Origin of the sequence: Psychrobacter immobilis (assembly GCF_904846285.1) — a bacterium.
GTDB classification, from domain to species: Bacteria; Pseudomonadota; Gammaproteobacteria; order Pseudomonadales; family Moraxellaceae; genus Psychrobacter; species Psychrobacter immobilis_D.
The window spans coordinates 1-57671 of sequence record NZ_CAJHAD010000019.1 but is presented as its reverse complement, the minus strand read 5'-3'; the positions used below and the strand labels follow the sequence as shown (position 1 = coordinate 57671).

Here is a 57671-nt window from a genome sequence, read left to right as displayed (position 1 = left end):
ACATCGCAATTAATTTTAAGGCGCTCCTAGTCTCGAATAAGCCGTTGTAATCATCAATATCCCGTAACATAGCGCCAAACTCTTCAGGGTCTAATATGGCAGGGTAGTGCTTCACTGGTGGCTGTTTTAAAGCCCCTTTGAGGTCTTGTGTCACATCACGCTCACATCTTGCTGTCTGTACGCCATACCTAAATACTTGACCCGCCAGCGACTTCATTTTTAATGCTGTTTCAAGAAAGCCCTTAGATTCGACAAGCTTGCAAGCGTCCAGCACGTCGATAGGTTTGATTTGGCTGATTGGCATGTTACCTATAACCTCGCTTAAATAGGCGGCATAGCGTCTATTATTTGAGTGTGTGGCGGGTGATAGGTGTGTCTGTCTTGATATGTACTCTTCCGCTATTATCTCAAAGGTGTTATTGGATTCTAGCAGCTGTTGCCGTTCATCGTCTTTCTTGACCTTGCGCGGGTCTTCACCATTAGCTAATTGAGCCTTGATAGATTCCCTTAGTCGCCTTGCGTCTGCCAAGCCAATCTCAGGATATTGCCCAAGCGTCATTGTCACGCGCTTCTTGGTAATAGGGGTTGTAAAATCTTGCCGCCATGATTTCGTGCCAGCCTTGCTGATGTGCAAATATAAACCACCGCCATCGGTAAGATTTTGGATTTTGTCAGTAGCCTTGGCGCTGCTAACCTGAGTGTTTGTAAGGGGTTTGACAAATTTAGCCATTTTATACAGTATCCTTTTAGTGGTTTTTGGTTCGATACTGTATAGAATACTGTAATTTATCCAGTATGCAACTGGTATTTAATGGTATCTACTGGTAGATAAAGGGCACAAAAAAGCCCTGAAAGCTATGCTGGCAGGGCGTTAAAGGGTGTTAAAGGTATGTATTGTGGTGCGCCCACAGGGACTCGAACCCCGATCGATCGCTTAGGAGGCAACTGCTCTATCCTGTTGAGCTATAGGCGCGTAATGGAGTGCCATTGTAGAAAAAATGATTTATAAAAGCAATGAGTAATCATTAGGCATCGGGATTTATGATTATTTACCATTGCTAAGCGCGTCGCCCACATCTACTGAGTGCTCACCTGTTGCTTGTTTGGCACGTGAGCTGGGTTTGAACAAATCAGCCATATCGTTCTTATAGCCGTCGATATTGTTATAATTATAATGACTTAAGATATCTTGACCGGTACTTGAGAGCAAAAAGTTTCTAAAGTTAATCGCAGCAGGGTTCTGCGTTAATACAACGCCATCTACTGTTTGCGTATCTTGTAAGGCATAGCTAAAAGAGCTAATGCTACGGGTATTAGTATTATCGCTTTTGGCTTGAGCCGCAACTTCAGCATCAGTCTTACCATTTTCACCAACCCCGTCTTCTACCATACTATCTTGCGCAGTGCTATTATTCACTTTGCTTCGATTGTGCTTATCTTGAGCCGTCTTTATTTTTTCTTGCAATGGTGATAAGCGCTCTTTTGACAGCTTGCCATTGGCAATAATCAAATCGGTATTAATGACATAAGACGCACGCTCATCGTCAGTGCGATTACTGTCGCTAAAGTCACTATCAGATAAAGTGAGAATGGCAGCAGAAGAGACATAGTTAGTCGCTATCTGCACATGCGGATAGCGTGATTGAAAGCTTGCGATAACAGCGTTTAGAGGCGCTTCTAGCTTGTCTTCTGCTTGTATATGCAAGGTGCTTTTAGCAATGGCATTTTCGTCATTATCCGCAGTCGATGAATCATTGTTGTTTGCCAAAATGGGCAGAGGATCCATGTTTTTGCGGTTACTGGTCCATAACCAAGTAAAGATGGCGATAAAAATAATCAACAGCAGTAAAATAAGCCCCGCTAATAGCAGCTTGTAATCTTTCATAGGCTATCGTTCTTTTCTTGGTTAATGTCATCAATGATTTGTATAGAGGATAAATGGTAGCAGATTTACTCGTGTTGATTTAACACTTCGTCTGCCAAATCTGCCAACATATCAGCAAAAATATCTGTTACTTCTACAGCCGCTGTTGGTTGCTCGCTACTTTTTTGCTTAATGCTGCTATCGTTATTTAATGGCGCAGGTTGGTAGTTTGAAGGGGAAGCCGTCTGCTTGTCAATCGCTTTTGTTTCCGCTATTTTAGGCGCTCCCGTTTGGTGAGCGGCTAATGGTGATTCACCTGTCGCAAGCTTATCTTTTAGCCACTTAAAACCATTTGTCTCCCACCAGGCCTCAAAGCGTGGTAACGTGCTGCCGCGAACTGCCGCTGGCAAGTTCAAAGTACGTAGTTTTTGCGCGAGCACGGGGTCACTGATGGCTTGATGAATGCTTAGATAAAGCGAGGTACTATCATCGGTATAGGGCTGCCTATTTTGCCACGACCTATCATCAATTTTCATGCGTGGCAGTGCCCACAGCTCACCGCGATAATATACAACATATAATCGCCGTTTAGGATGAACGAAGATGGCATCAATGGGACGCAAAGGCATAGTATTATAATATCTCGTTAATATAGAAAATGATTGAACGCTTAAGTAGCAACAATGGCAAACTGCGACATAATGAAAATAACACTATCTTGTTTTACAGCTCAATAATCTTTCAGCAACGATAAGCGGTATAACAGCGCGACACTGACTGTCGTGACGTCATGCTAGCGCAGTGAATAAACTGGTAAATAGCCAGTATCAATGGCACACTCATATTTGCTTTTTTTTATAATCTCTCAAGCTTATAAGTAATGAGGCAGTCATCGTTAGCTGTTAGCATTATTTTAAGATGCTTAGTATTTAAGATGTTTAGTATTGAATTACGGTCATTATGCTAGCAGAAATATAGAGTAGTAACGACTGCGAAACATGGATTGGTGAGTATCCTTTAGTGTGTTTCTTAATAACTATCAATATGCATTAAGAATCTATAGTCAGTTCAAAATAGCGTTCTGAGGGTATAAGTTTTCCTCTTAGCATTCACCTTATCAACTCAATCAGACTATCCTTTATGTTTACCATTATTCAGTCGCACCGTACCGAACACTTAGTTGAGCAATTACTGACTGCTTATCAGTCTAAAAACTTGCCTATCTTTGAAGAGTTTATTGTCATTGTGCCATCGATGGTATTGGGCGATTGGCTGGACAAATCGATTGCCAGTCAAGCGGGTATCAGTACCTTGGTGACCACCAAGTTTTGGGGTCAGTATCAGTGGACCTTGATGCAAAAGGTCTTGGCTGAGCACAATGTCTGGCTTGAGGCCAATCAGCGCGAGCAAGAGATTGTGACGGTGCCTGAGGTTGCGGTATTAACTGGGGCTGTGATGCAATGGCGGCTGTTTGGTTACTTTACCTATTATCAAGCGCAGATTATGGCCGATGATAAGCATCCTTTGTATCCGCTGCTATCGGCGTTACTCGATGAAGAGGCCGATCGTAGTCAGCAAGATGTGCGTCTATGGTCGCTGGCGACAGATTTTTCACGGGTATTTAGCCGTTATTTGACCCACCGTGAGGACTGGCTGACCTTATGGTCTGATAATAAAGCGGTTGATGTCGAGCTACTGGTCGCTGAAAAAGACAAGCTAACCATGGAGTTTGACAAGTATGCTGGTAGCACGCCTGAATGGCTAGTTGCGCATTATACCGAGCTTGAAGTCGCTCAGCGGCACTTATGGCGGTTATTGTTTGCTTCGGTGTATGAGCATCGCGCCTCTATTGAGACGCGCTTTTGGCAAATCATGGCGCAAGATAAGGCTGATAGTGGGGTAGATATACAAACGATACTGCCAACCCAGCTGCATATTTTTACCATTCAACAATTGCCACAGAACGAGCTGAATTTCTTACAGCGCTTATCCACTTACATGGATATCACTTTATTACATTACAATCCGTCGCAACTGTTTTGGGCAGATATCGTTGATAAACAGTGGCTACAGCGTCAGCAAGTGATTAACCCTGAAAGCGTGTTTCTACGAGATTATGGGCACACGCTATTGTCACGTTTGGGTAAGCAGTCGCGTGAGACTTTTGCCATGCTGGCAAGCCTATCGGGTAATGAAGACAAAAAAGGTTTTAAGCTTGATTGGCAAGATAAGTTTGATGTCGGCTATCAGCCTAAAACTGACGCACAAGCCGAGCGTCCGCTCAGTCTACTCGCGCACCTGCAACAAGATGTCCTTATGCTGGATGAAAGCGCAACGCAGCAAACGACTGCTGGGCGTTTAAGTGCTGCGCTGAGCAAGCAAATGCAGAATGATTCAAATACCAATACTAATAGCACTTCGAGCAATGAAGAGACTAGTGATAATAATAGCCTAAGCAGATATAATAATTCTAACTCATGGTATAGCGATGATAGCTTAAAAGGCAAGCGCTATGATCAGCCGCGCCAATGGCAATTATCGCAATATGATAATAGCCTAAGCATTCATTCTTGCCATAATTTACAGCGTCAGCTTGAAGTGTTACGCGGTATGATTGGACGTTGGTTAAATGAGCCGAACGAAGATAGTAGCACGCGTCATCTGTCTGATGTCGTGGTATTACTCCCTGATGTCGATCGTCATCATGAATTGATTAATTCGGTATTTGTTAATGGCGAAGGGCAAGATGGTCTGACGCTACCGGCTAAAGTCACCGGTGTAGTCGATAAGTCGATTCGCCAGTTATGGGAAGCGATACGGGGTTTTTATGGCCTATTAGGGAGCGAGAGCGCTCGCTTTGAAGCGGCTGCAGTTTTTGATTGGTTGATGCTGCCGCCGTTATATGAAAGTCTCGGCTTGACGCATGAGCAGATGAGTCGCGCCTGTGACTTATTAGAGCAAGCAGGATTTGTACGCGGTTTTGATGAGGCGCATTTGCAGCAAACCCTTGATGTAGACGACTATGATTATCGGTTTAGCTTTGCTCATGCACTAGATAAAGTGGCACTAGGTTTGGTCATGCCCGAGGCGCAGATTAGTGATTGCCTATATCCTGATAACTGGCAAGACAATGCTTTAGCGGAAAAAACCGTGCCTATGTCAGCGATTAGTTTGGCGGATGCGGCGATTATTGAAGCCTTATGCCGTGTCTATAATGGCTTGCATCTTTGCCGTTACGAGTTTGAAGCCCGTTATAATGCCGAAAAATGGCTCAATAATATTGAGAACCATATCATCCATCCGTATTTTGGCGCCCTTGATCAAACCCGTCCCATGCGCGCCATCTTTAATGCCATGAATGGCTTTAAGAGCAGTTTACGTGCCAACCGTCATTATCAGCACTACCATAGCGAAAACGACAATCGGCCGCATACGACAGTCGACAACGAAACGCCAGAGAATCTATCAATCTCATTACAACTCGAAGCTAGCCAAGTAGAATTAAAATTATCACAAGTCAGCAATCTGCCATTAAAACTGAGCTTTATGCTCGATAGTATCGAAGACGAGCTAGAGAGCCAACAGGTTAGTGCCGAGCCGACAGGGGTGATTACCTTTGGGCGTTTTGGCGCATTGCGCAACGTACCGTTTGGCTTGGTGGTGATGCTCAATATGGATTTGGCTGAGTTCCCCAATCGTGACCGCGACAATCGTTATGATTTGATGAAGTCTGGGCTGGCACGCCGCGGTGATAGGTTTAGCGAAGATGATGACAATGGGGCGTTTTTGGATGCATTATTGTGTGCGCGCAATGCCTGCTGGATTTTTTATAATGGTCAGCGCTTGACCGATGCTCATGAGCACTTGCCTGCCAATCCGGTGAGTGAGTTATTGCAGTTTTTACAAGGTGAAGTGCAATGGCAGTGGGATCCGTTAAAAACTGAGCAGCTTAAGAGCAAATCTTTAACGACTGCTAATGGTGATGAGCAATCGGCTTTGGCAGCGCAAGTGCAGCGTTATCTGCCCAAGCTGATTGAACAGTGGTTAGTGACCCGTCATCCCGCGTTGCCTTTTGCCGAAGAGGTATTTGTGCAATCAGCGGGTGATGCCGTTGGCTCAGATAACCTAACAGCTAGCGAAGAGGATGGCCAAGCATTGATGGACTTGCTGGCGCGTGCTATGCAAAAAGAAAAGCTGTACCAACAAAGTACCAACGCCCCAGCCAAAGTATGGCATGAGGTGTTTGAGCGCTTGCATACTCACGATGACGCCAGCTTGCCAGCCATTAAGGTTAATCTACCTAGCAGCGAGGATTATAGAAATATTGCTCAACGTATTGTTTTAAATAGCGCTTCGTCCCATGCTGTGGTAGCGGGTATAGAAGAGCGGTTTGAGATTAACCAAGTCGATATGCAGTCGCTATACTACCAAGTGCGTCATCCTGCCAAGCAGTTTTTACGCGAGCAGCAGGTACACGTGGTCTTACCTGAAGATGAAATGGCGCACCAAGAGCCTTTGTCATTATCAGGTCTAAGCGCTTATGCTGTGAATACGCAGCTGCTTGATGAATTAAATAAAGAGAGCGATATCGTTACTGATGAGGTAAATGATAAAGCAAGTATTAGTAGCCAGACTAAAAAACCTATCAGCAAACTACTATACGACCCAGTCATGCCAGCTGGCGTGGCGCGTCAATCTACGCTGCGGTATCAGCAGCTTAAACTGCAACAGCAATACCAAGAGTTTGCTGATCAGCTATCGTCATTAGGGATAGAGGCTCATGGTAGTGCTAGTAATAGTAGAGTCTTACTAAGCCCTTGTGCGGAGACCATGACCACGGTTGTGACCCCAGATATAAATCCACAAGGCAAATTACAGATCAAAGGTATGGTGCCCGTTGCCAATCATAATCATAATTCTAGCCTTGATAAATCACAAAACCAGTCATCTTCACCTGAGCTGTGGTTAAATATTCGGCCTAATAGCGCACGTACGCAATATTTACTGCATTTTTGGTTGGCGCATGTTTATTGGCAGGTTGCGCGCCATACCACTGACGCGCAAGTTGCTGCTGGTGACGGTAGGAGTATTTGGCGCTTTAATAAAGGTAGCGATGAGTATAAAAAGTTTAAAGGTAAAACCACTTTTGAGCTTGCGCCTATTGCTTATGATACAGCTTTGGCAGAATTGCTTAAATGGATAAGGTTTGCACATATGGCTGGCAAGATACCGATGACGGTGCTGCCTGTTCATGCGCTTTCTTATCTTGATAAGCTCAATGAAGCCAAAGCAAAAGATAGCGATTATCAGCCGAAGCGTAGTGACTTTGAAAGTTGGTTATGGCCGAGCTTTAACAGCGATGTTATCTATGACACTTGCTCACAGCATGAGCTATGGCAATATATCCTTTATAAACAAGATGTTTTTGCCAAGTTAAAAGACGCTCTGCCAGCCTTATCAGCGCCTTTATTTGCGGCAATGGACGAAGCGCTAATAGCCTTATAAAGGCGTTTAGTGCTAAGCGTTTAATGACTAATGACTAATGAATAATAATGATGTTAATCGTACGACTTTGAACAAGTGATTTTTATGGATCAATATAACAACGCTATCAATACTGCTAATGGCTTAGATAATGTCGGTCATGACTATAGCTATAGCCATATTTCACCTGAAGATATCGTTAATAACGTAGCTGATAAGCCAGAAGAGCCACCTGCGATTCGTATCAAGTTAAACGGCAAGTATTTGATAGAAGCCTCAGCGGGTACGGGTAAGACGTGGACTTTGACGGGTATTGTTTTGCGGCTGCTTATCGAAGCAAAACGTGCGCCTGAGCATATTATTGCCACCACTTTTACTCGCGCCGCTGCTGCGGAGATGCGCCAACGTATCCATGACCGCTTGGTTGATTTTTATCAATTATTACAATGGCTCAATAACGTCCAAGCCAACCCAAGCACGCATTCTATTCTTTACCCGCAGCTTGTAGCTAACAACGACAGGACTAATAATAGAAATACTGATAAAGACAGTCCTAACGATAAACAATCAAATAATGAAGCACTTACATCAGATAACAAGGTAAGTGCAGAGCAACGTCAGGCACGTAAAGAATGGTTAGAAGGAAAGGCTAAGCTATCTGGTAACGCCGATTTGATGGCAGATTCTATCAATAGCCACCTGCTGACATATTTATTAGATCATACTGAAGATTATCCATTAGCAGATGCTATGAGGCGCTGTGCATTGGTACTAACGACATTAGATAAACTGTTTGTTGGTACCTTGGATAGCTTGTCACAAAAATGGCTGTCTGAATATAGTGCCGAAACTGGGTATCAACAAGGCGTACAGATAAGCGACCAAGAACAAATAGTGATAGAAAGCATCATTCATGATGCCGTACGCGCACATCACAGCTATCTGTTTAACCAAAAGCACGAGATTTATCAATTACTGCAGCATACCAATCGTTTGACTGCGCCTGCTGATCATATTGGCGTCGCGCAAAAATCCATGCAATTTATTTCAACGCCTATCGAGAATGTTGATATGGGTGAGGAGATAGACTTTACTGGTTATCAGCAGGCATTAGCTGAATTTAAAAATTGTGATTTAACAGAGTTGCAGCCATATTTTGATATAGAGTTCGGTATTGAAAAAGGGCTAAAAAAAGGCGGTATATTCGGTAAAACCATCTACTCTATTGTTACTATTCAGAGATTAGTTTCTCAATACGAAGCTGCTTTTTTTGCGCATTTAGATGCTGATTCTGAAAGTTTTTATGGTTTAGTGTCCGATGTTTTTGTTAGTGAAGAAGAAGGTGGGAACCTTTTTAAAAAGAAATTTGATGAACAGCGACAAATCCTTGCTAATTTTAAAGGTATCCAGTTATTAGCCGCATTACGCAATTATAGCGAACAAATTAAGCTCTATTTAAATGCATTGGTTGAAAACCTTAACCGCGACATCGCCCTCAAAGTGCGCCAAAAACTGCCATCGATATTAGAAGCGCGTCGTGAGACTACTTTTGCTCTGCAAATGGTACGCTTAAACCAAGCATTGTCAGGTAAGCAAGGCGCGCGGCTGGCACGTTATATTCGCCATCATTATCCGGTGGCGTTGATTGATGAGTCACAAGATATCAATGGTGAGCAGGCGCGCATGATTGAGCGTATTTATCTTTCTAAAAGTAATGATAGTGTGAGCCAGAGCAACAATCGCGGCTTCCTATTGCTCGTTGGTGATCCAAAACAAGCGATTTACGGGTTTCGTGGTGGTGATGTTGCCAACTATAATGCGATGAAGTCCATGTTTGCCAAAGACAGGATTATGACGCTTGATGTCAATCGCCGCTCTAATGAGCGCTTGATTACTGCCTTGAACCACTGGTTTGGCAGACCGACTTCAGAATTGCCAGATGCAAGCTTTGATAACGCCAGTCAATTGGCGCAGTTGGGTAAGAGTATCTACTACCAGCATATAACCGCCGCTAACACGAACTCCCGACTTTCATGGCAAACGCCTATAGAAGGGCAGGTAAAGGTGCAAGCGGAAAATACTGATATCTTATCTAATAGCCCTGTTAGTGTGATTCATCTGCCTTATGACAAACAAGCCAAGTATAATGCATTTGAGCTTACCGCGCTGCATATCGCGGCGTTGCTGGCAAGTGGGCAAACGATAGAAGGGCGAGCTATTAAGCCAAGTGATATTGGTGTTCTGGGTCGCCGTAAGCATGAGCTAAAGCAGGTTGAAGACATGCTCAGCAAGCTTGGTGTCCCAACGCTAGAAACCGCTGAAAAAAATGTCTTTGATACGCCTATCTCTACTGACTTAGCCGCCTTGTTAGAAGCCATGCTGCGCCCGCATCGCCGTGACATCATTAACCGCGTATTGACCAGTAACTTTTATCAGATGAGTCTCAATGACGTACAAGCGTTGATGCTCGATGACGATGAAAGGAACGAAAGCAGTGAAAGCGATGCTCATACTCATATTGAGCAAACGGACAGAAAAATAGATACCGAGCAAGCAGAATTAAAACAACGCTATCAAGACTTCCAGTTATATTTAAAGACGGCGGCTTCCCATTGGCAGCACAATGGTATTTTATCGGCATTGCATTATTTGTTTGCTCGTAACCCTATGGTTAGCGCAAATAGCTTGTCATCCGATAGACAAGCAAAGAGCCAAAATGTGTGGGTGGGGCTTGCTGACTTAGAAGACGGTGCTCGCTACTTGATGGACTTGCGGCATTTGCTCGACATCTTAGCACAGCATGCTATGCATATCGGTGAGCATGAGCTGCTCGTTTGGTATAAGAAAAACATCAATAGTAGCCGTACGCCAGAATGGGCGCAGCAGCAGCCACTACCGACAGAGTCAGGTGTGCAGCTTATGACCATTCATAAATCTAAAGGCCTTGAGTTCCCGATTGTCTATGTTGTCGGTATGGATAGCGCTAGCCCTAAAGCGGGCGGTCGTAGTAATCATAATTTGTTTTTATATGACCATGAAGCAGAAGAAAATAAGACAGAACGCCGCCTGTCTGCCTGTAAGGGCAAGCGCTATAGTAAATCTGCTAAAGGCGAAAAACCAACCGATTATTACGCCCAGTTTGAAACGACGGAAAACTATGAAGAACTCAGACGACTGGCTTACGTTGCTTTTACACGTGCCAGTGAACAGTTATATATGGTGTTGAAAGATAGCTATAACAAAACCGATGCCGAGCGTAAGCCAAGCCTACAATGGTTAAGTTGTGCCGATCATAAGTTTGTATTACCGGATAGACTACAACCTTATGTGGGCTGGCTAGAATACGCCGCTATTGAGCCTATTGCTAAAACGCTGACCGATATAAGCAAGACTGCCAAAAAATCTGACGTTGCTGAATCTATATCGATTACCGATACAGCGCGACGCATCGATTACCAAAGCGCTTATGCCCAGATACAACTAAACTCGTTCAAAGGCTGGGCTAAGACCAGCTTTACCGCACTATCGCGTCAGCTTGGCGAAAAGAGTCAAGCGTTGGCGATATTTGATGATGCGATAGAAGATGACTTAGACCTAACCGATAGTATTCATCTAGCTTCTGATTCTCGGGTGTCTCAAAGTGATGGTGAGCGTAAAACGGTCTCATTAAACGGTAATGAGAGCAATCTAATATCCAGTGATGACATTCGCTTCCGCTTTGTGAAGGGGGCGAATGCCGGTACATTTTTGCATGAGGTTTTTGAAAAGATAGACTTTACGGATAATAGTAAATGGTCCGTTATTATTGATCAAAGTATTCGTCAGTATCAGCTACCAATCAGTTATGCCAGCGCTAGCGCTCAGCAGCGATTACAACAAGGCAAGACATTGCCTGTCGAGCCTGATACCGACAATATGGATTTGACTGAGACAAGTCAGATAGGTGTTGCTCATGAAGAGCTAATGGCTTGGGTAGCTGATGTATTGGCTGCTCCATTACTGGCCTCTGGACAGCCTTTACAAGCAATAGCGCCTAAAAACCGTATCGCTGAGCTTGGCTTTAACATGGGATTGTCAGAAGACTTCACCCCTGAAGGTATCAACCGCATCTTTGCGCAATATTTACCTGATGAGCCGGAGAAGCATATTGAGCTCACTCCGCAGTATGCTAATCATATTTATCGGTACTTACGCGGTGAGATTGACCTCGTTTATGAGTACGCTGGCAAGTACTATGTGGTTGATTATAAAAGTAACTATTTAGGTAATAGCCTAAGTAATTATAATAATGAAAGTCTAAGCGCGGCTATGAATAAAGCAGGCTACTGGTTACAAGCCGCCATTTATCAAGTGGCTTTGCATCGGTTTTTACGTCTGCGTTTAAATGATTACGTCGGTAATGAAACACAGTATTTAGGCGCAGTAGAGTATGTATTCTTGCGTGGTATTGACTCACAAGGTGCACAGAATTATGGGCGGATTCAGTGGCAAATACCGTTTGAGCTGGTCAAAGCGTTGGATGAGATGTTTGGTAGCCCTAGCGCTTTATGATTTTTAAATTAATAATCTTAAAATAATGATAAAAATGGATAAATAATGAGCGATGCTAAAAGTATAAACAGCGTGAGCAGGCCAGCAAAAGCAACCAGTAGTGCTAAAAATACTGTCGGTGATGACGCTGGCAATAGTTGGGCGACGACGATTAGCCAGTACTTATTGCAGCGCCGCGCACAAACGCAGACTGCCTATCAAAGTCAGCTACTACCCAATAGCTCTGACAAGTCGGGTGATATGCAAGATTGGTTGTTTGAGACGCTATTTGAAGTGCTGGTGCAGCGTTTAGAGGAAGGGCATACCGTCCTAGTGCTTGATGCTTTTGATAACGTCGCAAGCGGTGAGGCTATGAATGCCGATAATGGGCTATTTGCTTGGCAGCAACAGCTATTACAACCTTTAGTACAGCCACTGTGGTCGGCATTCACCAACACAAATATGGCAGAAATATCGGCTGCAGAGTTGCTAGAAGATGAGTCATTATGGGAGACAGCGATGCGTCAATCCATACTGTCAGCCTATGACAAACGCATATTAGAGCAGCGCCGAAAAGCTTGCGTGAAGCTTTACCATTCGCTAAAAGGTACAGCTAGTAGTACTGACTCGAAAGAAAATAGCCTAAGTAGTTTCAGTGGGTTATTAAATAAACACCCACTTTTTAATAACAACACCAAAGATAAAAACGATATTACCAGTCCCATTGTCTTTCAAATAAACGAGGACTTAAACAATCGATCTATAAAAATAACCTTATGGCTGCATCGTACTTGGCAAGCAGAATTCGCTCTGGCGCAGCATGTGTTGCGTATTAAAAATCAAAGCCTTATTGAGCTACCGATTAAACTAAGTTCGTCGTTAATTGATGAGCAGCAAGATGCTATCCATATGGCCAATCGCTCGGCATTTAGTATTATCACTGGCGGGCCAGGGACCGGCAAGACCTTTACCGTTGCCCAGTTAGTCATGGCATTACAGCAAGAACAAGCGGCAGACGAGCAGGGTAGTGAGTCAAAAGCCAATTTAGCATTAGCGGCTCCGACGGGGAAGGCGGCGCAACGTATGCAAGAGTCGTTGCAGAATGCCATACAGCAAGCAGGTGTCTCTATGCAACTGCCAGAGGCGAAGACCATACATCGCTTGCTCGGCATTGGGCAGGGCGGGCGCCCGCGCTATTATGAGGATAATCCACTCAGTGAAGATATCGTCATCGTTGATGAAGCTTCGATGCTTGGTGTAGAGCTCGCTAATCATCTAGTGAGCGCCATAAAACCCAATGCGCGGCTGATACTACTTGGTGACGCCAATCAGCTAGCAGCGGTCGATGCGGGGGCTGTATTGGCAGATCTGTGCTGTATAGAGGCGCTACAAGACGTGCACCAACGTTTAATTGCCAGCCGCCGGTTTAAAGAGGACTCAGGCATTGGTAAGCTTGCTAAACTGATTAATCAAACAGATAAGAGTCAAAACCGCAGCGAAAATATGGACGCTGTTTGGCAGCTTCTTCAAAAGGATGACGCATTAAGTTTTTATCATCTGACAGCGGGCAATAATGAAGAAACTAACAGCAGCAGAATTAATAATAAGATAGAAAATAGCCTAAGTAATTATAAATTTCTCAAAACACTATCAAATAATTACCTTGAATACTTCATCCAAACGAAAAAAACACTAACTAAGATCAAAATAGCGAAATCCATACCAACTAAAGAATATCTTACTGAGTTTGGTGAGCTTATAGAGCTACTTAATCGTTTTCGAGTTTTAACGGCTGGGCATCATGGCCGCTGCGGTGACCATTACATCAATAATTATCTGAGCGAGCAGCATAAGACTCAGTTAAAGCTACCACTTTCCAAATCACCTTGGTATCACGGTCGTCCAGTCATGGTATTGCAAAATAATTATGAGCTAGGGCTATTTAACGGTGATATCGGTATCTGTCTGCAAGTAGAAAAGGGGCGACTACAGGTATTTTTTGAGAACAAAAAGCAGGGTGTTAATATCAATATGCTAAGTGATGAGATGATTGCGACTGCGTATGCGATGACCATTCATAAATCCCAAGGGTCGGAATTTGACCATGTAGCGATTAGCTTCGATGATAATAATGCACGCTTATTAAGCCAAGAGTTAATTTATACGGCTGTCACACGCGCTAAAAAACAAGTTTCTATTTTTAGCACCGCCTCGGCATTGACCTCTGCATTATCAACACCAACGATGCGTCAAACTGGACTAAGCTTACAGTTTGAAAAACTGCTAGAGTAGGCGGTTGATTCTACCTTTTAAGATTATCAGTTCGTTGAATGTTATAAAAAGGTGAAAAAATAGCGTAAAAAAAGCATCCGATTTGGATGCTTTTTTAAACTTGAATTTTCAGATTTACATTTTGTCTTCTTTAATAGCATAGATACCAGGCAAATGGCGCAAGTAACCATGGAAATCCATACCACAGCCATAGACATAACGGTCTGCGACATTGATACCAACGAAATCAACATCAAAGTCTGCAACCTTGCGATCGTGCTCTTTATTTAGCAACACACAAGACTCAATAGATAACGGATTTTCTTTACCCAATTCTTCAACGATGGCTTTTAGGGTGATACCTTCGTCAAAAATATCATCAATCAATAAGACGTGTTCGCCTTCAATGCTCACATCAGGTTTGAATTTCCAATCAAGCTCATTGGTACCGGCGTTATCACGATAGCGTGACGCATGGATATAATGCATGCGATGGTAAAAAGTCAGATGCGTCAGTAACTGACCGGCTGGGATAAGTCCACCGTTCATAACGACCATAACAATTGGGTTTAAACCGGCATAATGCAAGTTGAGTTGGGCGGCAAGGCGCTCATAAGCAGCGGCTACTTCGATACTGCTGATTAGGCACTCTGAGTTGCGCAGGGTTTTTTCGATTTCTTGATTACTAATTTGGGTCATGAGTTGCGCCTTTGATAAAAGTGCCGCCTATTTTAGCAAATTTTAGCAAATTTGCCCAACACTACAGTCTTAATAAAAACATAATATTCGTTATTCAGGCTTTTTTACGATAAAAGGACGGTAATAATTCGCCAAACGGTTTAATGATGCATCAGGTAGATCAGGTAGCAGTTTGTTTAATGCCATGCTCATACCTTTATCGATAGCTGCCTTTGCCATTGGCACAGATTTGCGTTTAATCATGCCAAGTTTCAACGTTTCAGAGTAGCGACTGATAAAATGCGTTAAAGTCTCTTCATTTACAGTCTCAAGTGCCTTTTTAAATGCCACTCTATCAACGTGTTCGGGTGTAATTGCCGCAAAACCGTCATCAATGATTTTAGCATCTGCATCTGACAATTTAAAACCGATACGCTTCACACCTTCATTATCAATAAAGGTCGCTTGATCCCTTAAAAAATGAAAGCTTGGCATCACTTCTTCGTTGTTTTCTTTACCCAATAGAATATTAAGTAGGGTATCCGTCGCCCGTTCAATCGTACCAACGATTTTACGCATAGAGGCTTGGCGCTCAGGATTTGGAATAATATCTACCAGTCCAACCAATAATTTATCCGTAAGGTCGCGCGCCGTTTGATGGGTCAGGGCGTCACGATATGGGTAATAATCTGTTTTGTCGTTTGATTCAACGACTTGTTCTGCCTCAATAATCAATGCTTTCAATTCATCTGAAGGTACGAATCCAAAATAATGTGTCATTTTAATCCCTGTATTTATTGTTTTTAATGTTTCACCAACGTTACATTCACTGTTAAATAAGTTACTATTTAAACCACAGAATAAGTAAAGACTCATCATCCTTCATGGCTAATTAGCCAGGTGTCTGAATCTTAAAATGCGATGCTTTGTTAGCCGTTAATGATAAGAAGATGTGCTGTTATTTCCTTAATAGCTGTTTTCTTAACAACTGTTTCTCGAAAAACAGTGAGCCGAGTCACTCACTGCTCACTAATCTAGCATATTTTTAAGATTTTGATTTAAAAAGCTTGAACTTATAAGGCTATCTAATACTTGTCTAGGGAGAGATAAGATGAATAGTGCTATTGTACTGGTGGTTGGTGTGGCCGCAATGCTTTGCGGTTATCTATTTTACTCAAAATTTATCGCCACTAAGATTTTGGCCTTGGATAACAGTCGTCCCACGCCAGCCCATACGATGAAAGATGGGGTAGATTATATTCCCACCAATAAATATGTATTGTGGGGGCATCATTTTACCTCTGTAGCAGGAGCGGCACCAATTATCGGTCCTGCGATTGCGGTTATTTGGGGCTGGGTGCCCGCCATTATTTGGGTAGTTTTAGGCACCATTTTTATGGCAGGCGTACATGATATGTCAGCCATTTGGGCCAGTATGCGCAATAAAGGTCAATCTATTGGCTCGATTGCTGGTACCGTCATGGGCACACGTGTGCGTAGCTTAATGATGGTGGTTATTTTTCTATTATTATTAATGGTGAACGCGGTATTTGGCGTCGCTATTGCCAATATGATGATAAAAACGCCGTCTTCTGTGTTACCTGTCTGGGGCGCATTGGTTGTGGCCTTTATTATCGGTCAGTGTATTTATCGTTATAAGATGAATCTGGTTTGGGTATCCATCATTGGCGTCGTCGCTTTATATGGACTGATCTATCTCGGTCCCATGTTCCCAGTCGTGTTACCAGAGACCTTTATGGGACTACCTGATAACGCCATATGGATTATTATCTTATTTGCCTATGCCGCGATTGCCTCATTATTACCAGTATGGATGCTACTGCAGCCGCGCGATTATATTAATGGGCTACAATTATTTGTTGGTTTGATTTTATTGTATGCAGCCGTATTTATTGCGACGCCAAACATTGTCGCGCCAGCGATTAATCACGATTTGCCCATCGGTACGCCTTCATTAATGCCATTATTGTTCGTTACTATTGCTTGTGGGGCTATCTCAGGATTCCATGGCTTAGTGGCGACCGGGACGACTTCTAAGCAGATTGATAAAGAAGGCGATGTGCGCTTTGTTGGTTATTTTGGTGCTATGGGTGAAGGCATGCTCGCGTTGGGTGCCATTCTTGCTGCGACCGCAGGTTTTGCGACACTCGGCGATTGGCAAGCGGTTTATCAAAAATTTGGCGACGGTTCTATCGGTGCCTTTATTGATGGTGGTGCGACCATATTAAATGCAGGCGTTGGTATCGATATGGTACTTTCACAAACGATGCTGACTGTCATGGCCGCCTTATTTGCCGGCACCACGATGGATACTGGCGTCCGTTTACAACGTTATATCTTCCAAGAGTTTGGTGAGTTTTATAATATTCCAGTGCTAAGTAAGAGTGTCGTAGCTACTTTTCTTGCCGTCGGCAGCTGTCTATTATTAGCATTTGGCGCCGGTGGTATTGATGGTGCAGGTGGCATGATTATCTGGCCATTATTTGGTACTACCAATCAGCTCATGGCGGCTTTAACCCTCATGATTGTCACGATTATATTATTACGTAAAGGTAAGCCAGTTTGGTACACCTTAGCACCCTTGTCATTCTTGCTCGTTATGACTGTCTTTGCCTTATTGATTCAGCTAAAAACCTTTTTTACAGATGGCAATTGGCTGCTTATCATTATGGACATTATTATCTTGATCGCAACGATTCTAGTAACGTTCGAGAGTCTATCTGTACTGCGTAAAGAATGGACATTACATAAAGGTAAAACGGATTCCTAATTGAGATTAAAAGCTATCATATACACTTGTATCAATAAAAAGCGCTAGCAGCAATTGCTGGCGTTTTTTGTATGAGATAGGCATCATAGAGATAGGCATGATAGATGGTAAGAAATAAGCAGAAGTGAGTAAATCATGGAAGATAACCCGATACCAAAAGAGCTAGAAGGCAAGACAAAGCAATTAGAAGACAAAGCACCATGGTGGCAACGTTTTGCGGCAGGATTAAATGAGTTTTATCATGCCCCTTATCGCCAGACGATGGCACGCGCGGCACGTGATGAAGAAGATTTCTTTATGCTGCTGATGTTTGCAGAGAGTCTAGGCATTGATAATCCCGCCAGCTTTTATACCTTAGAGTTACAGCCTCTATTTTTAGAAAACTTCCATGAATGGCATACACGCATGGGTATGGATAAATGCCCCTTTGACCACATCGGTTGCTGTTAGTACGCTTTATAGAAAAAAATGATAAAAGATAAATGATTAAAAGTCATGTGAATTAAAATTGAGATACCAATATGGCATTACATCCTCTACATGGATTAGTAGACCAACTATCGACGCAACCTATCATATTTATTGGCGGCAAAGGCGGAGTCGGTAAAACCACGACTGCCGCGGCACTGGCCAGTTATTATGCGAGCCAGCAAAAAAAGACCTTGATTGTCTCAACCGATCCAGCGCATAGCTTGGGTGATGTGTTAAATATACGGCTCAATAACGAAAAAACTGCCATCACGCCGTATCTTGATGCAATTGAGCTCAACCCCGATGTCATCGTTGATGCGCATTTTGCTCAAGTTGAATCCACCATTAAATCTTATGCCAATCCAGATATGATGCCCAAAATCCGTGAGCACCTGCGACTATCAAAGTCGGCACCTGGCGCACAAGAAGCGGCTATGCTCGAATCTATGTGTCAGCATTTAATCACGGCTGCAGATGCCAATTATGAACATATCATATTTGATACCGCACCAACTGGGCATACATTGCGCTTACTCGTATTGCCAGAGATGATGGGCGCGTGGACAGATGGGCTGCTAGCACAGCAACGGCGACAGGCAAAATTACGCTCAGTAGCAAACCATTTAGACAGCCATAACCAAAGAGATAAAAATCAGAGCAGCAATCAGAAACATGATATATCCAATCCGTTTGCAGCAAAAAAGCCTGACCGCTGGGAGCAAGCGGTAGCAGTTCTAGAAAAACGTAAACAGCTGTTTCGACAAGCAGGAACATTACTCCATGACCGTACAAAGACAGCGATTGTTTTAGTGATGACTGCCGACGTATTGCCATTAGCAGAAACCAAACGCGCTATCGAACAACTGGAAGAGAGTAAACTCAAACCAGCCGCGGTAGTCATCAATCAGCTGATAGCAACCGCGCAGTCAGATGATTTTTGGCGTCTTCGTGCCGAGCGGCAACAGCAATTGCTGCAGGATATTGAAAACACGTTTACCAATTATCCACTGTATCCAATCTACTTGCAGCAAACAGACGTACGCGGTACTGAAGCATTAAGTATGCTATTACGCCCATCATCGTAAAGGTTATTTGAAAAATATAATAAATCGACTGTTAATGCTCAGGCTTATATAATTGTAATTTACTTGCCAGCGACCATGCCATATCTGTACGCAGTAGCTGAGCCTGTTCGGACTTACCGCTACTAAGCGACGACCACTGCGGTTTGCCGCGAGCTTTTTTAAGCTCACTTGGTAATTTATGTGGCGGCCATGGCGTCACGACATTATCTTCATTGTCGTTATTTGACATTTCAGCATCATTTTTTGCGGCGCTATATATCAGTTGGGTGGCATCTGTTGCCGCATGACCACGATGACGCAGGGCGGTGAGTAAATCTATCGCTCGCGTGGCGAGCAAGGTTAGGGTAGCAGGGTCGATATACAAACGTTTTACCCCAGTGATTCTATCAGCGATACTACTGGTATTCGATAATAGCCCGCCTGCGATACCGCCAATGGCCGCGCCCAAACCTAAAGTAGTACCCAGTGCTGCCGCATCAATGCCCAAGCCTAATAATGCGCCCGCTGCTGCACCCGATGTCGTGCGAATACCATAGCTTTTGAGCAGTTCAGGGTCAAAAGGGTCTTGCTGATAAGCTTGTAACTCAAGCGGCGTTGCTGCCACGGCGTTATCATAAAATTTATATAAGTTAAGCAGATTGTGCTGCATTGCCCGTTCACTCTGTCTGACCGCTTCTTGCATTTGCTCGAGCACTGGCATTGGGTCATCATCTTCAGTAATTTCACGAACGAAAGCCGCCACATTTAATAAAAAATCAGCGATGATAATATTGGCCTCATCATATAGCTGTGCCCAGTTTTCAGTGCGTCGCAGCATCAACTGCTCAAGCATCTCAGAGTGGGTAAGCATGGTGGCTAAATTTTGCCATAGACGCATTTCATCTTCGAACTCAAAAGCCACTGAGTCAAAACGTGTTGAGATGTGCAAATTGCGTCTTGCTAGCATCGTTTGCCATTCGTCGATATTGGCGTCCTGACTATCCGTGAAATTAAATACTGGCATCACAGGTATCGCTGCCCAAGATAAAATGGCCAGCTCATCTTTATACTTACCCAATACTGGCTCACGCGCATCAACAACATATATAGCCATATCACTTGCCAGCAGCTGACGGATTACTTTGGCTTCTTGGCTATAGTCATAATCGTTCGACACATTACTTTCACTTTCACTACCTCGCGCGATATCTGCCACCAAAAACTGCTGCAAACGCTCAATACCATCACGGCGACTGGCAGTGTTGTCTTCTAGCCAATCCATTAACCCTGAAGCATCTTCTAAACCTGGTGTGTCATAAAGCACCACCAATACTTCGCCCGTTTGGCTGTCGGTCAATTTTGCTTGCTCTACATGTCGGGTGGTCGCTGCTTCGTTTTTTACTTCCCCAAAATAAACATCACGTAGTAAGGTGCGTAATAGTGATGTTTTACCCGTATTGGTATGACCAACGACCGCTAATTTGAGTGCTTCGCCACTGGCAATGGTTTTTTTAGAGGCAGTATTAACAGGTAGCGCTTGCTCATCTGATACTTGTTTTTCCAATGTCTGTTTATTCAACGATAGCTCTGTATTAGTATGCTTTGAATCGTTTTCTAAGTCGGGTGTTGGCTCATAGGCTTCATCGGCAAAGAGACCGACAGGTTTGGCATTATCTTGATTGTTGTTTTGATTATTCATAATAGAATCTTATTATTAATATTATTGAGTATCGATATTAGAGGACGTAACCAAGCTAAACCAAGCCAATTTTTCGAGCGGCAAGGGCGGTTTGCCATTGCTGATAACGAACGTCTTGGTTTTCTGAGTCTTGCTCTTGCAAGTTAGTGTTAGCAGTTTTGATATCACTGAGCAGTTGTACAATAAGGCCGTCTGCGGCATGTTCGGCAATACGATCAAGTTTACGCAGCGTACCTCGGTCGGGTAAAGCCTTGCTATGAATACCTAATAGTACTTGAACCCGATGGCTATCCAAGTAAGTCGTTAATCGATCCATATCATCACGGTCGTCAAGAATACCGAAGTTCTCAACATTACTAACGTTACTAATATCGGCATTAAGTCCTGATTGCCACCAATTATCCTGCTGTGATGGGTATTCAAGTAAAGCAACCAGTTTCTTACCAGTACTAACCGTCGCTTTTGGCGCGACAGGGGCGGGCGCTGCTTTAAAATCATCTTCATCGACCACATGACGCTGCCAAAAGTTCAGAATCTTTTGGTAATAGGGCTGCTTGATATCCAAGCGCATCTTTTTACGGCGGAACATCAATGCGCAAAATGCCCAAGCAATCGCCCTTGGTACAATACCGTACATCAGCAAGCTACCGACCAATAAGCCGGCCCATTGCCGCGCCATCGATAAGGGCATAGCGTCAGTCACTAAACGGCTCTGAACGATAGCGGCACTGTCCGGTACTGTAAATCCTACCATACTTGGTAACCAGCCGAGTACTTGAGTCAAAGTGATAAGCGCCTGATCAGAGAGTAATGTCGACTCCCAGCTAAAGCTATACTGACGCACAATCAATAAAAATATGATCGCCAACAGCATACCAGTCAAGGTAGCTAGCCATAATTGATGGCTAAAGCGTCCTAAATACCAGCGCATACCGCTATGTTGTAATTGACGCTCGTACAAGTCAACTGCTGCCTTGGTAACATCGTCCTTGCCACGGATAAGATAGCTAGGACTGACAAAATTGGCAAACCAATTTGACGACTGCTTACCTTGATTAATCAAAGTCATGACTAGCCAGCCTAACAGCATAATCGTATGAAACCCAAGCAGACAGACCAGCACATAAAAGAAATTCACTACATTGGTCTGTAGTAGGGTAAACAATCCCAAAAACCCCGAGATACACCACACCACGCTCATAACCAGCATAATGCCTTTGATACGACCATCAATTTTACCGAGCACACGTGCCAGCGCACCGTTACTATCGATACGCGAGGCGCGGCGATGCAACTTTTGAATGGGTTTCCCATCCTCACCTTGCAGTTTTTCTGTGATGAGTAGCGGGTCAGTGGCAAAGACATGTTGCTGCGTCTCAAGCGTCCGTACCAGCTCGGTCAATTGGTCTTGGGGCGATAGCATAGGGCGATGATATCCGTATAAAGGCGTTTGTTAAAGTTAAAAGGTTAAGAAGGTTAACGGCATTTAGACATCTCAATTGATAGATGTCGAGTATTTACCCATCAGTGATTATTGTAGCCTATATAGAATAGCGATAACTTCTATTATTCTTAGCGTTTTAGCATAGTAAATGTAAAGTAAATACGCCAAAATGAATGCATGTTAGCAACAGCTCATAATACAGATAGCAATAAGGAGTGCTTTATGAATACAAAAAACTACTTAATCGTTGGCGGTAGCGGCGGTATTGGTCAGGCGATTGTTAAACAGCTAATAGAGATGACTGCTAATAATAAAAGCAATGGCAACGGAAAAATATTTGCCACTTATCATACAAATCAGCCTGACTTTACCGCCGATAATTTGCACTGGTTACCGATTGATGTCAGCAATGAGAAAAGCATTGAACAAGCCGTTACTGAGATTAAGCAGCAAGCCACTCATATCGATTGGGTGATTAACTGTGTGGGGTTATTGCATACGCCAAATAATCAACCAGAAAAAGCGCTACGACAACTAGAGACTGACTTTTTTTTACAGAATATGCAGATTAATGCCTTAGCCAGTCTGCTTATTGCCAAGCATATCAAGCCATTACTTGCAAAAGCTGAACGTGACGCTGACAACCCTGCAGTCTTTGCGACCATATCGGCTCGTGTGGGTAGTATTAGTGACAATGAGCTTGGCGGTTGGTACAGCTACCGTATGAGTAAAGCGGCACTGAATATGGGTATGAAAAATTTGAGTATTGAATGGAATCGGTCGCTAAAGGCTGTCTGCGTGGTCGTCATGCAACCCGGTACGGTTGATACCCAGTTATCATCACCCTTTCAAAGCAATGTGGCTGACGAAAAGCTATTCTCGCCATCTTATAGCGCTGAACACTTAATAGAAGTGCTTAATAGTATGACTGCCGCCCAATCTGGTTGTTTCGTCGATTGGGCAGGTGAGTCCATTCCTTGGTAAAAGATTGGTAAAAATACTATTAATAAAAACAAAAAGGCGCCTGAATTATTGATACGCTTTAAAATTAATTAGCGACGAATAAATCCATAAACTCATCAACAGGGGTTTGCTCCAAACGCTTTTGATCATCACATAGAGAAAAAATATCCGCACAGCGACTGTCAATAAAGCGCGTTGCCAAACTTGCTCGGAATTTCGCTTCTAATACAGGGATGCCTTCAGCGCGGCGGCGTTTATGACCAATAGGATATTCGACAGCGACTTTATCGGTACTGCTGCCGTCTTTAAAGAATATCTGAATGGCATTGGCAATCGAGCGTTTGCTTGGGTCATGGTAATCTTTCGAATAGCTGGCATCTTCGACAACAACCATCTTACGGCGCAGCCCATCAATCAAGATATGATGCTGCGCGTGGTAATCGTCTTCATAATTCTCTGCCATCAAGTCGCCCGTCAATAAAGGCACTGCAACCATATATTGCAAACAATGATCGCGATCAGCAGGATTAGCAAGCGCGCCTTCTTTGGAGATGATTCGAATGGCTGAATCATGAGTAGTCAGAACGATTTTCTCAATCTCATCAATTCTATCATCGATACGTGGATGCAAAATGACAGCCGCTTCACAAGCGGTCTGGGCATGAAACTCGGCAGGGAAGCTTATCTTAAACAAAATATTTTCCATCACGTAGCTACCAAACTCGCGCTGGAAGGTAAAGCGGCGCTCGCCTTCAGGTTTAAGTGCTAGGTCCTTATTGGTATGGCTAAACAGGACATCATAAAAGCCCCATTGCGGAGCGGTTAATGCCCCAGGGATGCCCATCTCGCCGCGACGAGTAATATCGACCAAGCGTACCGCACGACTGGTTGCGTCACCTGCCGCCCATGATTTACGGCTACCAGCATTTGGCGCATGACGATAGGTGCGTAGCGCTTGACCATCCACAATCGCTTGCGAGATCGCCGCCATGATGCGCTCACGTGGTAATTTATAGAGTTTAGCGACCACCGCCGTTGAGGCTAATTTGACTAGGAACACATGGTCTAGACCCACACGGTTGAATGAATTCTCTAAGGCAAGCACCCCTTGAATCTCATGCGCCATAATCATCGCTTCTAGTACGTCGTGCATCGTGAGCGGTGCTTTATTTTGGCTGACATTTTGCTGACTGATATAGTCCGCTACTGCCAAAATACCACCTAAATTATCCGAAGGATGACCCCATTCAGCCGCAAGCCACGTATCGTTATAATCAAGCCAGCGCACCATACAGCCAATATCAAAAGCGGCTTTAATAGGGTCGAGTCTATGGGGTGTACCGGGTACGCGCGCGCCGTTAGGGGTGATTTGATCAGCGCAATCGGCTCCTAGGTGCTTGGTACATTCAGGAAAGCGCAGTGCTAATAATCCGCACCCCAGCGTATCCATCAAACAGTAGCGGGCGGTATTCCAAGCATCAGCACTATTGGGCGAGTCTGCATCGATAGAGTAGTTAAGCACATAGTCGGCGATTTTTTGAATTTCATCGTCATACTCTGGGCGGACATTGCTTTCTACATTAGACATAGTCGTTACCTCTTCCTTGAGTCGAATATTTGAGTGATTAATAAAGTCGTCTTAGACATTTATTAATCAGCCATGTATCAAAAATAGCATACTCAATATCGAACAACAGTGAAGTCGTGTAAGGCTGTTTTATCGTTTAATAATTTAAACCATGAGATAAACCAAACCAACAATAAATAAAAGCGCCAGTATTAAGAGTAAAAAACTGAGAATACTACTCATCATCCCTGAGCTTTCTTTTTGTACTTTTACTTTCTTAATGACGGGTAAAACCATGATGACATGCTCGATACCGTCTTCAAGATAGCGTTCACCCTCAACGATAAACCCAAGTGATTCGTAAAAGTTTAGCAAATAAGTCTGTGCGGAGATAATAATGGTTTTTTTACCATACTTTTTGCGGCAGTACTTGATGGCCTCAAGCATTATTTGACGGGCAACACCATTGCCGCGGTGCTCTGCTAACACCAGAACCCTGCCAATCGCCGGTATCGGACCTGACGGATTAACCGAAGATTTTTTTTGATTAAATGACGGCGGGATAATGCGGCAATAGCCAATCAAGGCCTCGTTTTGATGGGCGACCAGATGTAAGCAGTCAAAGTCCACCTCGTCCATATCTTGATACGGGCAGTTTTGCTCCACCACAAATACTTGTGAGCGGGCTTTTAAGATATGATAAAGATCAACGGTGGTCAGCTCATCAAAGGTTTTTATAGAAAATTCACAGGTCATAGTCAAATAGCTTCTAACAATTTAAAGGGCTTATATAGGGTAACAACATAAATTATAAATATTCTAAATACAGAAATAATGCATCAAAGACTGAGCATTATAACGATTTCGCCCTGCATTAACTATTTAAGGTTTGACTGATTTTATCCAAATTTAAACTATCCGACATCGCACTGAATATCTCAAAGTATTTACCGCGCTGCTCATATAGTGCTTCGTGAGTACCTGTCTCAACCACGCGACCATTTTCTATCACCACTAAATCATCAGCATCGATGATTTGGGCGATATTGTGCGATACCATAATCACGGTACGATCTTTTTTAATCAAATCTAGGCTTTTCTTAACCTGTTGACTGGCAATGGCATCTAGGCTCGCCGTTGGTTCATCCAAAAACACAATCGGCGGATCCTTTAAAAACATCCTTGCCAGCGCAATACGTTGCTGCTGTCCGCCCGATAGAGATTTTGCGCTACTCTCATAGCCTTTTGCTAGTGATATGACTTGCTCATGAATCGAAGCTTTCTTAGCTGCAACCACAATATCATCCTCACTGGCACTCATATCCCCATAGCGGATATTTTCGCTAATCGTACCTGAGAATATATGGTTGCTTTGTAATACCAAGCCGATATTTTGCCGTAGCTCATGGGTATCGTAGTCGGCTAGATTCTGACCATCTAAGCATATCGTGCCGGCGTCAGGCTCATAAAATCTTACCAACAGATTGATAATCGTACTCTTGCCAGCACCACTTAAGCCCACCAACGCAGTAATACGATTGGGCTTGATGGTAAAACTGACATCCTTTAGCGCTTGGGTGCCATTAGGATAGGTAAAATCGACATGTTTAAGCTCAATATGACCTTTTAAGTTTTTGCTACTCAAACCAGAGATTTTTTCAACTTGATCATCGTCCTCTAAAATCTCAAAAAATCCTTCGGCATAGGTAAGCGCATTGTTAATTTGATCATATATGCGATGTAATTGACGGATAGGGGCCGCGACGTTTTGAAACAGCATGACGTGAAATAAAATCATCCCAATGGTCATCTGACCGTTTAGCACGAAATAAGAAGTCAGTAGTATGATAGCCACTACACCGATTTGTTCGATAAAGGTTTTTATCGCATCATAAATAAAACCAATACTACGGATACGTAGCTGATTATCAGTCATGTCTTTTTGAATGGTTAAATGCTTCTCCGCCTCGATAGACTCGCGCACAAAGGACTTTACGACACTGATTGAGTTAATCAGCGAGATAACAAGACCACTTTTGGCTTCTCTAAAGCCGCGCATCTGCCGGCGGAAACCTTGCAAACGCTTTGCTTGTTTTTGACTGATAAAAAAGTAAATCGGGATAATAATCAGACCAACCAAGCCGATCCAAAAGTTGGTCGAAAACATAATGATTAGCGATACAATGGCACTTGCAAATAGCGGTAGCATATCGATAAAGAAGTTCTGTACTAGGCTTGTAAGACTGCTAACACCATAATCGATACGGGTTTGCAGCTTGCCACTGTCGTTTTCACTACTGGTATAAAACGCCATACGGTAAGTTAAGATACGCTCAATGATTTTTTGCGATAAATTACGCGAGAGATTGATACGAATCTTTTCACCATAAAAGCGCTGTCCAAACGAGATGAATATCGACAATATCTCTTTAGTCAGCAATACCACACTGATAATAGTGAGCATGCGCACGCCAGCTTCCCAAGGCTCGGTAAGGGTGGCGATTTCGGTCAATGTATCAACAGCATAGCGCAATACAAAGGCGTTAACCTGAGCCGTAAAGGAGCCCAACACCGTCAATATTAAGGTAGCAATGATTATTAAGCGATAAGGCTGAGCAAAGACAGCAAGCTTTTTTAGGATATCCCACAACAAAGCCCGCCGCTCAGTTTTTTTGAGCGGTGGCTTCTTATCAAGTGGGGATTTATTGAGAGTAGGTGAAGTTGGCATTTTATTAGAGTAAAACAAACACAAGAAAAAAGCTATTCAGAGTATAAATATTAAAGAAATCGAACAAATAATAAACGTTTAAAACGCATCTGCTGGTACAAACACTTCTCCAACCATGATACGACGAGCAGAGCGGCTCATCGACACCTTTTTGGCTTGCCAGCGTCCATCAACTTGTTCTGTTTTACCGCCAACCAATAACGTCCCTGATGGATGCCCAAAACGAACTTCACCTAATTCGCCTGCACCTGCTGCCTCATTAACTAACGTTCCTTGCGTGGTCGCTGCTGCTGCTATCGCCACCGCTGCTGTGCCCATCATGGCATGATGCAGTTGTCCCATACTCATCGCACGTACAACGAGATCAATATCATCAGCATTAACTGCTTTACCACTTGATGCGCTATAACTTTGTGCAGGAGCAACCCAAGCAATTTTTGGAATATGCTGACTGGCTTGAGCTTCACTGACGTCTTTAAATAAGCCCATCGCAACACCGCCTTTGGCACGAATTTTTTCAAGCTTAGCCAAGGTTTCGCTATCGCTGTTGATATCACCTTGCAGCTCAGTACCGGTAAAGCCCAAATCTTCTGCTTTCATAAAGATGGTTGGGATACCCGCACTGATAAAGGTCGCCTTTACGTTATCGGTATTTAGGCCACAACCAGACACATCAAAATCGTCGACTAGATTGTTGGTCGGGAACATATCACTGGATGAATCTACTGGATCAATAAATTCAATCTTTACTTCGGCAGCAGGAAAGGTCACACCATCTAGCTCAAAGTCGCCCGTTTCTTGGACTTGTACCTTGCCTTGTGCGTCTAGATAGACAGGCACATGGGCAATAATGGTTTTACTGATATTCTCTTGCCAAATGCGTACTTCACAAATGCCGTCGTCCGTACTGCTCGCAACTTTATCCACATCGACCAAGCCCATATTAATCGCACAAGCACCAACGGCGGCGGTTAAGTTACCACAATTACCTGCCCAATCAATCATAGGCTTTGCGATATTAACTTGCCCAAACAGATAATTCACATCGTGATCTGCTTTATCGGATTTTGAAAGAATAACCGTCTTTGAAGTGCTAGAGCTGCCATTACCCAAGCCGTCGATTTGTTTTCCATAAGGATCAGGACTACCAATGACGCGTAATAAGAAATTATCACGCGACTCGCCAGCGGCTTGGCAGCGCTCCAGTAAATCAGAAAGTTTAAAAAACGTCCCTTTTGACGTACCGCCGCGCATATAGATGGCAGGGACAGAGATTTGTGGGGCGAAAGGGGTGTTTGGTTGTGTCATTTTTCATTCCTTTTATTGGTTTATCAGGATGATAGTCGTTAATACTTTATAGTTGTGGTAAAATACCACAAAGCTTAATGTTATCGAATAAGGAGAATCCTATGTCTACTGCAAGCATACGTCTTAATAAAGCGCTGGTTGATAAAGCCTATGCAATCTCAAAAGCACAACATCGTACCCCGCCAAAGCAAATAGAGCACTGGGCAACCATTGGCCAAATTATGGAAGACAATCCTGATCTATCCTATGAATTTGTTCGTCAGCTATTGATAGCACAAGCAGAAGTCGATGCCGGTATGGTCGAGCCTTACGAATTTGGATAGATGATGACTCAGCCTTTAAGTGTTATTCAATCACATAGCTTTAAGAAAGCCGTTAAAAAATTACATAAAAATCAGAAAGCCGATCTAGATGCTGCTGTACATACCATAATAGATAATCCTAATTTAGGGATACAGAAAGTAGGTGATTTATCCTCTGTACGTATCCATAAGTTTAAGATGTTAAAGCAGCTAACCTTATTAGCCTATCAAATTGATAATGGTCAGCTTGTCCTCAGCTTATTAATGATTGGCACACATGAGAATTTTTATCGTGATGTTAAATTAATACTTTGACTATCGTGATAAAGCGCTAAGATAATTATTCGTCATAGCTAAAGATTAAAAAACCGATGCCATATAGACACTCTATACAACATCGGCTCTTTGATTATTCAAAACTCATGATGATTACGCGATATCTAACGTGCCATCGATAAACTCTTTGGCAAAGCGCTGGAGCATACCGCCAGCGTTATACATTTTAACTTCATCAGCGGTATCTAAACGACATTTCACTAGGGCTTTATCGACAGTACCATCTGTGCGGTTAATAACCAATGTCATCTCACCACCAGCAGACACTTCGCCTTCGATATCGAATATTTCAGTACCATCGATATTTAGGGTGTTACGATTGACACCTTCTTTAAATTGCAAAGGTAGTGCGCCCATACCGACCAAGTTTTGACGATGGATACGCTCAAAATCTTCTGCGACGACGACTTCTACGCCAGCTAAACGCACACCTTTGGCAGCCCAGTCACGGCTTGAACCTTGACCATAGCCATCACCTGCGATGATGATAAGTGGCTGTTCACGGTTCATATAGGTTTCAATGGCTTCCCACATACGCATGACTTGACCTTCAGGCTCAACTCTAGCTAATGAGCCTTGTATTACTTCACCTTTCTCGTCACGTACCATCTCATTCAATAGCTTAGGATTGGCAAATGTCGCACGCTGCGCCGTTAAGTGGTCACCGCGATGGGTCGCATAAGAATTATAGTCTTCTGCCGGTAAACCCATAGTGTCAAGATACTCGCCAGCTGCTGAGTCACCCAAGATAGCATTAGATGGTGATAAATGGTCAGTGGTGATGTTATCACCAAGCACCGCTAACGGACGCATACCTTTTAGCTTATTCATGGCTGCCATTTTGCCTTCCCAATACGGCGGACGGCGGATATAAGTAGTCTGATCACGCCAGTTGTAGAGTGGACTAAGTGCTTTGCTGGTGTCTTTTTTGGCTTCATCAAACATCGGGATATAAACAGCGTTAAATTGCTCAGGTTTTACCGCTTTAGCCACGATGGCATCAACTTCATCATCATCGAACCAGATGTCCTTTAGATAAACGTCATTGCCGTCTTGGTCTTTGCCTAACGAGTCTTTTTCAATATCAAAGCGGATGTTACCGGCGATAGCATAGGCAATCACCAATGGCGGTGACGCTAAGAATGCTTGCTTGGCATATGGATGGATACGACCATCAAAGTTACGGTTACCGGATAGCACTGCGGTAGTGAATAAATCATTATCAATGATTTCTTTCTCGATGTCAGGATCAAGCGCGCCACTCATACCATTACAGGTGGTACAAGCAAAACCAACCACGTCAAAGCCGATTTCTTGGAGCTCAGACATCAGGCCAGCTTCTTCTAAGTACATTTTTACCGTTTTAGAACCAGGAGCTAATGATGATTTCACCCAGGGCTTACGTAATAAGCCTTTCTCATTAGCATTACGAGCAACTAAGCCCGCTGCAACCATGTTGCGAGGGTTAGAGGTGTTGGTACAGCTAGTGATGGCCGCGATAATAACAGCGCCATCAGGCATCAAGCCATCTTTTGGTTCTGGTAATTTATCTTCAGGAGCGTGAGCAATACCTTTGGCAACCAAATCCGTGGTTGAAACGCGAGCATGCGGACGTGAAGGACCTGCCATATTACGGACGACTGCAGACAAATCAAACTCAAGCACACGGTCATAAACCGCATTTTCCATGCCATCAGCCCATAGACCGGTTTGCTTGGCATACTGCTCAACCAATTTGATTTGAGCCTCAGAACGGCCAGTGAGACGTAAATAGTCGATGGTTTGCTCATCGATATAGAACATTGCCGCCGTCGCGCCATATTCTGGGGTCATATTGGAGATAGAAGCACGGTCACCAACGCTCAGTTGGCGCGCACCTTCACCGAAGAATTCAATATAGGTAGAGACTACGCCGGCATCACGCAAGAACTCGGTCATAGCAAGTACCAAATCGGTACCGGTAATGCCTTTTTGCAATTTGCCCGTCAGCTTAACACCAACGTAATCAGGCAGGCGCATATAAGATGGGTTACCCAACATCACGCTTTCAGCTTCTAAGCCACCAACACCGATAGAGATGACACCTAAGGCATCAACCATTGGCGTATGGCTATCCGTACCGACCAAGGTATCGGCAAACGCTACTTGTTCACCGGCTTTGTTTTTTACCACTTGCACAACAGGCGACATTTTCTCTAAGTTAATTTGGTGCATGATGCCGTTACCAGGCGGTACGACGTTGACGTTATCAAAGGCATACTGACACCAGTTGATAAAGTGGAAGCGGTCATCGTTACGACGCTCTTCAATGGCGCGGTTTTTCTCAAAAGCGTTTTCTTCAAAGCCTGCATGTTCAACCGCTAGTGAATGGTCAACGATTAATTGCGTTGGCACAATTGGATTTACTTTAGATGGGTCACCACCTTGCTCTGCGATGGCATCACGTAGACCTGCCAAATCAACAAACGCCGTCTGACCTAAAATATCATGACAAACGACACGGGCAGGGTACCAAGGAAAATCTAAATCTTGCTGACCATAGATATGCTGTTCTAACGCCGCCGTTAAGTCTTCTGGAGGGCAACGACGTACCAAGTTCTCACACAATACTTTTGAGCAGAACGGCAGTTTGTCATAGGCACCTGCTTCAATGCTTTCAATCGCTTCGCGGGTATCAAAGTAATACAAATCTGTGCCAGGTAATGGCTTTTTGAATTGTTCATTCATCGGTTGTACGAGGGCGTTGTCCATAAGTCACCTTTGGCTATTGGCTAGTTGCAATGAGGGCTATTTATAAAAGGATTGTTGATAATTTTTTATAAAAGGGCGGTTCTTTTAGCAAAGCATTATCTATGCGCTACCTAGCACTTATTATTAAACGCGAAAAACTTAGCTTTACTAAAAAAACAGGGTTTTACTAGAGTAAAAGTCAGTCTAAACTCATAAGAAGGTTTAGCGGTTAAGCCAGTCAACATAGCTGACTTAACCGTTAAATTCTCTATACTAAGTACGGTTTATCTGGCATAAGGACTTACGCCAGATAGTTAATCTATATAGGTTATATAGATTAACGCGCACTTATCTCTGGTACTGGGCGCAACTCTTCACCGATATATTCCGCACTTGGGCGAATGATACGGTTGTTAGCGCGTTGCTCAAACACATGTGCTGCCCAACCAGTTAGACGTGAGCAGACAAAGATAGGCGTGAACAGTTTGGTTGGAATACCCATGAAGTGATAGGCTGAAGCATGGAAAAAGTCGGCATTACAGAACAGTTTCTTTTCGCGCCACATCACTTCTTCACAGCGTACTGATACTGGGTATAACACCTCATCACCAACGTCAGCAGCAAGCTTTTCAGCCCAGCCTTTAATGACGACGTTGCGTGGGTCTGATTCACTATAGATAGCATGACCAAAGCCCATGATTTTGTCTTTACGCGCCAACATCGCCATCATCTCTTTTTCGGCTTCGTCAGGTGAGCTAAAGCCTTCAATCATATCCATCGCTGCTTCATTCGCGCCACCATGCAAGTGGCCACGTAATGAGCCAATCGCCCCAGTGATACAAGAATGAATGTCAGACAGGGTAGAGGCACAAACGCGAGCGGTAAAGGTTGAGGCGTTAAACTCATGCTCAGCATAAAGAATAAGTGATACGTTCATGACCTTGGTGTGTAGCTCGTTTGGCTTTTCACCTTTAAGCAGATGCAAGAAGTGACCACCAATCGTGTCATCATCCGTTTCTGTTTCAATACGGACATTGTCATGGCTAAAGCGGTACCAATAGTTAATGATTGATGGGAATGCCGCCAGCATACGATCTGCTTGGTCGTTTTCCTCATCAAAGCTCATTTCAGTTTCTAAGTTACCGAGCATTGAGCAACCGGTACGCAACACGTCCATTGGGTGCGCTGCAGCAGGTATACGTTCCAGCACTTCTTTTAATGGCTGTGGCAAACCACGTAAGCTTTTTAATTTGGTCTGATAAGCATCAAGCTCGCTTTGGGTTGGCAAGTTGCCATATAGCAATAAGTAAGCGACTTCTTCAAAAATACATTTGTCAGCAAGTTCTGATACGTCATAACCGCGATAAGTCAGACCAGAGCCTGATTTGCCAACGGTAGATAAAGCCGTCTTGCCTGCGACTTGACCGCGTAGACCTGCGCCTGACAATACTTTTGCTGATTGGTTTTGTGCTGCCATGATAAATTCCTTTTGTTGGTAGCTTTGGTTAGATAAGAAGTGTTGCACGGTATTGATAGTTTTTAAATAAAGCGCTGGTTGTAGTCATCTATGACAAAGCCAACGCTTTAAGCTTTAATTCTTTACTTGAACAACTGTTGTAAATATAGTGCTTTACTTGTTATCAGCAAATAGTTTATCTAGCGTTTGCTCAAACTCATGATAGTTTAAGAAGTCATAAAGCTCCATACGCGTTTGCATGGTATCGACGACTTTTTCTTGCGTGCCATCATCAAGCAGATGCTGATAAACGTTTAATGCCGCTTTGTTCATCGCCCGGAAGGCGGATAATGGATAAAGTACCATGTTAACCCCAACCGCATATAACTGCTCGGTGGTGTATAAATCAGTTTGACCAAACTCAGTCATATTTGCGAGGACTGGAATATCCAATACATCGGTAAACTTACGGTACATCTCGATATCGGTCAATGCTTCGGCAAAAATCATATCGGCACCTGCTTCTTGAAAAGCAACGGCACGTTCAACAGCCGCATCAAGACCTTCTACAGATAGGGCGTCCGTACGCGCCATCACCACAAAGTCTTTATCCGTCTTGGCATCAAGCGCTGCTTTTAAGCGATCAACCATCTCTGAGATGCTAACGATTTCTTTATTTGGGCGATGGCCACAGCGTTTTTGCGCCACTTGGTCTTCGATATGCACCGCTGCAACGCCGGCTTTTTCCATTTTCTTAATCGTTTGAGCGATGTTAAATGCACCACCAAAACCGGTGTCGATATCGACCAATAACGGCGTATCCACCGCATCGGTAATACGGCGCGCATCTTCTAAGACGTTATCAAGGCTTGTCATACCCAAGTCAGGCAGACCAAATGAGGCGTTGGCTACACCCGCACCAGAGAGGTACAAAGCTTGATGACCGACTTGGGTTGCCATCATAGCCGTATAAGCATTAATCGCACCGGCAATCTGTAGTGGTTGGTTATTATCGTTTTTTTGTTTCATTGCACTGCGAAAGCGAGCGCCAGCTGATGAGGTCATGTCGTAGTCCTTACGTGGAGGGATAATCTTATCGATATGATGAAGAAGGATGAGATTGTTGTGCTTGATTATACCCAATTATCCATGACTGCAAAGCGGTGTTTTACTGCTATTAATTAATAACACTTAATATATTTATTAATATTAATAAAATAATTCATATTATGAATAGTAATATCCATTTTCTAGAGATTTACTAAGATTACTATTCATATTGCTCAAGTTATGAAATCTTAGCCATATTATTATTTACATTTAGTTACAAATCGCTCTGTTTTAGTCTATTCCGCCTTCGTTAAGGCTGACCATAGCACTCAGCAATAAAAAGCCCTGATAGCTGAGCTAAAAGGGCTTTTATGATAAAAGGTTTTATAAAGAGATTTTAATCAAAATCAACCAAGGATACCAGCAAGGTTGGCTAGGAATAACAAGGTAAAGCCACCTAAAAATACAAGACTTGCGATTGAATACGCATTCATGCCGGCTGATAGTTTTTTATGGTTTTTCACGAGCGAGTAGTTTAACCAACCAAAGATAGGTGCGGATATAAATGCCGATATCATCGCGAACTTCAGCATAGCGCCTAACTGTCCGGCAAAGAAACTAATAATCACCAGTCCGCCACCGATAGCATAAGTGGTCCAAAAGGCGATTTGTTTCTTATTAATCTCGTCTTCACCTTTAATCAAACGCCAGCATTCAGCATTGGCACGCCCGTAACCATCCGCACAGGTAATGGTGGTGCCAAACATGCACATAAAGGCGACGAAGGCGACGAGTAGTCTTGACCATTCACCGATAGTGGCGGTATACATATTGATAAGCTGATCAATATAAGCGACACCTGCAGTCTGAATCTCTTGACCAGAGCCGTATTGTACGAAAACACCTAACGCTAAGAAAAACAGCGCTAAAATAGCAGAGACTAAGAAACCAACATTAAAATCCAACAAACCCTGACGATGCGTTGTGTTGTCAGCTTTTCTCTTGGCTGATGTCCACATCGAAGTAATTGCTGCAAACTCTAGAGGCGCTGGCATCCAACCCATCAATGCCACAATAAAGCCTAACGTCGCCAAGTTCCAAGGAGATGCCGGGACAAAATCAGCAACCATCACCGTCGGCTTGCCAGCAGCAATCATCACCGCCACCACAGTTGCGGATACGAGCGCAATCATAATCCACTTAGTCACACCATCAAGCAACTTATAATGGCCAGCAATCAGAAAAAACCAACATACAGCAACGATGATGATAGCTAAGGTAATACTTGATAATCCTACAGAAGCTGGCAGCATAAAGCCCAAGATTACGGCAGCAAGTAATGTCACGGCCCCAGTACTAATCACCGCCGATAAAATGGATAGAATAAAATATACCCATAGATAGGCTTTTGAGCGTTTGGCATAGCCTGCAATTAGACTCTCGCCAGTATCATAGACGTAATCAGTACCAAAGCGAAAAAACGGATACTTAAAAACGTTGGCCAGAATAATCATAATTGCCAACTGCCAGCCGTATAGTGCACCTGCTTGCGTAGACGAGATTAGATGTGAGCCGCCGATAGCAGCAGTCGCCATTAGAATACCGGGTCCAAAAATCCGCCAGCTAAATCCTTCTTGCTGCGGGACAGCATTAACGGTAGCGCCATCGTCTGTAGCGCTTGGGTTGTTAAGTGGTTGTGTGGTCATGAATACCTCGAAATGGTTAAAACGGCAAATTATCACTTACCTGTGTCAGCTTGCCAATGATCATGAGAGAAGTGAATTATAGAATGCTTAAAAGAAAACCATAAAACGATTCATCTTGTATCGACTTTATCATAATGCTGCTAGACAGGATAAGGATTATTCTAATTATTATTACTAATAGTTTGTATGACTATACCCGATAGTTAGCATAGTATTCTGTAAACATCAAGGGTTAGGGCTATGTGTTTTTTGCCGGTTCTTTATAACACAATCCGCCACCGATATCTGCCACTTGGCGCCATTTACAACGGTTTAATGCGCTTTAACGCTGTAAGGTAAAACTTTGCTTACGATAAGTGATACCGCGGCGCTCATATACTTGATAAATTGCGCCAAGCAAGTCAGGTATTTTAGGATGGACAAAGTCTTTAAGCGTATGCAGGTAAATAGGAGAGGTGGCATTTTCATGCAGCAGGCTTCGATAGACGATCTGCTCGGTGCGTACGGTTTTTAGGCTGGCAGGTACCAAGGTAATGCCTTCGCCAGCGGCAACCAAGCCGAGTGCCACTTGTAAATCACTGACGGTGGTGGTCATAAATGGTGAGATGCCATATTGGGCAAACAGATGCAGTAAAGGTTCGGTCACCGGCTCAAAAGATGGCTGCTCGTTAGACGACTCATTATGTCGGCTGCCGCTTTGATTATTAGCAGTAGCAGTAGCCATATTATTAATAGTGTTGTTAATAGGTTGGGATGTCGTCGATATAGGCAGGTGAGTTTGATGATATAAAATCAAGCGATTATTTGCCAAATCAATCAAGCGTTGTTCAGTGATATGGGCGAGCGCATGCGCTTTAGGAAGCGCCACCAAATACCGCTCATGACGCAATAATATTTGCTGAATCCAAGGATCTTGATGGGCAAAGCGCCCAAAGCCAACGTCAATTTCACCCGTTTTTAAGGCTTCAATTTGCTGATAGGAGCTGATGTCCTTTAAATTGACCTCAATATCAGGGTTAGACTGTTTTAGCTTAGCGATGACCTCAGGTAGTAAGCCGTAGAGCACCGATGGTACAAAACCAATATTTAAGGCGGCACTGGGCGCCGATAAGCGTTGGGTCATACTGGTGACGGTGTCAATCTCTGTCAGTATCGTACTGATTTTATCGTAAAAGAATACACCCGCTTCTGTCAGATGTAGCGGTCTATGATAACGATCAACCAACTCCACTCCCATATCGGTTTCAAGCTGCTTTAATAAACGGCTAAGCGTAGGCTGTGACAAGCCTGTTTTGGTGGCAGCCGCGCTAAAACTTTTGCAATCAGCGATAGCAATAAAAGCATTGAGCTGTTTTAAATCCATATTGTCATGCTCATCTGTCTATGACGCTTATTTAAGCTAATATTGTGGCTATTTTATATGAATAGGAGAAACAAGCGTAAAATTATACTTGAAGGAGAGGGGGCGACCCACTATATTGTGTGGTAACGATAGTGTTACAATTTAGCAAACAATTGATGTAAATTAGCCATGCTAAAAAAGCGTGCAAACAAGCTGCATTTACCCTCATTTTAGCAATTATCTATTTTTCGTGGCATTCACTGTTCTGGTATCACTTCATGAGCGATAAAAAAAGCAATAAAAGCAATGATCTAGAGGCAAATTTAGCGAAAATTGCTAATGCTAAGCCACGAAGACGCTCTCGTAAAGACAATATTTATGAGCGCTTTATCACGCGTGTCGAAAATGTAGATAGTGCTGATAGTGATGGCAATCGCGAACAAGCTAATGGCGAGGGCAGGCTGGCGCCATTAAAACCGCTAAAAAATGCTGATAAGCTGTCATCATACGAGCCGTTGAGCGCCGCAGAACTGGAATTATTTGCCAGCCAGAAAGATGATTGGCAACAAGAGGCTAATCTACAGGGAACAAACGCCTCAAGTACGAGCGTTCATTTAGATTTCTCCGATGAAAATGATGACTATGCAGATAAGGCTAACAACACTACAGCAAGAGATTCTGCGTCGTTTTCTCCTATAGAGTCCTTAGATAAGGCGCCTTTAAATAGTACGAAACAAAGCTATGACAACGTTGAAGATCTCGATCAAGAAAAGATTAACATCGATGATTTATCTGCACAAAGCCCAACCAAACTTATCCCAGCAAAAAATACTAAGCTGGCAAGTAGCAAAAAACTGCTTATCATTGGGATGGTTGTTGGTTCGGTATTGATTGCTGCAGTGGTATTGACGCTCATATTTGCTGGTGTACTTTCAACCACACCTAATGCTACTGATACAGATGTTAGTAATAATAGCGATAAAGTAAATACAGCAAATGAGACGCCTGTTGCTAATAATGGACAAGAAAACAAAAACCCTAATCAAGCTTCTGCTGATAGTAGCAATCAATCGACTGTAGACTCTAAAATCACTGCGCCAAGTACCAATAATAAAAACTCTAGCGATGAGGATAAGACTACCGCTGAGAATGAATCAAAGTCTGAACCTGCCATTACCTATGAAGATTTTAGAGAAGAGTCACAAAGTACATTATTTCGTGAGACCAATGATTAACCATGCCTAATTTACTAAAAATGCCCTAAATCAGTGTTTTGATACCGTTTATCCGGTAATCTTAACGCTCATACCAAAAACCGTTGCATCGTATCGAAGGTTACGTATCATCAGATATAGACGCGGATATATACTGCTAATAACATATATGGATACGGTACTGATGAGCCCTTCGAGTAATGACATGAATCCTGATATCGCTACAAAGCTGCCTAGTAGTAGCCTTAATAGTAATGACGTTATTTTAAATGTCGAGGGTCGTAAGCGTATGCGTCGCCCATACGAGCACTATATGCAGCAAATGATGCATCAAACCACGCAAAAGGCTGTAAACGACTCAAAACCTCAGATCTATATCGACGCCGCTCAAACTAATAAGAGTAGGTCGTTTAATAACGCCAAATTTCTCAGCGTGATCAGTATTTTTTGCGCTGTTTTCTTACTTGCTGTATTTGCCTTCGATTATTTACTCGCAAAAAATTCTAATATATCACTAGCAACTGATAGTGTATCAGCTACATTCGTCAAGGATAAGGTATCAGCCAATCAAGTGAACGCAACAGCCGCACCTAATGCTAAGTCCATTACTCAGTCTATTGAAACTCAAAATGAGACGCAAAATACTGATGGAGAAATAGGTATAATAAAGGTTAAAACAATGCTGAGCGAAGATGATTTTAAACGAGCGGCGCAGAATACGTTATTCCGTGATTCAGATACTCATGACTTAGAAATTAATAATAGTGCGCGCTTGGTATTAATAAGTCAGCCAACGATGGATCAACAGGACTTTAGAGTAGAAGCTAAAAATAGCTTATATCGAGAGGAAGATAAGTCAGAGTCATATAAGCTAAGCAAATGAGAGATTAGAATGGGCATCAATCATATAGCTGAAACTGGTAAACCTTAAACTTAAACACTTAATATTGGTGATCCATAATCATCATTTAACTTATGCGTACTTAAAATTATGTTCACAAGTTAAAAGAGATAATTATCTAGTAAAAACAATAATCTATAGTGAAGAGAGAAATAAATAGTTCATGAACCTTAATATGTGACATAGCCTGAGTACAACAGTCCTTATTTAAACTATTAGGAGCCTCAACTGAGATACTTATGAGCTATGCTGAAGGAACCGTAGAGATAAATTTGGTAAACTAACGATTCGATGAGGAGCTTACCATAACCAAGAAAATCAGAACTTATAACACAGAATTTAAAGCAGAAGCCGTTGAGAAGCTAGCTGACAATAATGGTAGTTTTTCAGCCACTGATAAGTAGCTTGGCATAGCGATGCAAACCTTATCAAACTGGCAGAACAAAACCGATCAAGGCAAGATTTTTGGTATAGAACAAGATGATCCTGAGCTTATGGCAGCTATACAGGAAATAAAATAGCTCAAGCGACAACTTAAAATTGTTAAAGAGGAACGAGAGATTCTAAATGAGGAGGGATAAAGCGAAGTACTGCTTTGCCTGATTGCAAGCCACTACGCTGGATTAATCGTGACATTAGTGAGCAGTAGATCCATCGCAATCGGGTTAAATTACTGTTTAGAGTAGCTCATGATGAGACCAGTCAGTGCTATGGCGAAGATTGATTGCATAGCCACTTAAGTGCGCAAGGGTACGTATCAGCCAATATATGGTCAGAAGTAACAAAGAAGAGTGCTGCATCAAATGCCGTCGTCGCAAGCGCTTTAAAATCATTATTAACTTCAACATCATTCCTATAAAGAGAATAACTATATATTTCAAATTAAATTAATTGAAGATTAAAATAGGTCAGTGTTTGATTGCGATCAAGCTTACCTCAAAATAAATGGTTATCTCTATATTCATAGTTAGTCCGATATTTTTACATGTTGCATGTATTAATTACAATAAATTCAATTGCTTATAAAATTGACCCGTAATTTTTTTAGGAGTTTTAGTACAAGCTATGAGTTAGCTTTGTGATAAAGGTCACATGGTTCTATGATACGCGCAATAGATGAGCTAGTTCAGGAGTTTGTTATAATTGGTTTCTGTGGGGTATACCCTAAAGAATCCAATCCATGATAACAAATCGCCGAGATTGTCGGGGATTCAGCATTCTGAGATTACGCATTAAATTTTTAGTCCATCTATCAGAATAAACGAGAAGCCCTATAATGAAAAAATCCGTTCAAACCCTTTTAAATCAAGTAGGACTTACCGCTTTAGTGACAGCATCATTACTATCTGGAACCGCACAGGCAGCAGGTAACAATGACCATCTAAAGAGCGCCGTTGATCAGCAAGCCAGATTATTAATGAATGAGCATGATATTTCAGGGATGGCTTTTGGCATTATTATTGATGGTAAATCACACTTCTATCATTATGGTTTGGCTGATAAAAAAGCTGGCAAACCTGTGTCAGAGGACACTATTTTTGAGCTAGGCTCAATCAGTAAGACGTTTGCGGCTACCTTAGCCAGTTATTCAGAATTAAAGGGCACACTTACATTAGAAGATACCGCTGACAAATATATTCCCTACCTAAAAAACAGCCCCATTGGCAATACTAAGCTTATGAACCTAGCCACCTATTCAGCTGGTGGTCTGCCGCTACAAGTACCTGATGACGTTAAAAATAATAAACAGTTGCTTCGTTATTATAAATCTTGGCAGCCAGTCTTTCCTGTCAACTCAAAGCGTTTATATTCCAATGCCAGCATAGGGTTGTTTGGTTATATATCGGCATTGAGCATGGATGCTGATTACACACAATTGATGGAAGAAAAGATACTGCCGTCACTTAATATGCCCAACACCTTTATCAATGTGCCTAATGACAAAATGGCGGATTATGCGTTTGGCTATAATGCTGCTGGCGATGCTATCCGAGTCAATCCCGGCATGTTAGACGCTGAAGCCTATGGCATTAAATCCACCATTAAAGATATGACACATTTTATGGCGGCTAATATGGGTCTGGTGCCGTTGGATAAAGATATTCAGCAAGCGTTAGACAATAATAGAAAGGGTTACTATCAGGCGAGCACTTTTACACAAGGGTTAGGATGGGAGATGTACCCTTATCCTACTCAGCTAGATACCTTACTCGAAGGTAACTCAATGGACGTGGTGCTAAAGCCTCAAGCCATTACAACAGATAATCATCCAACGCCTATTTTAAACAACGTCTGGGTCAACAAAACAGGTGCTACTAATGGGTTTGGTGGCTATATCGCTTATATTCCTGCCGAAAAATCAGGCATTGTCATTCTGGCAAATAAAAACTATCCCAATGCAGATAGGGTCAAAGCAGCGTATACGATTTTAGAGAGTGCGATAACTCATTGATTGAGCATGAGTCACAAAGCGACCTTTCACTAATAACCCAGCTAGATGCTGGGTTATTATATTCAACTTTTAAGAGCAGCCTTCCACCAAATAAATTGCTTCTGGTATACCAATATCGATGCTTTCTACCTCCCCTTTTAATAGGTTTTTATTGTCTGCTGTCCACTCAGTCGCCTTAATCATAGAATCACTCAGCTTTTGACCACCCTTGATATGATATTCAATTTGTAGGGGCAACTTATCCTGTTTATTATTAATCTCAATATTGTCGTCTTTTAAGAATTCTCCAAGTGGGCTTTCTTTTATCACCTTAAAATTGACGTTAGCAATCAGGCTATAGTAGTCACTATCAACTGCATATTTATCGACCTCGTAGCTAAGCTCGTCATTATGTACTTTCATAACGTCTGAGGCTAAATTGCCAACGTTGATGTCTTTATAAAACGAGATGCTTGGATCCTGAATACTAATCAGAGCAACTTTACCATCTATGATTTGATATAGCACAGAAGCACGTTCACCGTACTCTTTATCGATATAGCTCAGTTTCGGATTACTGACGTAGTAGCACTGTTCGTTATCGCTCTTAGCTTTGCTCATTCCTAGGCTACTTAGCAGTTCAGGTGTAATAACTTGACCGAAGCTTAGTTTCTGATACCCTGATGGGCTGACGATTTGCTCATCAGCTATATTTGCTGCGTCGTTAGTTTGTGTTTCATCCTTAGCGCTAGAATCTGTAGGCGCTAGATTAACAGACATCTCATCATTCTTAGCCATGTCTTTATCTATATTATTCGTTTGTGCAGTGCCGTCATTATTTGAAGATGAGGGCTGTGAGTCACAGCCTGTCATCAGTTGTACAGTACCAATTAATAAGGCAGAAGCCATTGCCGTTTCAAATATAGGCAATGATGATTTTAAATGAAAAAATAACATGGCTTAATTCCTGAATTTGGATCATTGATATTAATATATACCTCAATGAACCCTGTATAAATTGTCTTTCTTATGCTCAAATTCATTTAAGATAACGTTTGATCGTTGCGTGTATAAGAAATTAAAGCCAATTAAGGTACCTTAATAATTATTACCTCATTCAGTGATTTAGGTTCCTTAGGGAAAACTTGAATATTCAACTATGCACTATATACACCAGTAGATACAGTGTGACCTTTACCGTCAAATCCATAAATATTCACTTGGAAGATTATAATTTTAAAAAATTTTGATCTGCTGTTTATTTTTATTAAGGCATGCTTAAAAAAATCGGAGCATAGTCTGGTAATTCAAACAATATCCTGATTTTTCAACAATGAATGAGCTGTTTAGAAATACCTCTGAATGGGTGTAATGACATCTTTGTATTGCACCCTGTTCTCATAAAACCTATGAATACTTATTAACTTTAAACTATCACTTTTTAATTGAGTTGCCAATAAAGGGGCGAGCCATAAACCTTGGCAAAATAATCAATGAGTGCTCTAACATTTAGAGAAACATGGCGGGTATTAGGATAAATAGCCGCAACATGCTGAGGTGTGGTTTTCACGGCTGCATTATAATCAGGTAGTAGCTTAATAAGCGCACCGCTCTTTAAATACTCACCGATGAGCCAATCTGGAAAAAGTACAATTCCCATGCCTTTAAGTGCAGATACCAACAAAGATTCCGCATTATTGGACATTAATAAAGTAGGCGCTAAGAATGGCGTCCAATCTTCACTTCCTGTTTTAAAAAACCAACGATTGGGTCCTGTTGAGCCCTTATACACTAGGCATTTATGATGCGTCAGATCTGCTGGCACTTGCAATTTACCATGTGTGCTTATATACGCCGGAGAAGCGGCAAGATGATAAGTTTGCTCACCAAAGATACGCGCATGAAAGGCTGAGTCATTTAAAGTACCGATTCTAAAAATAACATCTGTTGCGTAATGATGAGGATCAATAAAGTCATCCGTTAACGTCAAATCTATCTTTAATTTAGGATATTGAGCACTAAGCTGCGGCAGCCAAGGTGCGATATGGCGTTGTCCAAAAAAAATAGGGGCGTTGATTCTGATTAAACCACCTGGTTCTAAAGTCCTGTCTTGAAGTTCCTGTTGTGCCGCATTCATGCTTTCAGTCATGGATTTTGCATAGCGCATAAACACATGTCCCGCTTCAGTCGGAATGACGGCACGTGTATTGCGATGAAAAAGCTGTTGCCCTAAAGAGTCTTCTAGCTGTTTGATAATACGAGACACTTTAGAAGCTGACACACCTTCTTTTCGCGCCACTACAGAAAAACTCTGAGCGTCAAAAACCTCTATAAAAAATAATAGAGTTTTTATGTTGATGCTATCCACTGTATTCATTTGTGCAACTTATGCAAAGGTTATTTCTATATTATAGCGTTTTTTAATGGGTATAGGCTGCGGTACACTATGCCGCATTGCTCATTGAGGATTATTACATGCAAATTTTATTAATACTTATTGTTGTTTTAGGGGGCATGGGATTATCTGTTGAAGCGGGATTACTTGGACCTTTAGGAAATGAGGTAGGCGAGCTGTGGGCAACGTTGAGTATTTTTGGCGTTGGCGCTGCTCTGACATTCTTTTTGATGTTGTTTTTTAGTCCGCGAGATAGCCCTTCCTTTTTCTCACAGCCCCCTTTACTGCTGGTTGGCGGTATTTTAGGTCCTGTTTATGTGGTGGTATTAACCGTGGTGACACCGGTCATTGGTATTGCGTTGACGATGATTGGCATACTGGCTAGGCAAGTGTTTCAGAGTTTACTCATAGACCATTATGGTTTGTTTGAGACTATGGAGCGAAAAATAGACAGCAAACGCATTATCGCTTTATTTTTTATTATTGCTGCACTTATCTTTATGGCACAGGGGTAAAAAACAATGCTTATTTTAATGATTGTATTGTCGATAATTGGCGGCGCGGCTTTGAGCGTACAAGCGGCATTGAATGGCCGTCTTGGCGGCAATATTGGGGTGTTTAAAAGTGCTTTTTTAACCTTTTCTGTGGGTGCGGTAGTAACTGCATTGCTTATTTTCTTTTTTGAACCAAGTCATACGGTCACTTTGATGGATGTGCCTAAATGGCAACTACTTGGCGCTTTGTGCGGTGTTCCTTATATTGTCATTATGGTGGTTGCGGTCCAGCGTATTGGAACTGCTGTGGCAACGGTAGCCGTTATTTTTGGTCAGCTGAGCATGAGCGTACTGATCGATAATTTTGGCTGGTTGGGTAACGAGGCGATTAGCCTTTCGGTCAGTAGAATGGCGGCTTTGGTTTGCTTAGCTATCGCACTTTGTTTTATTTATGCCAGTAGTAAGTCTGAGCCTAAAGAGGCTCAGTAGCTCGTAAATTTTTCCATAATGATAGTCGCACACTGTTCAGGTGCTTCCATTGGCAGCAGATGTCCATTGTCAGAAAGCTCAATGATGCGTTCAACAGGGACGATATCTTCCCAAACTTTACGAACCTCATCGCTAATAAACATAGAAGGTTTGCCAACGATAATGGTATAGGGTACATCAAGCGCATTTAGGTCTTTTAAGGCATCATTGACGAAAGGGGTGTCAAAGTAGCTTGCTAATTCTTGCTCAGGTGTGAATAGCAGGCTGTATTGGCCTTGATCATTTTCGACAAGACTGTTCTTTGCAAAGATATAAAGATGATCGTCATTAATGCGCTTAAAGGCGCGATGTGCTCGTAGATGATGGTAGTACGACTCAACACCTTCCCAATCTACTTGCTTGGCTTGTGTGCTTTTAAAGGGCTCTTGACCTATCTTCAATTCATCAGGTGCTGAGTTCATCATGAGGGTCTGTGACTTGGTAAAAGTAACAGGCTCTATTAAATACAGCTGTGAGAATAGTTCTGGCTGCTTGGCCGCGGCAATGGCGGTGGCAGTTGCACCTTGAGAATGCCCTATACCAACCACTGGCTTATCTTGTGTTTTCTCTAAAAAATCAATCAGAATATCGGCATCTTCTTCACGGGTTAGTCTTTTTACGGTGGGTAAGTCATGCCAATAGCCGCGCATGGCAAGACTGGTGAAGGTAAATTGCTCACTAAGCTTGGTTAATAATGGCAGATAAACACCAGTCGTAAAGCCATTACCTCCATAAAAATGCGCATCAGGCAGCTTGGTGTTTTTATTATTATTAATCAAAGCAGACAGGTCATAATAGCGTGCTTTTTTGCCCTCTAAAGTCATCGTACGTTCGAATGTTTGCATGGTATTGTTCTTATTGTTAGCTAATGATTAAAACTATTTGTAGTAAAATTAGTTACTACTCTCACTACTCCATATCGAATATTAAACAAGTCGTGGTGGCATGAGCATACAGTTTGCCATCAGGACCAACAATGCGACCTTCAGCAGTGGCGGTTTGTCTGCCGACATGAATGATGTTAGCCTCAGCGCGTACCAATGGAATTGCCTTGGTCAAGGCACGAATCATATTTACCTTGATCTCTAACGTGGTATAGCCTTTGCCAGCAGGTAAGGTTGAGTGAATAGCGCAGCCGACAGCAGAGTCGAGAATGGTACAAAACCAACCACCATGCACGCTGCCTAGTGGATTGTAATGTTGCTGACCTGGTCGACCCTGAAAGAGAGCACGACCGCTTTCTATATGAATAGGAATAAAATCAAGCGTCTCGCCAATCGGTGGCGATGGCAACTCTCCAGCAAACATGGCATCAAAGAGCGCTTTACCACTCATACTGACCATTTTAGCAGGCGATGTGATCCCTGCAGGGCCTAATTTAGCGCGTATTCGTAAATCGTCAGCTTCCCAAGTAGCCATCACATCCGCAGCATCCATCTTTGTAACATCCATTTTACAATCCTGTTTTATACGAGTTATTTTTACGTTCAATCTTTTTAAGCTTACTTTTACGCAAGTAAAGAGTAGGGGGTCATATCTTATCCAATAATAAGATAATAATAAGTGAGTTACTACTAAAAAAATAGTAACTATAAGTTTTTTAGCACGGTTAGGATAAGTTCAGTGGCGATTTGCTGGTAAGAAGCATTTCGCTAACTCACTATAGATAGTGGATAAGCTATGATTTTCTTCGCTGTATAGCACGTTTGCCAATTTCGATCCCAGTATTCTTATCAATGACGATGGGCTCAATCTCCACACCTGTCTCTGAATCTATAAAGACGGGTATCTGTACGCCTTCCTCACTCGGTTTATGAGCGCGGGCCCAGGTTGCTAGTACAAATAATACAGGTAATATGTCTTGCCCAGATTGAGTGAGTAGATATTCTTCACGCGGTGGAAGCTCTGAGTAGCGTCTTTTTTCAAATAAGCCCTCATCTACTAATGTTGCCAAGCGTTTGGTGAGCATTGAGGGTGAAATACCCAAACTACTGCGAAATTCATCGAAGCGAGTAAGACCCATATGGGCATCACGTAAAATGAGCATGCACCAAGTATCGCCGTATATCGACAGACTACGGGCAATAGGACAGTTAGCAAGGCTGGGCTTATCTAAAGAAACTTTAGCCATAATAGTCACTATCAATTTCTGGTTTTTGGAGTTCTATTATACCTAAAAGTGCGCTGATTTTTATGGGGTGTCTTAACACACCTGAATCAGTATTTCGGTTGGTATAGCAAAATCTAATATCGAGTCAATCTCTTATGAAAATTTTCTCAATGTACAGTACCAAATACACCGTGATTCCCTAAATTACTCAAGCTATGTCGCGAGTAATAACAGCCTCTTATTAGCTTTTTGATTTCACTCATCCTCTTATGTATAGTTAGTCCAGTATAAAAACGATACAGCGGAACTGAAATTGATTTTTCGCAGCCTCTGTCTGCGCAGGCACAGCAAGCCAGAAAAATTTATTCCAGTTTCGCGTAAAAACCTCATGTATCTATTTTATTTAGAATTGACTATACATCGGAAACAGGCTTACTATTACTTAGCAATAATAAGCCTGTTTCCGATGTAATGAGTCTCGCAAATGTGCAACGAGCAGTTTTAACTTTTGATCTGGTTGCCTAGCCTTAGGATAAACCGCATACATGCCCAGTTTTTTTCGGGTAAACCGTTGCAAAATCTGCGTAAGTGTATTTTGCTGTATCTCCTCATAGACCAGCGCTTGGGGCAAAAAAGCGACACCTAAATCGCTAAGCGTTGCTTGTTTAATCGCACTCAGATGATTGCTATAAAACCGGCCTTGGACAGGCATTAATTGCTCTGTACCGTCTATATATAAGGGCCATATGTTATTCGAGGTATTATCAAACTTATAGACCAAACACTCATGATACTGTAATTCTTCAGGGGTTTGAGGGATGCCATATTGCTTTAAATAGTCTGGCGTCGCACATATCACCCATTGGCTATCTATCAGGCGCCTTGCAATGAGCGATGAGTCTTCAAGCTCAGCGGTCCTTATTGCCAGATCAAAGCCTTCTTCTATTAAGTCAACCAAGCGATTGGTAATTTGTAAATCTACTGAGATTTCAGGATGCTGTTTACAGAATTCGGCAATCGATTCGCTCAATATCAAATTCGCAGAGACCACAGGCATGGTTATACGTATAGTGCCTCTCATATCCTCACCGTAACCCGTCACCGCATCTTCTGCTTCTTGAAAGGCAAGTTTAGCAATTTTAGCTTTGTCATACAGCGTCCTCCCTGCATCGGTTAAGCTCAACTTTCTAGTGCTTCTATAAAGTAGCTGAGTATTTAAGTTTTTTTCTAATCTTGCAATGCGCTTGCTCACTACTGAATTGGTTAATGACATCTTTTCAGCGACCTTAGAAAACGACCCTTCATCAACAACTTGGACGAATAAAACCATATCGTCAGCTTTGACCATACTTGTGCTCCAATTGGCGTAATACGGGTTAGATTATAGCAAAAAAAGAAAATAACATTGTCCATTGATGCAATATATCAATTAATTAATAAGGCGTAGACTGTTTTAGGGCGTTTTGAACATTGGGCCATAAACTGTCGCAAGTCGTGCTCGGCTTTTTCTGCAAGACAGCTTTAGCAAATTAACAGTCCCTGTTTGTGAATGTTTAATACAACTTAGTCATCATGGAGCTGTCCAAATAAAGGCTTTGATGACTTTGTTCAAGGAAGATTAAACAATAGAAAAGGATATTATGATTTTGAATCAAACAATATATGGTCTACTGGCATTACTGCCAATCGTTCTCTCTGGTATTTTTTTGATAGGCTTGCAATGGTCAGCCAAAAAAACAATGCCGATAGTTTTAGCCGTTACCGCGGCGCTCGCTATTTTTATATGGGATATGACGCTCACTAGAGTGTCCTCATCCATCATTCAAGGTTTGGTCATTACGGTTTCGGTATTGTGGATAGTCTTTGGGGCTATTTTTTTATTGAATACCTTAAAGCATACGGGTGCCATTGCCGTTATTCGTGCTGGATTTACCAACGTATCGCCAGATAGACGTGTTCAGGCCATTATTATTGCCTGGTGCTTTGGCACCTTTCTTGAAGGCGCCTCTGGTTTTGGTACACCTGCCGCTATTGCCGCCCCTTTACTGGTGGCGATAGGCTTTCCGGCCCTGGGCGCAGTATTAATGGGAATGATGATACAAAGTACACCAGTATCCTTTGGTGCAGTCGGTACGCCTATTGTGATAGGGGTAAGTAAGGGCTTAGATACCGCGGCCATTAGCGCTCGGCTTGCACAAGAAGGGCTACAGTGGGATAACTTTTTGCAGCTTATAACCAGTCAGGTCGCTATGATTCACGGTGTCATTGGGACGTTTATGCCCCTTTTTATGGTGATGATGCTCACACGCTTTTTTGGCAAAAATAAAAGCTGGAAAGAAGGCTTCGCTATTTGGCCATTTGCTATATTTGCCGGTTTGGCCTTTACGATTCCTTATACTTTAACAGGTGTCTTTTTAGGGCCTGAGTTTCCCTCACTGGTCGGGGGTTTAGTGAGTATCGCCATTGTTGTAAACGCTGCCAAAAGAGGGTTTTTAGTGCCAAAAACGACATGGGACTTTGAACCTCAAAAAAACTGGCCAAGCGAATGGATGGGTAAGTTGGTGGTCAGTAAGGAAGATGTGACGCTGGATTCAACCAGTAAAAAGATGTCTGCGGTTATGGCGTGGTTCCCTTATTTGCTCGTTGCGCTTTTGTTGGTTTGTTCAAGAGTGTTTGCTGGATTTGAATCCTTACTAACCAGTGCGACGTTAGATTTTACGTCTGTTTTAGGTGAGGCAGATATAAGCGCTAGCTTTAGTCCTTTGTACTTACCTGGAGGCTTGTTAATAATAAGCGCCTTAGTTGCCGCTGCTCTGCAAACTAAACAACCAGGTAGTGCACTAAATAATGCCTTTAAAGAATCAACCAAAACGGTCTTAGCGGCTGGGTTTGTACTGGTCTTTACGATTCCGATGGTCAGAATCTTTATTAATTCAGGGATAAACTTATCAGATGTAGCAAGTATGCCAGTCGCAAGTGCCGAGTTGTTTGCGGGTACTTTTGGCAGCGCTTTTCCGTTAATCAGCTCGACCATTGGTGCATTAGGGGCCTTTATCGCGGGTTCTAATACCGTCTCTAACATGATGTTTAGTCAATTTCAGTATGAAGCGGCGATGAGCCTACGTATTTCACCTTCTTTAATCATAGCGGCTCAAGCCGTTGGTGCGGCAGCGGGTAATATGATTGCCATACACAACGTAGTAGCTGCATCCGCAACGGTGGGTTTACTTGGAATGGAGGGCGCGACGCTTCGGCGTACTATTTTACCTACCCTGTATTATGTGTTGTTCTGTGGCATCATCGTCATGGCTGCAATTTACATTTTCGGTTTTCAGGGCCCTTTAGTATCGTGAATAATACACCATCACATGATAAGGAGTATCGTATCTCTTCATTGAATCTTTTATCAGCAAACATGACTTCTCAAGACCTACTTAGTCCTAATCAAGTTTTAGATAAACTCACAGACGTGCTAGGCGCTCGCAATGTACAGGCTGATCCAGAGAAAAACGAATACTATAGAATGGGATGGCGCTCTGGTGGCGGCAACGCGTTGGCAGTTTTGTTTCCGCAAACCTTGCTGGAGATTTGGCGTAGCCTACAAGTGTGCGTTGAAGGTAACTGCATTATTATTATGCAAGCGGCAAAAACAGGCCTAACCGAAGGTTCAACGCCAAGCGGTAATGACTATGATAGACCTGTGGTGGTCATTAATACGCTGGCAATAGACCGATTGTATTTGATAAATGATAATGAGCAAGTAATCAGTTTGGCTGGGGCGACGCTACACCAATTACAAAGTCAGCTGAATGCGGTAAATAGAGCGCCGCATTCGGTCATTGGTTCCTCGACTTTAGGGGCGTCTATTATTGGTGGGATTTCGAATAACTCGGGAGGGTCCTTGGTGAAAAGAGGCCCTGCTTACACTGAGCTGGCTTTGTTTGCGCAGATTAACGAACAAGGTCAATTGGTGTTGGTCAACCACCTAGATATAGTGCTAGGGGATACTCCAGAAGAAATACTGACGAGATTGCAAAATGGTGATTTTGATAAGAGGAAGCTACCTGACAGTGGCAAGATGGCATCAGACAAAGAATATATCGCCAGAGTAAAAGATATTGATGCAAGTACGCCAAGCCGCTTTAATGCTGATAAGCGCCGACTGTATGAAGCCAGTGGCTGTGCAGGCAAGTTGGCGGTATTTGCAGTACGCCTAGATACTTATCCAACCGCTACAAAAGAGAAAGCTTTCTATATAGGCAGTAATAGTGTCAGTGAGCTTGCCCAGTTAAGAAGGCAGATATTATCAACTTTCAAAAATACCCCCGAAGTTGGCGAATATATGCATCGCGATATATTTGATGTATCCGCTAAATACGGTAAAGACACTTTTTTAAGTATCAAGCATCTCGGCACAGATGTCTTACCTAGATTGTTTTCTATCAAAGGCGCTATTGACGCTAAATTTCATAAGTGGTCGTGGATGCCAAAGCATTTCACCGATAAAGTCATGCAGTTTATAGCTAACTTATTTCCAAAGCATTTACCTGAGCGCATGCTGGCGTACCGTGATAAGTACGAGCATCACCTCATAATAAAAATGAGCGATGATGGGATAGTGGAAGCACAAGAATTTTTGCAGTCGTTTTTTGCGGCATCAAAGACCGGTAGCTATTTTGAATGTAGTAAAGAAGAGTCAGAAAGTGCCTTTTTGAACCGTTTCGCCGCCGCCGGTGCAGCATTAAGGTATGAGGTCATCCATGAAAAAGAAGTAGGCGAGATATTAGCGCTCGATATTGCTATACCACGTAATGAATTAGAGTGGCTTGAAACCCTACCTGAAGCAATTACACAGCATTTAGAAATGAAGTTATATTACGGACACTTCTTTTGTTATGTGTTTCATCAAGACTATATTTTGAAAAAGGGTAGTGATGCTCAATATGTGAAAACGATGATGCTAGAGCTGTTGAATCAACGCGGCGCAAAATATCCTGCTGAACATAATGTCGGGCACTTATATGAAGCAGAACCTGATTTGCAGAACTTCTATAAAAGTTTAGACCCAACCAATACCTTTAATCCTGGCATTGGTAAAACATCAAAAAATAAACGCAACTGCTCGTGCTGTGTGTAATAGTTAGTGTGGGCTGAGCTTTATGCTTCAAGAGCAAGTCAGCTCTATCTATTATGATTGAGCATTCTATCGCTGATCTTTATGCTGAAGCACGAGTACAAAGTTAGAATAAAAAAAGTTATATCATTTGGCACTAGTCAATACACCATTAGAGATTCAAAAATATTATATAGATATCTAACAGCATAAAAAGGGTAAGCATATGATTATTTCATCTCCAAACGATTACAGGGCTGCTGCCAAGCGCAGACTGCCACCATTTCTATTTCATTATATAGATGGCGGTGCTTATGAGGAATATACCTTAAAGCGTAATGTTGAAGATTTATCAAAAATTGCTCTTAGGCAACGTGTACTGAATGATATGTCACAGCTCAGTCTCGAGACGCAATTATTTAACGAAACCCTATCCATGCCTGTCGCATTGTCACCTGTCGGTCTCACAGGTATGTATGCACGTCGCGGGGAGGTGCAAGCCGCTATGGCAGCCGATCAAAAAGGCATTCCGTTTACCATGTCGACGGTTTCAGTTTGTCCGATTGAAGAAGTGGCGCCTAAAATCATCCGTCCAATGTGGTTTCAGCTTTATGTATTAAAGGACCGAGGTTTTATGAAAAATGCCTTGGAGCGTGCCAAAGAGGCGGGGTGTTCGACCTTAGTTTTTACGGTCGATATGCCGGTACCAGGGGCACGCTACCGAGATATGCACTCTGGCATGAGCGGTAAAAATGCCACTATGCGCCGTTACTTCCAGTCTGTGACGCATCCGCAATGGGCATGGGATGTAGGACTAAATGGCCGTCCGCACGATCTGGGCAATATCTCTACTTATTTAGGTAAGCCAACAGGGCTAGAAGATTATATAGGCTGGCTAGGTAATAACTTTGATCCCTCTATTTCTTGGAAAGATTTAGATTGGATTCGTGAGTACTGGGATGGACCTATGGTCATCAAAGGTATTTTGGACCCAGAAGATGCCAAAGATGCGGTGCGTTTTGGGGCAGACGGTATAGTCGTATCCAATCATGGTGGACGACAACTAGACGGTGTTTTATCCAGTGCACGGGCGCTGCCTCCTATTGCTGATGCGGTGAAAGGAGAGATTAAAATCTTAGCCGACTCTGGAATACGCAATGGCTTAGATATTGTGCGCATGTTAGCTTTAGGCGCTGATATTTGCATGCTAGGGCGCGCCTTTATCTATGCTTTAGCAGCGGATGGCGGTGCAGGGGTAAGCAATTTGCTAGATCTGCTAGATAAAGAAATACGCGTTGCAATGACCTTGACTGGCGCCAAAACGATTGCTGATATTAATTCTGACTGTTTGGTAAAACTGGATAATTAAACTTGAAGCCGTTAGTTTAGTCATCAAGCATAAGAGTGAAACTCATAATATTGTTGACTTACTAGGGATAGACGGATATACCTTAGAGAATTGGCTGACCCAGTATCATCAAAAAATAAATGATTAATACCTAAAGCTGGCAACGTCTTGGCTGATGAGCAATAAGAGCTTCAAAATCTACATAAACAGTTTAAGTGGCTTACACCATAGAGAATCTACATTTAACACGGCACGACTATATTTTAATGAATTTGATCAGGAGATCAAGGATGACTATTGATAACGACGTATTACGCGAACGCATCAGCTTATTAGGATCCTTTCTAGGGGACGCGATTTCTCGCCAGACTGGTGAACAAACGCTTAATACGATTGAAACCCTGCGCAAAGGCTTTATCCAACAACGACGCGCGCCTAACGAAGCGAACAAGCAACAACTCATCGACTTCATAGCCTCGTTAGACAATCAAACATTAAAAAATGTTATTCGCAGCTTTTCTATCTATTTCTTCTTAGCCAATCTAAGTGAAGAAAATTACTTACGCGAGCAGCGTCAAGCCATGCGCATGCAATCGGAACACAGCTGGGAAGGATCATTTCGTCGTACGCTCCTTGAGTGTCGTGAACGCAATATTGAACCTGCCCAAATGCAAGAGCTCATTGAGCAACTGAAATTTATACCTGTCTTTACCGCCCATCCTACCGAAGCGCGCCGCCGTACGACCATGAATCTATTGCAGAGTCTCTTTACTCATAGCGATGCCTTAAACAACTTTACTGAAAACAGCTTTGCTTATGAGCAAGCGAAAGAACAAACGGCACAAACGATTGATTTATTATGGTCATCGGATGAAGTGCGGACCCGTAAGCCGTTGGTCTATGACGAGATCAATAATGGTTTACACTATTTCAATGCCAGTTTATTTAACGCTATTCCCAAGGTTTATCGCAATATTAAAGACGCCATTGTTGATATTTATCCAGAGCTAACAGATTATCCATTACCGGCGTTCATGAGCTTTGGCTCTTGGATCGGTGGCGACAGAGATGGAAATCCCTTTGTCACTCATGACACCACAGAAATGGCTGTATTGATGCATGCCAATGCCGTTTTGCGCCATTACCAAGTATTGATCAAGAAATTGCGCCGTGAACTGATTCATAGCGATACGATTGTTACTCTCGAACCTGAAGTGTATGCAAAGATTGAAAGTTACGTTGAGCTCGACAGACGAGTCTTTGATTACAATCTCAATGATTACAACAATGAGCCATACCGAAGATTGTTATCGATTATCCTTGCCAAAATAAAAGCGACCAATCGTCACATTCAAAGTAAAGGGACAGACCTTGAAGCCGCACAAGATGCTTACGCCAACCCACAAGAGTTATTAGAAGATTTACGCATCATCCGAAAAAGCGTGAATACTCATGACAAAGCACATAGCGAAGGCTTATTGCTCGACATGATTCGTCTGGTCAAAACCTGTGGTTTTCATTTAGCAGCGCTCGATATTCGTCAAGAGTCGTCTTATCATAGTGAGGTGATAGCCGATATTTTTGCCAATGCCTCTAATTTGCCAGACTATCAAACCCTGAGTGAAACCGAGCGCCAAGAATGGCTAACGCGCTTACTTGAAAAGTCGGGCACACCGCTTATTTATACAGATAACTTGAGTGATAAAACACGCGAACAGTTGGCTTTGATGAACTCTGTGGCCACATTACGTAAACTGGTCGGACAAGACACGTTCGGCAGTTATGTTATTTCGATGACCAATAATGCCAGTCAATTATTAGAAGTGTTGCTACTCATGCGCTTTGCAGGCTTATGCAAGATTAATGATAAGGGCCAGTTATCTGCTGACTTACCCGTTGCGCCGTTGTTTGAAACCATCGAAGATCTTAAAAATATCGATAAGATTTTACCCGCCGTGTTGGATAATCCGCTCTATCGCGGACTGCTTCAGCATTCAGATAACACCCAAGAAATCATGTTAGGTTATTCAGATTCATCAAAAGATGGCGGCATCATTACTTCTGCATGGCAGCTTTATAGCGCGCAGCAAACCATTAACCGTATTGCTGCTGAATATGGTATTAAAACGCGCCTGTTTCATGGTCGTGGCGGTTCTGTCAGTCGTGGTGGTGGATCAACGCATAAGGCGATCGCTGCGCAGCCCGCTGGTACACTGCATGGGCAAATTAAAGTCACTGAGCAGGGCGAAGTTCTTTATGCCAAATATGCCAACACTGATACGGCGGTATTTGAGCTGACCATGGGCATCACTGGTACGCTTAAAGCTTGCTCATCAAGGTTTGTGGTGCAACCGCCTGAATTGCCAAATTATGAAGCGCTCTTTGCACGCTTAGCAGACGCCGGTGAGCAGCGTTATCGTCAGCTGACTGACCATACCGAAGGGTTTTATCAGTTCTACTCCCAAGCAACGCCAGTAGCAGAAATCTCTCTATTAAATATCGGCTCACGCCCAGCGCACCGTAATAAGGGTTTACCAAGTAAGACGACCTTGCGCGCGATTCCTTGGGTATTTGGTTGGTCACTAGCGCGCTTTACACTGCCAGCTTGGTATGGCGTCGGTAGTGCCCTACATAGCGTCATCGATGATGAAGCTTTGATGAAGGAGATGAATAACTGCTGGCCATTCTTTAACGTGTTTATTAGCAATATTGAAATGGCGTTTACCAAATCTGATATGAGTATTGCTCAGGCTTATAGCCAGTTATGTGACGATGAGGTTTTACGTGAACAGATTATGAAAGCGGTGACTGACGAGCACGAGCTGACCTATTCAGGTTTAAACGCTTTGCTTAATCAAACATCATTATTGGCGCATCAACAGAATCTTTCAGCTTCCCTTGAATGGCGAAATGCGTATTTAGATCCAACCAACTATATCCAAATCGAGCTGTTAAAGCGTGCCAGACAAAAAGATGCGACAGGTGATGTTAACCATGGTGATCTTAATGTTGAAGACCCATTAATACGTAGTATCAATGCCTTGGCAGCAGGTCTGCGTAATACGGGGTGATCGTTGGTGAAGCGCTCCGACTATGTAGGAGCTAAATTTACTCAAGTCAGCAGTAATATTAGAGTCAGTCATTCTATCAGTGTAGCTAATGGATAAGTGTCGAACAAATTTGGAAGGTATCAACTCAATGCTTTAGATTAAGGTATCTCAGGAAGAGCGAGAGATGTGAGAAAAGACCAATGAATGTCGAACAAATTTGGAATGGATCGCCCCGTGATTGTCGGAGACCTAACTTTCTGAGAGAATACGACAATGAAAAGACAAACCTACACTCCTGAGATT

40 protein-coding genes, 1 tRNA gene and 2 pseudogenes (1 of these 43 running past the window's edge) are annotated in these 57671 nt (G+C 42.8%); 20 read left to right on the top strand and 23 right to left on the bottom strand.

The window, feature by feature from the left end:
* The 4 genes from JMX13_RS10795 to JMX13_RS10780 all read right to left on the bottom strand — a co-directional run.
* Positions 1-730: the 5' portion of a tyrosine-type recombinase/integrase gene (locus JMX13_RS10795; RefSeq protein ID WP_201612494.1), read on the bottom strand. The gene continues 473 nt to the left of window position 1, outside the view; only the first 730 of its 1203 coding nucleotides appear in the window; it begins with the start codon at positions 728-730; its stop codon lies beyond the left edge, outside the window.
* Between the two features lie 167 nt (positions 731-897).
* A tRNA-Arg gene (locus JMX13_RS10790) sits at positions 898-973 on the bottom strand.
* Between the two features lie 72 nt (positions 974-1045).
* Positions 1046-1885, bottom strand: coding sequence for a hypothetical protein (locus tag JMX13_RS10785; RefSeq protein ID WP_201612493.1), 840 nt, complete (start codon positions 1883-1885; stop codon positions 1046-1048).
* A 65-nt stretch (positions 1886-1950) separates the two neighbouring features.
* On the bottom strand, positions 1951-2493 hold the full coding sequence (locus JMX13_RS10780) for a hypothetical protein (protein WP_201612492.1): 543 nt from the start codon (positions 2491-2493) through the stop codon (positions 1951-1953).
* 511 nt (positions 2494-3004) lie between these two features.
* Between JMX13_RS10780 and JMX13_RS10775 the strand changes: the two genes are divergently transcribed.
* From JMX13_RS10775 to recD, 3 genes are all read left to right on the top strand, one after another.
* Positions 3005-7369 carry an exodeoxyribonuclease V subunit gamma gene (locus JMX13_RS10775; RefSeq protein ID WP_201612491.1) on the top strand — a complete coding sequence of 1455 codons (4365 nt, stop codon included), beginning with the start codon at positions 3005-3007 and terminating at the stop codon, positions 7367-7369.
* 84 nt (positions 7370-7453) lie between these two features.
* Positions 7454-11899: a UvrD-helicase domain-containing protein gene (locus JMX13_RS10770; RefSeq protein ID WP_201612490.1), complete on the top strand. Its 4446-nt coding sequence runs from the start codon at positions 7454-7456 to the stop codon at positions 11897-11899.
* Positions 11900-11944: 45 nt separating this feature from the next.
* A complete protein-coding gene (gene recD, locus JMX13_RS10765; RefSeq protein WP_201612488.1) occupies positions 11945-14170 on the top strand; it encodes an exodeoxyribonuclease V subunit alpha in 2226 nt (741 codons plus the stop codon).
* A gap of 114 nt (positions 14171-14284) precedes the next feature.
* Here the strand turns inward: recD and JMX13_RS10760 are convergent, their stop codons facing one another.
* Positions 14285-14848 carry a hypoxanthine-guanine phosphoribosyltransferase gene (locus tag JMX13_RS10760; RefSeq protein WP_201542913.1) on the bottom strand — a complete coding sequence of 188 codons (564 nt, stop codon included), beginning with the start codon at positions 14846-14848 and terminating at the stop codon, positions 14285-14287.
* A gap of 90 nt (positions 14849-14938) precedes the next feature.
* Complete coding sequence (locus JMX13_RS10755) at positions 14939-15607, bottom strand: hypothetical protein (protein ID WP_201612486.1); 669 nt, start codon at positions 15605-15607, stop codon at positions 14939-14941.
* A 331-nt stretch (positions 15608-15938) separates the two neighbouring features.
* Here JMX13_RS10755 and JMX13_RS10750 point away from each other — a divergent pair, with 331 nt between their 5' ends.
* From JMX13_RS10750 to JMX13_RS10740, 3 genes are all read left to right on the top strand, one after another.
* Complete coding sequence (locus JMX13_RS10750) at positions 15939-17618, top strand: carbon starvation protein A (protein ID WP_201542911.1); 1680 nt, start codon at positions 15939-15941, stop codon at positions 17616-17618.
* 135 nt (positions 17619-17753) lie between these two features.
* The gene (locus JMX13_RS10745; protein WP_201612484.1) at positions 17754-18068 is read left to right on the top strand and encodes a cory-CC-star protein; all 315 of its coding nucleotides are present in this window, start codon (positions 17754-17756) and stop codon (positions 18066-18068) included.
* A gap of 71 nt (positions 18069-18139) precedes the next feature.
* Positions 18140-19174, top strand: coding sequence for an ArsA family ATPase (locus JMX13_RS10740; protein WP_201612482.1), 1035 nt, complete (start codon positions 18140-18142; stop codon positions 19172-19174).
* A gap of 31 nt (positions 19175-19205) precedes the next feature.
* Here the strand turns inward: JMX13_RS10740 and JMX13_RS10735 are convergent, their stop codons facing one another.
* Both JMX13_RS10735 and JMX13_RS10730 read right to left on the bottom strand, forming a co-directional pair.
* Complete coding sequence (locus JMX13_RS10735; protein ID WP_201612480.1) at positions 19206-20852, bottom strand: DUF3482 domain-containing protein; 1647 nt, start codon at positions 20850-20852, stop codon at positions 19206-19208.
* 55 nt (positions 20853-20907) lie between these two features.
* Entirely contained in the window at positions 20908-22275 is a 1368-nt protein-coding gene (locus JMX13_RS10730) for a DUF2868 domain-containing protein (RefSeq protein ID WP_201612478.1), read from the bottom strand.
* A 243-nt stretch (positions 22276-22518) separates the two neighbouring features.
* Here JMX13_RS10730 and JMX13_RS10725 point away from each other — a divergent pair, with 243 nt between their 5' ends.
* Entirely contained in the window at positions 22519-23280 is a 762-nt protein-coding gene (locus tag JMX13_RS10725; protein WP_201612476.1) for an SDR family oxidoreductase, read from the top strand.
* Positions 23281-23344: 64 nt separating this feature from the next.
* Here JMX13_RS10725 and JMX13_RS10720 read toward each other — a convergent pair whose 3' ends face one another.
* The 4 genes from JMX13_RS10720 to prpF all read right to left on the bottom strand — a co-directional run bounded on the left by JMX13_RS10720 (position 23345) and on the right by prpF (position 28862).
* Complete coding sequence (locus JMX13_RS10720) at positions 23345-24847, bottom strand: bifunctional 2-methylcitrate dehydratase/aconitate hydratase (protein ID WP_201612474.1); 1503 nt, start codon at positions 24845-24847, stop codon at positions 23345-23347.
* A gap of 144 nt (positions 24848-24991) precedes the next feature.
* Positions 24992-25582, bottom strand: a complete 591-nt coding sequence (locus JMX13_RS10715) for a GNAT family N-acetyltransferase (RefSeq protein WP_201612471.1) — start codon at positions 25580-25582, stop codon at positions 24992-24994.
* A 118-nt stretch (positions 25583-25700) separates the two neighbouring features.
* A complete protein-coding gene (locus tag JMX13_RS10710; RefSeq protein WP_227686293.1) occupies positions 25701-27554 on the bottom strand; it encodes an ABC transporter ATP-binding protein in 1854 nt (617 codons plus the stop codon).
* Between the two features lie 78 nt (positions 27555-27632).
* Positions 27633-28862, bottom strand: a complete 1230-nt coding sequence (gene prpF, locus JMX13_RS10705) for a 2-methylaconitate cis-trans isomerase PrpF (protein WP_201612470.1) — start codon at positions 28860-28862, stop codon at positions 27633-27635.
* A 101-nt stretch (positions 28863-28963) separates the two neighbouring features.
* Between prpF and JMX13_RS10700 the strand changes: the two genes are divergently transcribed.
* On the top strand, positions 28964-29185 hold the full coding sequence (locus JMX13_RS10700; protein WP_068404729.1) for a TA system antitoxin ParD family protein: 222 nt from the start codon (positions 28964-28966) through the stop codon (positions 29183-29185).
* Between the two features lie 3 nt (positions 29186-29188).
* The gene (locus JMX13_RS10695) at positions 29189-29479 is read left to right on the top strand and encodes a type II toxin-antitoxin system RelE/ParE family toxin (protein WP_201612502.1); all 291 of its coding nucleotides are present in this window, start codon (positions 29189-29191) and stop codon (positions 29477-29479) included.
* 114 nt (positions 29480-29593) lie between these two features.
* On the opposite strand, the gene acnD is transcribed toward JMX13_RS10695, so the two are convergent.
* The 5 genes from acnD to JMX13_RS10670 all read right to left on the bottom strand — a co-directional run bounded on the left by acnD (position 29594) and on the right by JMX13_RS10670 (position 37805).
* Positions 29594-32227, bottom strand: coding sequence for a Fe/S-dependent 2-methylisocitrate dehydratase AcnD (gene acnD / locus JMX13_RS10690; RefSeq protein WP_201612501.1), 2634 nt, complete (start codon positions 32225-32227; stop codon positions 29594-29596).
* 340 nt (positions 32228-32567) lie between these two features.
* Entirely contained in the window at positions 32568-33707 is a 1140-nt protein-coding gene (prpC, locus tag JMX13_RS10685) for a 2-methylcitrate synthase (RefSeq protein ID WP_201612468.1), read from the bottom strand.
* Between the two features lie 153 nt (positions 33708-33860).
* Entirely contained in the window at positions 33861-34751 is an 891-nt protein-coding gene (gene prpB / locus JMX13_RS10680; RefSeq protein ID WP_201612467.1) for a methylisocitrate lyase, read from the bottom strand.
* A gap of 392 nt (positions 34752-35143) precedes the next feature.
* The gene (locus JMX13_RS10675) at positions 35144-36442 is read right to left on the bottom strand and encodes an NRAMP family divalent metal transporter (RefSeq protein ID WP_201612466.1); all 1299 of its coding nucleotides are present in this window, start codon (positions 36440-36442) and stop codon (positions 35144-35146) included.
* A gap of 322 nt (positions 36443-36764) precedes the next feature.
* On the bottom strand, positions 36765-37805 hold the full coding sequence (locus tag JMX13_RS10670; protein WP_201612465.1) for a LysR family transcriptional regulator: 1041 nt from the start codon (positions 37803-37805) through the stop codon (positions 36765-36767).
* A gap of 257 nt (positions 37806-38062) precedes the next feature.
* Here JMX13_RS10670 and JMX13_RS10665 point away from each other — a divergent pair, with 257 nt between their 5' ends.
* The 5 genes and pseudogenes from JMX13_RS10665 (at position 38063) to ampC (ending at position 42351) form a co-directional block, all read left to right on the top strand.
* Positions 38063-39019, top strand: coding sequence for a hypothetical protein (locus tag JMX13_RS10665; RefSeq protein ID WP_201612464.1), 957 nt, complete (start codon positions 38063-38065; stop codon positions 39017-39019).
* Between the two features lie 163 nt (positions 39020-39182).
* The gene (locus JMX13_RS10660) at positions 39183-39881 is read left to right on the top strand and encodes a hypothetical protein (protein ID WP_201612463.1); all 699 of its coding nucleotides are present in this window, start codon (positions 39183-39185) and stop codon (positions 39879-39881) included.
* Between the two features lie 323 nt (positions 39882-40204).
* Positions 40205-40417 (top strand): annotated as a pseudogene (locus JMX13_RS13830) (transposase); the annotation flags it as partial.
* A 101-nt stretch (positions 40418-40518) separates the two neighbouring features.
* Positions 40519-40745 (top strand): annotated as a pseudogene (locus JMX13_RS13825) (IS3 family transposase); the annotation flags it as partial.
* A 430-nt stretch (positions 40746-41175) separates the two neighbouring features.
* Positions 41176-42351: a class C beta-lactamase gene (gene ampC / locus JMX13_RS10655; protein WP_201612462.1), complete on the top strand. Its 1176-nt coding sequence runs from the start codon at positions 41176-41178 to the stop codon at positions 42349-42351.
* A 69-nt stretch (positions 42352-42420) separates the two neighbouring features.
* Here ampC and JMX13_RS10650 read toward each other — a convergent pair whose 3' ends face one another.
* Both JMX13_RS10650 and JMX13_RS10645 read right to left on the bottom strand, forming a co-directional pair.
* The gene (locus JMX13_RS10650; protein ID WP_201612461.1) at positions 42421-43287 is read right to left on the bottom strand and encodes a hypothetical protein; all 867 of its coding nucleotides are present in this window, start codon (positions 43285-43287) and stop codon (positions 42421-42423) included.
* A gap of 484 nt (positions 43288-43771) precedes the next feature.
* Positions 43772-44707 carry a LysR family transcriptional regulator gene (locus JMX13_RS10645; RefSeq protein ID WP_201612460.1) on the bottom strand — a complete coding sequence of 312 codons (936 nt, stop codon included), beginning with the start codon at positions 44705-44707 and terminating at the stop codon, positions 43772-43774.
* 98 nt (positions 44708-44805) lie between these two features.
* Here JMX13_RS10645 and JMX13_RS10640 point away from each other — a divergent pair, with 98 nt between their 5' ends.
* Positions 44806-45240, top strand: a complete 435-nt coding sequence (locus JMX13_RS10640) for a DMT family transporter (RefSeq protein ID WP_201612459.1) — start codon at positions 44806-44808, stop codon at positions 45238-45240.
* A 6-nt stretch (positions 45241-45246) separates the two neighbouring features.
* Positions 45247-45708, top strand: a complete 462-nt coding sequence (locus JMX13_RS10635) for a DMT family transporter (protein ID WP_201612458.1) — start codon at positions 45247-45249, stop codon at positions 45706-45708.
* Here the strand turns inward: JMX13_RS10635 and JMX13_RS10630 are convergent.
* The 4 genes from JMX13_RS10630 to JMX13_RS10615 all read right to left on the bottom strand — a co-directional run bounded on the left by JMX13_RS10630 (position 45702) and on the right by JMX13_RS10615 (position 49205).
* Entirely contained in the window at positions 45702-46592 is an 891-nt protein-coding gene (locus tag JMX13_RS10630; protein WP_201612457.1) for an alpha/beta fold hydrolase, read from the bottom strand. The two genes, JMX13_RS10635 and JMX13_RS10630, sit on opposite strands and share 7 nt — an antisense overlap.
* Positions 46593-46656: 64 nt before the next feature.
* Positions 46657-47199 carry a PaaI family thioesterase gene (locus JMX13_RS10625; protein ID WP_227686291.1) on the bottom strand — a complete coding sequence of 181 codons (543 nt, stop codon included), beginning with the start codon at positions 47197-47199 and terminating at the stop codon, positions 46657-46659.
* 226 nt (positions 47200-47425) lie between these two features.
* Positions 47426-47878, bottom strand: coding sequence for a winged helix-turn-helix transcriptional regulator (locus JMX13_RS10620; RefSeq protein ID WP_201612456.1), 453 nt, complete (start codon positions 47876-47878; stop codon positions 47426-47428).
* A 421-nt stretch (positions 47879-48299) separates the two neighbouring features.
* On the bottom strand, positions 48300-49205 hold the full coding sequence (locus JMX13_RS10615; protein ID WP_201612455.1) for a LysR family transcriptional regulator: 906 nt from the start codon (positions 49203-49205) through the stop codon (positions 48300-48302).
* Between the two features lie 298 nt (positions 49206-49503).
* Here JMX13_RS10615 and JMX13_RS10610 point away from each other — a divergent pair, with 298 nt between their 5' ends.
* From JMX13_RS10610 to ppc, 4 genes are all read left to right on the top strand, one after another.
* Complete coding sequence (locus tag JMX13_RS10610; RefSeq protein WP_227686290.1) at positions 49504-51210, top strand: L-lactate permease; 1707 nt, start codon at positions 49504-49506, stop codon at positions 51208-51210.
* A 62-nt stretch (positions 51211-51272) separates the two neighbouring features.
* Positions 51273-52994, top strand: a complete 1722-nt coding sequence (dld, locus tag JMX13_RS10605) for a D-lactate dehydrogenase (RefSeq protein ID WP_201612453.1) — start codon at positions 51273-51275, stop codon at positions 52992-52994.
* Between the two features lie 202 nt (positions 52995-53196).
* On the top strand, positions 53197-54339 hold the full coding sequence (lldD, locus tag JMX13_RS10600; protein ID WP_201612452.1) for an FMN-dependent L-lactate dehydrogenase LldD: 1143 nt from the start codon (positions 53197-53199) through the stop codon (positions 54337-54339).
* A 269-nt stretch (positions 54340-54608) separates the two neighbouring features.
* Complete coding sequence (ppc, locus tag JMX13_RS10595; protein ID WP_201612451.1) at positions 54609-57389, top strand: phosphoenolpyruvate carboxylase; 2781 nt, start codon at positions 54609-54611, stop codon at positions 57387-57389.
* Positions 57390-57671 lie beyond the last annotated feature (282 nt).

What these genes read in the sequence shown, in the direction of transcription:
- ppc (WP_201612451.1), top strand. Translation starts at nt 54,609, where the DNA reads ATGACTATTGATAACGACGTATTACGCGAACGCATCAGCTTATTAGGA.
- recD (WP_201612488.1), top strand. Translation starts at nt 11,945, where the DNA reads ATGAGCGATGCTAAAAGTATAAACAGCGTGAGCAGGCCAGCAAAAGCA.
- JMX13_RS10630 (WP_201612457.1), bottom strand. Translation starts at nt 46,592, where the DNA reads ATGCAAACATTCGAACGTACGATGACTTTAGAGGGCAAAAAAGCACGC.
- JMX13_RS10660 (WP_201612463.1), top strand. Translation starts at nt 39,183, where the DNA reads ATGAGCCCTTCGAGTAATGACATGAATCCTGATATCGCTACAAAGCTG.
- acnD (WP_201612501.1), bottom strand. Translation starts at nt 32,227, where the DNA reads ATGAATGAACAATTCAAAAAGCCATTACCTGGCACAGATTTGTATTAC.
- JMX13_RS10625 (WP_227686291.1), bottom strand. Translation starts at nt 47,199, where the DNA reads ATGGATGTTACAAAGATGGATGCTGCGGATGTGATGGCTACTTGGGAA.
- JMX13_RS10785 (WP_201612493.1), bottom strand. Translation starts at nt 1,885, where the DNA reads ATGAAAGATTACAAGCTGCTATTAGCGGGGCTTATTTTACTGCTGTTG.
- JMX13_RS10650 (WP_201612461.1), bottom strand. Translation starts at nt 43,287, where the DNA reads ATGTTATTTTTTCATTTAAAATCATCATTGCCTATATTTGAAACGGCA.
- JMX13_RS10695 (WP_201612502.1), top strand. Translation starts at nt 29,189, where the DNA reads ATGACTCAGCCTTTAAGTGTTATTCAATCACATAGCTTTAAGAAAGCC.
- JMX13_RS10770 (WP_201612490.1), top strand. Translation starts at nt 7,454, where the DNA reads ATGGATCAATATAACAACGCTATCAATACTGCTAATGGCTTAGATAAT.
- JMX13_RS10745 (WP_201612484.1), top strand. Translation starts at nt 17,754, where the DNA reads ATGGAAGATAACCCGATACCAAAAGAGCTAGAAGGCAAGACAAAGCAA.
- JMX13_RS10665 (WP_201612464.1), top strand. Translation starts at nt 38,063, where the DNA reads ATGAGCGATAAAAAAAGCAATAAAAGCAATGATCTAGAGGCAAATTTA.
- JMX13_RS10755 (WP_201612486.1), bottom strand. Translation starts at nt 15,607, where the DNA reads ATGACACATTATTTTGGATTCGTACCTTCAGATGAATTGAAAGCATTG.
- JMX13_RS10760 (WP_201542913.1), bottom strand. Translation starts at nt 14,848, where the DNA reads ATGACCCAAATTAGTAATCAAGAAATCGAAAAAACCCTGCGCAACTCA.
- JMX13_RS10675 (WP_201612466.1), bottom strand. Translation starts at nt 36,442, where the DNA reads ATGACCACACAACCACTTAACAACCCAAGCGCTACAGACGATGGCGCT.
- JMX13_RS10750 (WP_201542911.1), top strand. Translation starts at nt 15,939, where the DNA reads ATGAATAGTGCTATTGTACTGGTGGTTGGTGTGGCCGCAATGCTTTGC.
- JMX13_RS10620 (WP_201612456.1), bottom strand. Translation starts at nt 47,878, where the DNA reads ATGGCTAAAGTTTCTTTAGATAAGCCCAGCCTTGCTAACTGTCCTATT.
- JMX13_RS10710 (WP_227686293.1), bottom strand. Translation starts at nt 27,554, where the DNA reads ATGCCAACTTCACCTACTCTCAATAAATCCCCACTTGATAAGAAGCCA.
- prpC (WP_201612468.1), bottom strand. Translation starts at nt 33,707, where the DNA reads ATGGCAGCACAAAACCAATCAGCAAAAGTATTGTCAGGCGCAGGTCTA.
- JMX13_RS10635 (WP_201612458.1), top strand. Translation starts at nt 45,247, where the DNA reads ATGCTTATTTTAATGATTGTATTGTCGATAATTGGCGGCGCGGCTTTG.
- JMX13_RS10780 (WP_201612492.1), bottom strand. Translation starts at nt 2,493, where the DNA reads ATGCCTTTGCGTCCCATTGATGCCATCTTCGTTCATCCTAAACGGCGA.
- JMX13_RS10615 (WP_201612455.1), bottom strand. Translation starts at nt 49,205, where the DNA reads ATGGTCAAAGCTGACGATATGGTTTTATTCGTCCAAGTTGTTGATGAA.
- JMX13_RS10700 (WP_068404729.1), top strand. Translation starts at nt 28,964, where the DNA reads ATGTCTACTGCAAGCATACGTCTTAATAAAGCGCTGGTTGATAAAGCC.
- prpB (WP_201612467.1), bottom strand. Translation starts at nt 34,751, where the DNA reads ATGACCTCATCAGCTGGCGCTCGCTTTCGCAGTGCAATGAAACAAAAA.
- JMX13_RS10735 (WP_201612480.1), bottom strand. Translation starts at nt 20,852, where the DNA reads ATGAATAATCAAAACAACAATCAAGATAATGCCAAACCTGTCGGTCTC.
- JMX13_RS10670 (WP_201612465.1), bottom strand. Translation starts at nt 37,805, where the DNA reads ATGGATTTAAAACAGCTCAATGCTTTTATTGCTATCGCTGATTGCAAA.
- JMX13_RS10715 (WP_201612471.1), bottom strand. Translation starts at nt 25,582, where the DNA reads ATGACCTGTGAATTTTCTATAAAAACCTTTGATGAGCTGACCACCGTT.
- JMX13_RS10730 (WP_201612478.1), bottom strand. Translation starts at nt 22,275, where the DNA reads ATGCTATCGCCCCAAGACCAATTGACCGAGCTGGTACGGACGCTTGAG.
- JMX13_RS10725 (WP_201612476.1), top strand. Translation starts at nt 22,519, where the DNA reads ATGAATACAAAAAACTACTTAATCGTTGGCGGTAGCGGCGGTATTGGT.
- JMX13_RS10720 (WP_201612474.1), bottom strand. Translation starts at nt 24,847, where the DNA reads ATGTCTAATGTAGAAAGCAATGTCCGCCCAGAGTATGACGATGAAATT.
- ampC (WP_201612462.1), top strand. Translation starts at nt 41,176, where the DNA reads ATGAAAAAATCCGTTCAAACCCTTTTAAATCAAGTAGGACTTACCGCT.
- prpF (WP_201612470.1), bottom strand. Translation starts at nt 28,862, where the DNA reads ATGACACAACCAAACACCCCTTTCGCCCCACAAATCTCTGTCCCTGCC.
- JMX13_RS10740 (WP_201612482.1), top strand. Translation starts at nt 18,140, where the DNA reads ATGGCATTACATCCTCTACATGGATTAGTAGACCAACTATCGACGCAA.
- JMX13_RS10775 (WP_201612491.1), top strand. Translation starts at nt 3,005, where the DNA reads ATGTTTACCATTATTCAGTCGCACCGTACCGAACACTTAGTTGAGCAA.
- lldD (WP_201612452.1), top strand. Translation starts at nt 53,197, where the DNA reads ATGATTATTTCATCTCCAAACGATTACAGGGCTGCTGCCAAGCGCAGA.
- dld (WP_201612453.1), top strand. Translation starts at nt 51,273, where the DNA reads ATGACTTCTCAAGACCTACTTAGTCCTAATCAAGTTTTAGATAAACTC.
- JMX13_RS10640 (WP_201612459.1), top strand. Translation starts at nt 44,806, where the DNA reads ATGCAAATTTTATTAATACTTATTGTTGTTTTAGGGGGCATGGGATTA.
- JMX13_RS10645 (WP_201612460.1), bottom strand. Translation starts at nt 44,707, where the DNA reads ATGAATACAGTGGATAGCATCAACATAAAAACTCTATTATTTTTTATA.